Annotated in this window: 60 protein-coding genes and 1 riboswitch (1 of these 61 only partly in view); of the genes, 31 read left to right on the top strand and 29 right to left on the bottom strand. The window is 73.2% G+C overall.

Annotation, left to right across the window (positions count from 1 at the left end):
• From HCC30_RS26415 to HCC30_RS26405, 3 genes are all read right to left on the bottom strand, one after another.
• Positions 1–153, bottom strand: partial view of a TetR/AcrR family transcriptional regulator gene (locus tag HCC30_RS26415; RefSeq protein ID WP_169445363.1) — the beginning only. 450 nt of this gene lie to the left of the window's left edge; only the first 153 of its 603 coding nucleotides appear in the window; it begins with the start codon at positions 151–153; its stop codon lies beyond the left edge, outside the window.
• An 86-nt stretch (positions 154–239) separates the two neighbouring features.
• Positions 240–1082: an SDR family NAD(P)-dependent oxidoreductase gene (locus tag HCC30_RS26410; RefSeq protein WP_169445361.1), complete on the bottom strand. Its 843-nt coding sequence runs from the start codon at positions 1080–1082 to the stop codon at positions 240–242.
• 40 nt (positions 1083–1122) lie between these two features.
• Positions 1123–1908, bottom strand: coding sequence for an SDR family oxidoreductase (locus HCC30_RS26405; protein WP_169445360.1), 786 nt, complete (start codon positions 1906–1908; stop codon positions 1123–1125).
• A 365-nt stretch (positions 1909–2273) separates the two neighbouring features.
• Here HCC30_RS26405 and HCC30_RS26400 point away from each other — a divergent pair, with 365 nt between their 5' ends.
• Both HCC30_RS26400 and HCC30_RS26395 read left to right on the top strand, forming a co-directional pair.
• Positions 2274–3077 (top strand): IS630 family transposase, encoded by an 804-nt coding sequence (locus HCC30_RS26400; protein ID WP_169445358.1) that lies wholly within the window; start codon positions 2274–2276, stop codon positions 3075–3077.
• Between the two features lie 41 nt (positions 3078–3118).
• Entirely contained in the window at positions 3119–3613 is a 495-nt protein-coding gene (locus HCC30_RS26395; RefSeq protein ID WP_169445356.1) for a GNAT family N-acetyltransferase, read from the top strand.
• 59 nt (positions 3614–3672) lie between these two features.
• On the opposite strand, the gene HCC30_RS26390 is transcribed toward HCC30_RS26395, so the two are convergent.
• The 6 genes from HCC30_RS26390 to HCC30_RS26365 all read right to left on the bottom strand — a co-directional run bounded on the left by HCC30_RS26390 (position 3673) and on the right by HCC30_RS26365 (position 12569).
• Positions 3673–5076, bottom strand: a complete 1404-nt coding sequence (locus HCC30_RS26390; protein WP_169445354.1) for an LLM class flavin-dependent oxidoreductase — start codon at positions 5074–5076, stop codon at positions 3673–3675.
• A gap of 84 nt (positions 5077–5160) precedes the next feature.
• Complete coding sequence (locus HCC30_RS26385; RefSeq protein ID WP_169445352.1) at positions 5161–6243, bottom strand: hypothetical protein; 1083 nt, start codon at positions 6241–6243, stop codon at positions 5161–5163.
• Between the two features lie 40 nt (positions 6244–6283).
• Positions 6284–7681 carry an MBL fold metallo-hydrolase gene (locus HCC30_RS26380; protein WP_169445350.1) on the bottom strand — a complete coding sequence of 466 codons (1398 nt, stop codon included), beginning with the start codon at positions 7679–7681 and terminating at the stop codon, positions 6284–6286.
• 14 nt (positions 7682–7695) lie between these two features.
• A complete protein-coding gene (locus HCC30_RS26375) occupies positions 7696–9060 on the bottom strand; it encodes an SUMF1/EgtB/PvdO family nonheme iron enzyme (protein WP_240979906.1) in 1365 nt (454 codons plus the stop codon).
• A 40-nt stretch (positions 9061–9100) separates the two neighbouring features.
• Positions 9101–10675: an MFS transporter gene (locus tag HCC30_RS26370; RefSeq protein ID WP_169445348.1), complete on the bottom strand. Its 1575-nt coding sequence runs from the start codon at positions 10673–10675 to the stop codon at positions 9101–9103.
• 304 nt (positions 10676–10979) lie between these two features.
• The gene (locus tag HCC30_RS26365; protein ID WP_169445346.1) at positions 10980–12569 is read right to left on the bottom strand and encodes an MFS transporter; all 1590 of its coding nucleotides are present in this window, start codon (positions 12567–12569) and stop codon (positions 10980–10982) included.
• Positions 12570–12672: 103 nt separating this feature from the next.
• Between HCC30_RS26365 and HCC30_RS26360 the strand changes: the two genes are divergently transcribed.
• Positions 12673–13581 (top strand): helix-turn-helix transcriptional regulator, encoded by a 909-nt coding sequence (locus HCC30_RS26360; protein ID WP_169445344.1) that lies wholly within the window; start codon positions 12673–12675, stop codon positions 13579–13581.
• On the opposite strand, the gene HCC30_RS28885 is transcribed toward HCC30_RS26360, so the two are convergent.
• Positions 13544–14185 carry a DUF309 domain-containing protein gene (locus HCC30_RS28885; RefSeq protein ID WP_346776821.1) on the bottom strand — a complete coding sequence of 214 codons (642 nt, stop codon included), beginning with the start codon at positions 14183–14185 and terminating at the stop codon, positions 13544–13546. The two genes, HCC30_RS26360 and HCC30_RS28885, sit on opposite strands and share 38 nt — an antisense overlap.
• A 304-nt stretch (positions 14186–14489) precedes the next feature.
• On the opposite strand from HCC30_RS28885, the gene HCC30_RS26350 reads away from it, so the two are divergent.
• From HCC30_RS26350 to HCC30_RS26340, 3 genes are all read left to right on the top strand, one after another.
• Positions 14490–15905 carry an MFS transporter gene (locus tag HCC30_RS26350; RefSeq protein ID WP_169445340.1) on the top strand — a complete coding sequence of 472 codons (1416 nt, stop codon included), beginning with the start codon at positions 14490–14492 and terminating at the stop codon, positions 15903–15905.
• A gap of 90 nt (positions 15906–15995) precedes the next feature.
• Positions 15996–16055, top strand: a riboswitch (guanidine-III (ykkC-III) riboswitch).
• A gap of 14 nt (positions 16056–16069) precedes the next feature.
• Positions 16070–16384 carry a multidrug efflux SMR transporter gene (locus HCC30_RS26345; protein ID WP_169445338.1) on the top strand — a complete coding sequence of 105 codons (315 nt, stop codon included), beginning with the start codon at positions 16070–16072 and terminating at the stop codon, positions 16382–16384.
• 103 nt (positions 16385–16487) lie between these two features.
• A complete protein-coding gene (locus HCC30_RS26340) occupies positions 16488–17762 on the top strand; it encodes a glycosyltransferase (RefSeq protein ID WP_240979905.1) in 1275 nt (424 codons plus the stop codon).
• Between the two features lie 66 nt (positions 17763–17828).
• Here the strand turns inward: HCC30_RS26340 and HCC30_RS26335 are convergent, their stop codons facing one another.
• Positions 17829–18308, bottom strand: coding sequence for a nucleoside deaminase (locus HCC30_RS26335; protein ID WP_169445336.1), 480 nt, complete (start codon positions 18306–18308; stop codon positions 17829–17831).
• Positions 18309–18555: 247 nt separating this feature from the next.
• On the opposite strand from HCC30_RS26335, the gene HCC30_RS26330 reads away from it, so the two are divergent.
• The gene (locus HCC30_RS26330) at positions 18556–18816 is read left to right on the top strand and encodes a hypothetical protein (protein ID WP_169445333.1); all 261 of its coding nucleotides are present in this window, start codon (positions 18556–18558) and stop codon (positions 18814–18816) included.
• A gap of 58 nt (positions 18817–18874) precedes the next feature.
• Here the strand turns inward: HCC30_RS26330 and HCC30_RS26325 are convergent, their stop codons facing one another.
• On the bottom strand, positions 18875–19384 hold the full coding sequence (locus HCC30_RS26325; protein ID WP_169445331.1) for a DinB family protein: 510 nt from the start codon (positions 19382–19384) through the stop codon (positions 18875–18877).
• A gap of 135 nt (positions 19385–19519) precedes the next feature.
• On the opposite strand from HCC30_RS26325, the gene HCC30_RS26320 reads away from it, so the two are divergent.
• Positions 19520–20299 carry an MgtC/SapB family protein gene (locus HCC30_RS26320; protein WP_240979904.1) on the top strand — a complete coding sequence of 260 codons (780 nt, stop codon included), beginning with the start codon at positions 19520–19522 and terminating at the stop codon, positions 20297–20299.
• 79 nt (positions 20300–20378) lie between these two features.
• On the top strand, positions 20379–21128 hold the full coding sequence (locus HCC30_RS26315; protein WP_169445330.1) for a sigma factor: 750 nt from the start codon (positions 20379–20381) through the stop codon (positions 21126–21128).
• A 15-nt stretch (positions 21129–21143) separates the two neighbouring features.
• Here HCC30_RS26315 and HCC30_RS26310 read toward each other — a convergent pair whose 3' ends face one another.
• Positions 21144–22751 (bottom strand): BBE domain-containing protein, encoded by a 1608-nt coding sequence (locus HCC30_RS26310; protein ID WP_169445328.1) that lies wholly within the window; start codon positions 22749–22751, stop codon positions 21144–21146.
• 115 nt (positions 22752–22866) lie between these two features.
• Positions 22867–23604: a hypothetical protein gene (locus HCC30_RS26305; protein WP_169445326.1), complete on the bottom strand. Its 738-nt coding sequence runs from the start codon at positions 23602–23604 to the stop codon at positions 22867–22869.
• A gap of 250 nt (positions 23605–23854) precedes the next feature.
• Here HCC30_RS26305 and HCC30_RS26300 point away from each other — a divergent pair, with 250 nt between their 5' ends.
• Together HCC30_RS26300 and HCC30_RS26295 are read left to right on the top strand one after the other, a co-directional pair.
• The gene (locus HCC30_RS26300) at positions 23855–25084 is read left to right on the top strand and encodes a M14 family zinc carboxypeptidase (RefSeq protein ID WP_169445325.1); all 1230 of its coding nucleotides are present in this window, start codon (positions 23855–23857) and stop codon (positions 25082–25084) included.
• 158 nt (positions 25085–25242) lie between these two features.
• Positions 25243–25776 carry a hypothetical protein gene (locus tag HCC30_RS26295; RefSeq protein ID WP_169445323.1) on the top strand — a complete coding sequence of 178 codons (534 nt, stop codon included), beginning with the start codon at positions 25243–25245 and terminating at the stop codon, positions 25774–25776.
• 210 nt (positions 25777–25986) lie between these two features.
• Here HCC30_RS26295 and HCC30_RS26290 read toward each other — a convergent pair whose 3' ends face one another.
• The 4 genes from HCC30_RS26290 to HCC30_RS26275 all read right to left on the bottom strand — a co-directional run bounded on the left by HCC30_RS26290 (position 25987) and on the right by HCC30_RS26275 (position 28824).
• Positions 25987–26904, bottom strand: coding sequence for an alpha/beta hydrolase fold domain-containing protein (locus HCC30_RS26290; protein ID WP_169445321.1), 918 nt, complete (start codon positions 26902–26904; stop codon positions 25987–25989).
• Positions 26905–26957: 53 nt separating this feature from the next.
• The gene (locus HCC30_RS26285; RefSeq protein ID WP_169445319.1) at positions 26958–27587 is read right to left on the bottom strand and encodes a hypothetical protein; all 630 of its coding nucleotides are present in this window, start codon (positions 27585–27587) and stop codon (positions 26958–26960) included.
• A 75-nt stretch (positions 27588–27662) separates the two neighbouring features.
• A complete protein-coding gene (locus HCC30_RS26280; RefSeq protein ID WP_206324342.1) occupies positions 27663–28499 on the bottom strand; it encodes a hypothetical protein in 837 nt (278 codons plus the stop codon).
• Positions 28489–28824, bottom strand: coding sequence for a TraR/DksA C4-type zinc finger protein (locus tag HCC30_RS26275; protein ID WP_169445317.1), 336 nt, complete (start codon positions 28822–28824; stop codon positions 28489–28491). Before HCC30_RS26275 ends, HCC30_RS26280 begins: the two co-directional genes overlap by 11 nt.
• Positions 28825–29083: 259 nt before the next feature.
• On the opposite strand from HCC30_RS26275, the gene HCC30_RS26270 reads away from it, so the two are divergent.
• Both HCC30_RS26270 and HCC30_RS26265 read left to right on the top strand, forming a co-directional pair.
• Entirely contained in the window at positions 29084–30067 is a 984-nt protein-coding gene (locus tag HCC30_RS26270) for a HAMP domain-containing sensor histidine kinase (protein ID WP_169445315.1), read from the top strand.
• On the top strand, positions 30064–30720 hold the full coding sequence (locus HCC30_RS26265) for a response regulator transcription factor (RefSeq protein ID WP_169445313.1): 657 nt from the start codon (positions 30064–30066) through the stop codon (positions 30718–30720). The genes HCC30_RS26270 and HCC30_RS26265 overlap by 4 nt, the downstream gene beginning before the upstream one ends.
• A gap of 13 nt (positions 30721–30733) precedes the next feature.
• Here HCC30_RS26265 and HCC30_RS26260 read toward each other — a convergent pair whose 3' ends face one another.
• Positions 30734–31717, bottom strand: a complete 984-nt coding sequence (locus HCC30_RS26260; RefSeq protein WP_240979903.1) for a nitroreductase family protein — start codon at positions 31715–31717, stop codon at positions 30734–30736.
• Positions 31718–31961: 244 nt separating this feature from the next.
• Between HCC30_RS26260 and HCC30_RS26255 the strand changes: the two genes are divergently transcribed.
• Entirely contained in the window at positions 31962–32501 is a 540-nt protein-coding gene (locus tag HCC30_RS26255) for a hypothetical protein (protein WP_169445311.1), read from the top strand.
• Between the two features lie 79 nt (positions 32502–32580).
• Here HCC30_RS26255 and HCC30_RS26250 read toward each other — a convergent pair whose 3' ends face one another.
• Complete coding sequence (locus HCC30_RS26250; RefSeq protein WP_169445309.1) at positions 32581–33105, bottom strand: phospholipase A2; 525 nt, start codon at positions 33103–33105, stop codon at positions 32581–32583.
• Positions 33106–33220: 115 nt separating this feature from the next.
• On the bottom strand, positions 33221–33823 hold the full coding sequence (locus HCC30_RS26245; protein WP_169445307.1) for a DUF4232 domain-containing protein: 603 nt from the start codon (positions 33821–33823) through the stop codon (positions 33221–33223).
• A 238-nt stretch (positions 33824–34061) separates the two neighbouring features.
• On the opposite strand from HCC30_RS26245, the gene HCC30_RS26240 reads away from it, so the two are divergent.
• Together HCC30_RS26240 and HCC30_RS26235 are read left to right on the top strand one after the other, a co-directional pair.
• A complete protein-coding gene (locus HCC30_RS26240) occupies positions 34062–36872 on the top strand; it encodes a M48 family metalloprotease (RefSeq protein ID WP_169445305.1) in 2811 nt (936 codons plus the stop codon).
• Positions 36873–37099: 227 nt separating this feature from the next.
• Complete coding sequence (locus HCC30_RS26235) at positions 37100–38284, top strand: alcohol dehydrogenase catalytic domain-containing protein (RefSeq protein WP_169445303.1); 1185 nt, start codon at positions 37100–37102, stop codon at positions 38282–38284.
• Positions 38285–38299: 15 nt separating this feature from the next.
• Here HCC30_RS26235 and HCC30_RS26230 read toward each other — a convergent pair whose 3' ends face one another.
• Complete coding sequence (locus tag HCC30_RS26230; RefSeq protein WP_169445301.1) at positions 38300–38626, bottom strand: hypothetical protein; 327 nt, start codon at positions 38624–38626, stop codon at positions 38300–38302.
• Positions 38627–38774: 148 nt separating this feature from the next.
• On the opposite strand from HCC30_RS26230, the gene HCC30_RS26225 reads away from it, so the two are divergent.
• The 10 genes from HCC30_RS26225 (at position 38775) to HCC30_RS26180 (ending at position 43905) form a co-directional block, all read left to right on the top strand.
• Positions 38775–39095 carry a gas vesicle protein gene (locus HCC30_RS26225; RefSeq protein ID WP_169445299.1) on the top strand — a complete coding sequence of 107 codons (321 nt, stop codon included), beginning with the start codon at positions 38775–38777 and terminating at the stop codon, positions 39093–39095.
• Positions 39096–39159: 64 nt separating this feature from the next.
• On the top strand, positions 39160–39735 hold the full coding sequence (gene gvpJ / locus HCC30_RS26220) for a gas vesicle protein GvpJ (protein WP_169445297.1): 576 nt from the start codon (positions 39160–39162) through the stop codon (positions 39733–39735).
• A complete protein-coding gene (locus HCC30_RS26215; RefSeq protein ID WP_169445295.1) occupies positions 39732–40472 on the top strand; it encodes a GvpL/GvpF family gas vesicle protein in 741 nt (246 codons plus the stop codon). Before gvpJ ends, HCC30_RS26215 begins: the two co-directional genes overlap by 4 nt.
• Position 40473: 1 nt before the next feature.
• A complete protein-coding gene (locus HCC30_RS26210; RefSeq protein ID WP_169445293.1) occupies positions 40474–40737 on the top strand; it encodes a gas vesicle protein GvpG in 264 nt (87 codons plus the stop codon).
• Positions 40734–41258: a hypothetical protein gene (locus tag HCC30_RS26205; protein ID WP_169445291.1), complete on the top strand. Its 525-nt coding sequence runs from the start codon at positions 40734–40736 to the stop codon at positions 41256–41258. The genes HCC30_RS26210 and HCC30_RS26205 overlap by 4 nt, the downstream gene beginning before the upstream one ends.
• Positions 41259–41263: 5 nt before the next feature.
• Positions 41264–42163, top strand: coding sequence for an SRPBCC family protein (locus tag HCC30_RS26200; RefSeq protein WP_169445290.1), 900 nt, complete (start codon positions 41264–41266; stop codon positions 42161–42163).
• Between the two features lie 9 nt (positions 42164–42172).
• The gene (locus HCC30_RS26195) at positions 42173–42550 is read left to right on the top strand and encodes a gas vesicle protein (RefSeq protein ID WP_169445289.1); all 378 of its coding nucleotides are present in this window, start codon (positions 42173–42175) and stop codon (positions 42548–42550) included.
• The gene (locus HCC30_RS26190; RefSeq protein ID WP_169445287.1) at positions 42547–43410 is read left to right on the top strand and encodes a GvpL/GvpF family gas vesicle protein; all 864 of its coding nucleotides are present in this window, start codon (positions 42547–42549) and stop codon (positions 43408–43410) included. The genes HCC30_RS26195 and HCC30_RS26190 overlap by 4 nt, the downstream gene beginning before the upstream one ends.
• Positions 43397–43627 (top strand): gas vesicle protein, encoded by a 231-nt coding sequence (locus HCC30_RS26185; protein WP_169445285.1) that lies wholly within the window; start codon positions 43397–43399, stop codon positions 43625–43627. Before HCC30_RS26190 ends, HCC30_RS26185 begins: the two co-directional genes overlap by 14 nt.
• The gene (locus HCC30_RS26180; protein ID WP_169445283.1) at positions 43624–43905 is read left to right on the top strand and encodes a gas vesicle protein K; all 282 of its coding nucleotides are present in this window, start codon (positions 43624–43626) and stop codon (positions 43903–43905) included. The genes HCC30_RS26185 and HCC30_RS26180 overlap by 4 nt, the downstream gene beginning before the upstream one ends.
• A gap of 24 nt (positions 43906–43929) precedes the next feature.
• Here the strand turns inward: HCC30_RS26180 and HCC30_RS26175 are convergent, their stop codons facing one another.
• The 3 genes from HCC30_RS26175 to HCC30_RS26165 all read right to left on the bottom strand — a co-directional run bounded on the left by HCC30_RS26175 (position 43930) and on the right by HCC30_RS26165 (position 45791).
• A complete protein-coding gene (locus HCC30_RS26175) occupies positions 43930–44604 on the bottom strand; it encodes a VOC family protein (RefSeq protein WP_169445281.1) in 675 nt (224 codons plus the stop codon).
• Positions 44605–44736: 132 nt separating this feature from the next.
• Positions 44737–45453, bottom strand: coding sequence for a cation transporter (locus HCC30_RS26170; protein WP_169445279.1), 717 nt, complete (start codon positions 45451–45453; stop codon positions 44737–44739).
• 2 nt (positions 45454–45455) lie between these two features.
• Positions 45456–45791, bottom strand: a complete 336-nt coding sequence (locus HCC30_RS26165; RefSeq protein WP_169445277.1) for a metalloregulator ArsR/SmtB family transcription factor — start codon at positions 45789–45791, stop codon at positions 45456–45458.
• Between the two features lie 116 nt (positions 45792–45907).
• On the opposite strand from HCC30_RS26165, the gene HCC30_RS26160 reads away from it, so the two are divergent.
• Positions 45908–46570 carry a class I SAM-dependent methyltransferase gene (locus HCC30_RS26160; protein ID WP_169445276.1) on the top strand — a complete coding sequence of 221 codons (663 nt, stop codon included), beginning with the start codon at positions 45908–45910 and terminating at the stop codon, positions 46568–46570.
• A complete protein-coding gene (locus tag HCC30_RS26155) occupies positions 46567–46857 on the top strand; it encodes a sulfurtransferase TusA family protein (RefSeq protein ID WP_169445274.1) in 291 nt (96 codons plus the stop codon). The genes HCC30_RS26160 and HCC30_RS26155 overlap by 4 nt, the downstream gene beginning before the upstream one ends.
• A gap of 17 nt (positions 46858–46874) precedes the next feature.
• Here HCC30_RS26155 and HCC30_RS26150 read toward each other — a convergent pair whose 3' ends face one another.
• The 3 genes from HCC30_RS26150 to HCC30_RS29095 are packed head-to-tail and all read right to left on the bottom strand — an operon-like array spanning position 46875 to position 49571.
• Positions 46875–47516, bottom strand: a complete 642-nt coding sequence (locus tag HCC30_RS26150) for a hypothetical protein (RefSeq protein WP_169445272.1) — start codon at positions 47514–47516, stop codon at positions 46875–46877.
• Positions 47513–48901, bottom strand: a complete 1389-nt coding sequence (locus HCC30_RS26145) for an MFS transporter (RefSeq protein ID WP_169445270.1) — start codon at positions 48899–48901, stop codon at positions 47513–47515. The genes HCC30_RS26150 and HCC30_RS26145 overlap by 4 nt, the downstream gene beginning before the upstream one ends.
• Positions 48891–49571: an antibiotic biosynthesis monooxygenase gene (locus tag HCC30_RS29095; protein WP_169445268.1), complete on the bottom strand. Its 681-nt coding sequence runs from the start codon at positions 49569–49571 to the stop codon at positions 48891–48893. The genes HCC30_RS26145 and HCC30_RS29095 overlap by 11 nt, the downstream gene beginning before the upstream one ends.
• Before the next feature lie 119 nt (positions 49572–49690).
• On the opposite strand from HCC30_RS29095, the gene HCC30_RS26135 reads away from it, so the two are divergent.
• The 3 genes from HCC30_RS26135 (at position 49691) to HCC30_RS26125 (ending at position 51914) form a co-directional block, all read left to right on the top strand.
• On the top strand, positions 49691–50359 hold the full coding sequence (locus HCC30_RS26135; protein ID WP_346776820.1) for a TetR family transcriptional regulator: 669 nt from the start codon (positions 49691–49693) through the stop codon (positions 50357–50359).
• Between the two features lie 203 nt (positions 50360–50562).
• On the top strand, positions 50563–51165 hold the full coding sequence (locus tag HCC30_RS26130; protein ID WP_169445266.1) for a hypothetical protein: 603 nt from the start codon (positions 50563–50565) through the stop codon (positions 51163–51165).
• A complete protein-coding gene (locus HCC30_RS26125; protein ID WP_169445264.1) occupies positions 51162–51914 on the top strand; it encodes an enoyl-CoA hydratase/isomerase family protein in 753 nt (250 codons plus the stop codon). The genes HCC30_RS26130 and HCC30_RS26125 overlap by 4 nt, the downstream gene beginning before the upstream one ends.
• A 581-nt stretch (positions 51915–52495) precedes the next feature.
• Here the strand turns inward: HCC30_RS26125 and HCC30_RS28875 are convergent.
• Positions 52496–52978, bottom strand: a complete 483-nt coding sequence (locus HCC30_RS28875) for a hypothetical protein (protein WP_240979902.1) — start codon at positions 52976–52978, stop codon at positions 52496–52498.
• Between the last annotated feature and the right edge of the window lie 76 nt (positions 52979–53054).

The raw sequence follows: 53054 nt of genomic DNA, 5'->3' as shown, positions 1-53054 counted from the left end.
GAAGTACCGGTAGAAGGTGCGCAGGCTGATCTCGGCGCGGTCGGCGATGGCCTCCGCCGTGGTGGCGTGGGCGCCGCGTTCCGCGAAGAGCGCGGCCGCGGCCAGGGCGATCTCCAGCTGGGTCGCTGCTTTGCGGCGCTCGGTGAGGTTCACCGGACCAGTCTAGGCAGGACACGAGGCGGCACCGCGGGGGCGCCGGGACGGCCGGCCACGGCCGTCGGCGGTTCGCACAGCACCGCTCAGCCCTCCTGCTCCGGGAGTCGGGGCGTCGCCCGGTCCAGGATCATGCGGGTGCGGGGCGGCAGGCCCTCGTCGACGGCCTCGGGCTGGGCGGTGATCCAGTAGCGGCCCTCGGCGAGCTGCTCGAAGACGCGCCGCGCGTGCTCCCCGGCCGTGATGCCGACCGTCTCGGCACGCTTCCGCAGGGCCTCGTTGAAGGCTTCCGCCTCGGGGAGCGTGCCGCCGCCCTCGCGGGCCGAGGTGAAGATGTCGCTGTGCACCGAGTCGGGCAGCACCACGGACACCTGGATCGGCGCCCCGCGCATCCCCATCTCGTGGTGCAGCGACTCGGTGAGGGCGAGCGTGCCGAACTTGGTGACGCTGTACGGCGCCATCAGCGGGCTGGGGAAGAGGCCGCCGATCGAGGACACCTGCGCGATCCAGCCCCGGGTGCCCTGCTCCAGCATGCGCGGCACGAAGGCGCGCAGGCCGTTGACGTAGCCGCCGATGTTGACGCGCAGCGCGGCGTCCCAGCGCTCGGCCGGGATGTCCCAGGACCAGCCCATGGCCATGATGCCCGCGTTGTTCATCAGCAGGTCGACGCCGCCGAACCGGGCGTACGCGCGCTCGGCGAGCTCCTCCGTCGCCGCCGGGTCGGCGACGTCGGTGGCGCGTGCCTCGACCTCGGCCCCCGCGGCGGTCAACTCCCCCGCGAGGGCGTGCAGTCGGTCCGCGGCGACGTCGGCCAGGACCAGGCGCATGCCCAGGGAGACGGCGTGCCGGGCGAAGCCCTCGCCGATGCCAGCCGAGGCGCCGGTGATGACGGCGGTCTTCCCCCGGAAGACCTTTGCTGCTGTGCTCATCGGTTCTCTCCCGACCTCTCCTGCGGCTCCGTCCGGCGGCTCAGTAGTGGGTGCCGCCGTCGACGCGGATCTCGGTGCCGGTGATGAACCGGCCGTCCTCGGAGGCCAGCATCGCCACCACGGAGGCGACCGTCTCGGGGGCGGCGAAGCCCTGGCCGAGCGCCGGGGAGAGCTTCGCGAAGAGGCTCATGTCGGCGTCCTCGGGGAGGCCGGGCCCGGCGCTCTGGCCGCTGGCGCCGCTGGCGTCGGTCATGCCGGAGGAGACGGAGCCCGGCTGCACGGCCGTGAACCGCAGGCCGCGCTTGCTGTACTCGGCGGCGAGCGCGTGCGTCATGGACTGGATGCCGCCCTTGCTCGCCGCGTACCCGGCCATGTACGGGTGCGCGAACGTGGCGGAGGTCGAGCTGAAGTTGACCACCGCGGGCTCCGTGCCCTCCAGGAGCGCCGGTATCGCCTCGCGGATCACCAGGAAGGTGCCCACCAGGTTGACCTGGAGGACCCGGTTGAAGGACTCCAGCGAGGTCTCGTGGGTGTGCGAGGAGCGGAGGATGCCCGCCGCGTTGACCAGCGCGTCGAGCCCGCCGAGCGTCGAGACGGCGCCGGCGACGGCGGCGCGCACCGACGCCTCGTCGGCGACGTCGACCGTCACCGTGCCGAGCCGGGAGGCGGCCTCGCCCGCCTTGTCGACGGTGTCGGCGAGGCCGGCCTCGCTGATGTCTGCGGCGACGACCCGGCCGCCCTCCGCCAGGACGCGCAGCACGGTGGCCTGGCCGATGCCGGAGCCGCCGCCGGTGACGAGTACGCGGCGGCCTTCGTAGCGGTTCATGGTCTTCTCCTTCGTCGCCGGGCGGCCGGGTCTCGGTCCGTGCGGGCGGATGGTCGGCTGCGGCCGGGATCCCGGCCACTCCTTCACAATACGCCCAAGTGGCACGTTGTGCCAGAGGGGCGAGACATGCCGGGTCCGGGCAGGGCGGGGTGACTCGGAGTGGTGGCGGGATCACGCGGCCGTCGCGGGTGACCCCCTGACCCCGACGGCACCTCTGACCATTCTTCAAATGCACTGCGGCGAGAGGCATTTCGACCCGGCGGGCGTTCCCGGCGCCTTACCGGGCGACCTGGCACCCGGGGGCGGGCTAAGGGTAGCCTTACCGGCGTTCCCATTCAGGTCTTCCGTCCTGGAGGATTTCCTTCATGGCCAACCGGGGTAAGCGCGCCACGACCGAAGAACGCATCCTCGCCGTTCAACTCGTCGAATCCGGTCAGAGCAGCGCACAGGTCGCCGAAATGCTGGGGGTCGGGCGGCGGACGGTTTTCCGCTGGCACCAGCAGTACCGGGCGGGCGGCATCGACAATGTCCACGTCCGCTCGGGTACGGGACGTCCGGCGAAATTCTCCGACGACCAGCTGGAGCGGCTCCGTTCGGTCGTGTTCGGCACCGAGCCCCGGGACTGGGGGCTGCCGGCCGGACTGTGGACGAGACCCCTGATCCGCACGCTCGCGCGGGACCGGTTCGGGGTGGACGTGTCCACGGTGACGGTCGCGCGGGCGCTGCGGCGGCTGGGCATCTCCTCCCGGCTGCCGCTGTGTTCGGCCTTCCAGCAGGACAGTGCCGAGGTCAGGGACTGGGAGGAGCACACCTACCCGCTGCTGCGGGCCGAGGCGGAGCGGCGCGAGGCGGCGATCCTGTTCGCCGACGAGGCCCCGCTCGCGCCGCAGCGCCGGGACTGGTTGCTGTCCGCGCTCACCCTGCGGGCGGAACAGCGCTTCCGGGTGCACCGCGGGAAAATCCTGCCGCGGCACTTCGTCGCATTCTGCAAGGACCTGATGGAAGACACCGAGAGCAACCTGATCCTGGTGACGGGTGTCAGCGCGCTGCACACCTCGGCCGAGGTGTCGCGTTTCGTGCACGCGCACGCGGACCGCATTCAGCTGTCCTTCTTCCCCGACTACGCGCATTTCACGGCCGTTTCACGGGCCCGGCCCGCCGCTTCCTGACCCGGACCGCCGCACGGAGAACACGAGGAGCGCCAGCTCAGATGCCGAATATGAAAGCAGCATTAAAACCGCGTCCGGCCACCGCGGCCGACATCGGGGAAATCATCCGCCTGGGCACGGTGATGTTCGAGGAGGCCGGGATGGACGCCTCGGACCCGGCCTGGCGGGACGCCACCCGGGAGACGCTCCGCCGGCGCCTGGAGCACGACGTACGCGTCTGCGTCATGGATCATCCGCGGCGCCCCGGCGGGCTCGTGGCGCAGGCCGCCGGGATCGTCTCGGACCGCCTGCCGGACCCGTCGAACCCGGCCGGGCGCGCGGGATACGTGCTGTGGACGGTGACGGACCCGGGCTGGCGCGGACGGGGGCTGGCGCGCGCGGTGATGACGTCGCTGCTGGAGTGGTTCGAGGCCGGGGGCGTGCCGGGCGTGGAGCTGCACGCCACCGCGCAGGGCCAACCGCTGTACGCCTCCCTCGGGTTCGAGCCCGGCGCCTACCCGGGGCTGCGCAGATACCGGGGCCCGCACGGCGGTTGACGTGGCGCTGGACGCCCGCGACGAGGAGCGCGGGCGTCCAGCGCCGGGGGCCGTCCGGGTCAGCCCGGTGCGGCCCCGGCCGTGCGGGCGGATGCGCCGCCCGCACGTATCCGTCCGCCCGGATGGTCGGCGGGCAGCAACGCGGCGCCCGGGCCGAAGAGTTGCTCACGGAAGGTGCCCGGCTCGTACTCCGTGCGGTACCGGCCGCGCCGCTGGAGTTCGGGGACGACGAGGTCGACGAAGTCGGTGAAGCTGCCGGGCGCGAGGAACGGCACGAGGTTGAACCCGTCGAGGCCGGTCTCCTCGACCCAGCCCTCGATCCGGTCGGCGACCTCGCCCGGTGAGCCCACCGCGAGCAGCGTGGTCCGCCCGAGCGCCGCGGCGTTGTCCGCCGTCTCGCCGACCGTGGGCCCGTCCGGCCTGCCCTCGGCGAACAGGGCCGCGGCGCCCTGCCCGTGGTCGGTGCGGTGCGGGACGAGCGGGGCCGCGCGGTCGCGGCCGTGCAGGTCGAAGCCGGAGGTGCCGCAGAACTGGGCGAGCATGCCCTCCCGGTCCACCCAGCCCTGGAGCTCCGCGTACCGGTGGCGGGCCTCGGCGCCCGTCCCGGCGACCACGACCGCCAGGCTGGTCAGCAGCCTGATCCCGCGCGGGTCGCGGCCCTGGGCCGCGGCCCTGGCCCGGATGTCCTCGGCGTCCCGGCGCAGGCCCTCGGGCGTGACGCCGCTGAGGAAGACGCACTCGGCGTGCCGGGCCGCGAACTCCCGGCCGCGCGGCGAGTTCCCCGCCTGGTAGAGCACCGGCGTGCGCTGCGGGGACGGCTCGCACAGGTGCGGGCCCGCGACGTCGAACCAGGTGCCCGCGTGGTCGACGGCGTGCACCTTGGCCGGGTCTGCGTACCGCTGCCGCTCCCGGTCGGCGAGCACCGCGCCGTCCTCCCAGCTCTCCTCCCACAGCCGGTAGCAGACCTCCAGGTACTCGTCGGCCCGGTCGTAGCGCTCGTCGTGCGGGGTCATCCGGGAGTGGCCGAAGTTCCGGGCAGCGCCGGGCAGATAGGAGGTGACGACGTTCCAGCCGACGCGGCCGCGGGTGAGGTGGTCGAGGGTGGAGAGGCGGCGGGCGTGCCCGAAGGGCGGCTCGTAGCTGGTGGACACCGAGACGGCGAAGCCGAGGTGCTCGGTGCGGGCGGCCATCGCCGGGACGGTCAGCAGCGGGTCGTTGGCCGGTACCTGCACCCCGCCCGCCACCGCCGGGTCCCGGCTGCCGCCGTAGGTGTCGTAGACGCCGAGCACGTCGGCGAGGAACAGGGCGTCGAATCTGCCGCGTTCGAGCAGTTCGGCGAGGTCCGTCCAGTAGCTCAGCTCGGTGTACCGGCGGCGGTTGTCCGCCGGGTGGGCCCACAGGCCGTGTGCCATGTGCGCGAGGCAGTTCATCTCGAACGCGTTGAAGATGATCCGTTCCGGCATGTGCCCGCTCCCCTTCCGGCCGTCCCGGCGGTGCCGGTCGGCCCCCGTTGAGCCCCCGTTGACCCCGTCCGTCCGGCTCGCGGTTCAGCCCAAGGTGTCGGCCTGCGGGACGAGTTCGTTGAGCGCGCCGAGGAACCACTGGCGGTCGCAGCCGACGCCGGTGCCGCTCATCAGCCGCAGCCGCTGGCCGCCGTCCGGGCTCTCGACGAGGGCGTCGAACGGGCCGCAGCCGCTGTCGATCGAGGCGAGGCGGACGGTGCGGCCGCCCGCCCGCAGCTCCTCGAAGGTGCCGGGGTGGTCGTCCCGTTCGGGCGCGCCCTGGACGGGGCTGCGGCGGTAGACGTGCAGCCGCAGCTCCTTCTCCCGCAGCCGGCCGCCGCTGTAGACCACCTCCAGCTCCGTCCAGTCCTCGCCGCCGGTCTCGCGCGCGAAGGAGTCCAGTGCGAGCCCGCCCAGCTCGTCCGGCAGCCCGGCGTCCTTCGCGTCCCGCGCCGTGTGCGCCGTCTCCGACCACACCAGGCGGAGGTTGCCCGACTGGCGGACCCGCCACAGCCCGAGCGGGACGGCGATGACGTGGGCCTCGGGGCGGCGCGCCCAGTAGCTCAGCCCGTGGAACGGCGTGGCGCCGACGCGCTCCGCGACGCCCGGCGCGACCGGCCGCAGCGAGCGGTACAGGTCGAGCAGCTCGGCCCGGCTGAACTCGCCTTCCAGCACGGAGAGTTCGACGAGGGTGCGGGCGATGCGCGCGGAGGCGCCGGGCTTGCCCGCGTAGTCGGTGCCGAACCACAGCACGTGGTGCTCGTCGACCGGCTCGGCCTGGGTGCCGCTCTCCCACAGGCAGGGGTGGCCGAGCGCGGGGAACGCCCAGTCGTACAGGAACTGCTTGACGCGGAGGCGGCGTTCCCGGCCGGTGATCTCGAAGCGGTGCGCGCTGGGGTTGTTCTCGCTCCACGGGGTACGCCCGGCGGTGTGCTCGCCGACCCGGCCGGGGGGTGCCTCACGGCGTACCGTTCCCGCGCCGAGCGAGGTGCCGGCGGGCAGCCGCTCGGGCAGGAAGAGCGTGAAGTTGCACCATTCCTGTGCCACCTCGGGCGGCAGCTCGACGGGCCGCGGGTCGAGTTCGGCGGCCGTGGCGAGCTTCCGGGCTTCCCAAGCGTTCTCGGTCATGCACTGCTCCCTCATGTTCGGTGTTCGGTGCGGTGTGCGGTCAGTTGCGGATGGACGGGTGGGCCGGGCGGGCGAGGACGGTGTCCAGGTGCCGGGCATTGAACCGCGGATGGTGGAACACCGCGGGCAGGATGGCGACGTTGCTCGTCCACAGGCCCCAGGAGCTGCCGTACAGCAGGTCACCGTCGAGGAGCGCCTGGAGGGTCGAGCCCGCGATCTCCGTGTAGCGGCCGGTGGCCCGGTCCTCCGGTGCGACCTGCTGCGTCTCGACCCGGCCGGACGCCGGTTCCAGGACGAAGGACTCGGTGCCGCCGGCGTCGTCGGTGACGTGCAGCCCGTAGCGGCGTCCCGTCTCCAGCGCCTGGCACCAGACGTCGCTGCCGACCAGGCCGTCCATGAGCTGCCCGGCCAGCCGGGCGCTCGGCTCGCGCTGGGTGCCGCAGCGGTCGGTCGCCGGGTCGAAGGGGGGTATCTCCGTGCCCGGGTCGAGTTCGATCCGGCGGTAGGCGGTGACCGGGTCCTCCGGGACCTCGACGCCGGGCACCGTGCTCACCTCGACGTCCTTGCCGTCGAGCCGCAACACCGTGGCGGGCGGCAGGAGTTCGCCGCGGCGGCCCGTCAGCCGCAGCCGCTCGACGGCCTGCACCGGGGTGAACGGGTACATGGTGCGGTTGCACCAGTCCAGCGGCGCGTCCTCGGAGCTGACCCGCCAGCCGCAGGCGAAGGGCACGGTCACCCTGGCATCCATGGTGCTGACGTACCGGTCGAAGACGGCGATCGAGTTGGAGCGGGCCTCCTCGTAGGAGGTGAAGAGCTTCCGTTCGGTGAGCACGTTCCGGGGAACGATGCTGTGCGCCGGGAGGAACGCCACGTCCACCCGGGGCGCGTCGGGGCCGGTGAAGTACTCCCAGGTCTTCGGGTGCTGCACCGCGTCCGCGCAGAACATCACGGCGCCGGTGTCGCTCTCGAACAGCACGCTCATCTCGGGGAACCGCACCCGCGAGGGGAAGGCGCGCACGGTGAGCCCGCCCAGGTCCGCCTTGTCGCCCTCGCGCAGCGGGCGGAAGCGGTGGAAGCCGAGCCGGCGCAGCGTCTGCGGGATCGGCATGTGCCCCATGCCGGAGGCGGTGAACATCGGGTACCCGCTGTGCGGGAAGAGCACCTCGACGTCGGGCCGGCTGCCGGGATCGGACCCCGGGGTCACGCCGAGGACCGAGGCCAGCCTGCGCAGGCTCGGGTAGTGCAGGTGGTCGCAGTGGTGGTGGGTCAGGACGATGTGGTCGACGCCGCCCTCCAGGATCTCCAGCAGGCCGTCGGGGAGCACCGGGTTGCGCTCCCAGAAGCGGTCGAGCCGCTGGGAGAGCCAGGGGTCGACGAGCACGCGGCGTCCGGCGTGCTCGATGAGGAGGGTCGCGTGCCCGAAAGAGGTGATCTTCATCCTGGTCCCCGGTCTCAGGCGTCGTAGACGCAGCGGAAGCCGACCTCGTTGTGCCGGTCGGTGAGCAGGTCCTTGCCTCGGTAGAACGTGGTCAGGCAGGCGGAGGGGGAGGTCCAGGTGCCGCCCTTGAGCACGTGGAAGGCTTCCTTGCGGTTCATGAACTCCACCGGTTCGCGCCGCGCGAAGAACGGTTCCATGTCCCGGCGGGTGAAGAAGTTGGTCCGGGTGATCTCCCAGACGTTCCCGGCCATCTGGAGCGTCCCGTACGGGCCCGCGCCCTCGGGCAGCGCGTCGGCGGGGAGCACCGGTTCGGCCGGGTGGTCGTGGGAGGTGACGGCGGTCAGGGCCCGCTCCAGTCCGGCCAGGTCGGTGATCTCGGTGCCGAGCGCGCGGTCCACGTAGTTCACCCGCGCCGGGTCCCAGGTGCTGCCCCAGGGGAAGACGCGCGCGTCGGTGCCGCGCGCGGCCTTCTCCCACTCCTGCTCGGACGGCAGCCGACCGCCGGCCCACTTGGCGAAGGCCCAGGCGTCGTACCAGTCGACGCCGACGACGGGCAGTTCCGGCCGGTTGAACCGCCGGTCGTGCCAGTGCGCGGGGCGGTGGTCGGCGCCGAGCCGGTCGGGGTGGTCGAACTCGGTCGTGCCCTCGGCCTCCTTGAGGAAGCGGGCGTAGCGCTCGTTGGTGACCGTGGTGCGGTCGACGGCGAAGGCGGGGAGGTCGACGATGTGCCAGACGTTGTCCGAGTCGTCCATCCGGAACGGTCCGGTGCCCGACATCTGCTCCGGCGAGGCCCCGGCGATGAACGGGCCTGCGGGGACCGTGACGACGTCCGAACTCTCCCTGGGGCGGCGGCTGTCGGCGATCCGGCGGCGGGTGTCGGCGAAGTGCTCGTCCTCCAGCTCGCGCAGCCGCACGTGGTCGTCGGTGCCGAGGATGCCGACCAGGGCGCGCTTGGTGAACGCGGCGCCGCAGCCGACCGGTTTGCGGGTGTACTCGGGGCGGGTGAAGTTGCTCGGCCAGCCGGAGATGCGGATCAGGTCCATCATGGCCTCGGTGATGCGCAGTTCGCCGACGAGCCGGATCGAGGTGAAGGCCACCCAGTCCACGTCGTCGTGCGAGGCGGCGCCGATGGCGGCGCGCGCGGTGGCGTCCTCGGGCAGGTCCCGGGCCAGCAGCCGCAGGCTCAGCGCGCGCACCGGCCACTCGGGGTGGTTGCGGGAGAGTTCGACCAGGGTGTCCCGGTAGCCGTCGGAGGCACGGGTCACCTCCGACAGGTGCCGCTCGATCCGGGCGATGCTGCTCCAGTAGACCTCGTCACCGCTGTGGTCGACGGCCGGCAGTGCTGAGGCCACTTCGTGGTCCAGGACGTACGGGAACAAGATCCCCTCCGCGAACTCGTGGGCGGACGGACCGGGTTGGTCAGTCCTGCGGCTCCGGGGGCGGCCCGGAGGTGGGTGGTATGTGCCGGAAGGCGAGCAGCGCGCCCGCCGCCAGCAGGGCCGAGGCCGCGCTCGCGGCCAGTCCGACGGTGCTCATCCCGTCGGTGAAGGCGCCCTTGGCCGCGTCCAGCAGCGCGCCGCCCGTGCCCGGGCCCAGCTCGTGCGCCCGGGAGACGGCTCCGGCCAGCCCCTCCAGGGCCGCCCGTCCGGCCTCCGGCGGGAGGCTCTCGGGCAGGGCGCCGGACAGGTTCTGCCGGTAGACGAAGGCGGCCAGGCTGCCCAAGGTGGCGACGCCGAGGGCGAATCCGAGCTCGCCGCCGGTCTCCGAGACGGAGGCGGCGGCGCCGGCCTTCTCGGGCGGGGCGCTGCCGACGATGAGGTCGATGCCGAGCACCATCATGGGGCTGACGCCGAACAGGACGACCGCGCACCCGAGCGTCACCGTCCCCGTCCCGGCGCCGTCGCCCGCCCGCACGAAGAGCAGCGCGCCGAGCGCGGCGACCACCAGACCGGCCGCGCAGACGTGCGCCGGGCGCATCCGGCGGGCCAGCGGCGGCGCCAGCAGGTTGCCGGCGGCGATGGCCAGGACCGGCGGCAGCATCCACAGCCCGGCCTGCCAGGGAGTGAGTCCCACGACGAGTTGCAGGTACTGGGTGAACAGCAGATACACCCCGCCGAAAACCGTCAGCACGAGCAGCATCATCGCCACGGCGGAACTGAATGCGGCATTGCGGAAAAGGCCGGTGTCCAGCAGCGCGTCCGTTCCCCGCGCCCGCTGACGCCGGACGAAAAGGGCGCCGAAGAATGCACCGGCGAGCATTGCGGCGACTGCGGGTACCTGCATTCCTCCGTCGCTCGCGACGCGCTTGACCCCGTAGACGACGGGGAGAATGGCGGCGAGCGAGAGGAGGACGCTCGGGACGTCGATGCGCCGCCTTCCCGGCGCCCGGAATTCAGGCAGCAGAATCGGCGCGAAGAACAGCAGGACGAGCATGACGGGAACATTCAGCAGGAAGACCGAACCCCACCAGAAGCGTTCCATCAACAGCCCGCCGACAAGCGGGCCGAGGGCCATTCCGGCGGAATAGACGACCATCCACACGGCGATCGCCGAGGCGCGTTCCCGCGCGTCGCGGAACATGCCGGTGATGAGCGCCAGGGAGGACGGCATGAGCGTCGCGCCCGCGATCCCGAGCAGGGCGCGGGTGCCGATGAGCGTCTCGGGGCTCGTGGCGAGCGCGGCCGGTACGGAGGCCAGGCCGAATCCGGCGCCGCCCAGCATGAGCAGCCTGCGGCGGCCGATCCGGTCGCCGAGGGTGCCCATGGTGATGAGCGCGCCGGCGATCATGAAGCCGTAGATGTCGGTGATCCACAGCGTCTGGGTGGCGCTGGGCGACAGGTCCTCCGCGATCTTCGGGAGGGCCATGTACAGCACCGTCATGTCGACCGAGACCAGCAGCGTGGGCAGCGCCAGCGCGGCGAGGCCCGCCCATTCCCTCGGCCCGGCCCGCGTCCCGGAACCCGTTCCGGGCCGCGTTCCGACGTTCTCGCTCATTCCGTTCGCATTCCGCGGTTCCCCGCTGTCCGTCCGGCCAGAAGTGCTGCCCCGGCCCGCGCAGGGGCCGGGGCAGCGGATTTCTTTTACCACTTCTCCGCGGCGTCGATGTCCTCGGAGTCGCGGGACTCGATGATCTGCTCCTCAGTCATGGTGAATACCCCCTTTCCGTTCAGACGGTTGACGGGCGTACGGAAAAAGCGGTCACCTGCGAATTGCCCCTGCAGCGGTGTTGCACCCGCTCTCTCCGGAAAGAGACGCTAGGCGAGCCCCGGAACCGGGTCAAGAAGCTCCTTGACGTGAACTAATCTCTTGGCACAGCATTGCGCCGCACCGGCCAGGTGAGAACGCGGGAAATGATGTCAAAACTTTTGCCCGGGATCGGCGCGCGTTCGGCAGGTACGGCGGATCCGGCGGCCGCACCGCCCCCGCCGGCACGCTCGCGCGGCAGGTGGCGCAGGGCGAACAGGCCCAGGGCCGCGTGCAGCAGGGCCGCGAGCGCCGCGACGAGGTGCAGCCCCGCGACGAAGGCCGACTTGGCCTCGCCGGCCACCGCGCCGGTGAGCCCGGGGACACTCAGCGTCTCCTCCAGGGTTCCGGCGACGCCGGGCCCCTGGAGCCGGAAGACCAGCGCGGCCAGCGAGCCGAGGAGCGCGACGCCGAGGGCGTTGCCGATCTCGTTGCTGGTCTCGGCGATCGCCGCGGCCGAACCGGCGCGCTCGGCGGGGACGGCGGCCACGGCGGTGTCGGCGACGACGCTGAACGAGATGCCGTAGCCGAGCGCGGCGAGGACGGTGGCCGTCACGTACCAGCCGACGCCGCCCGTGACCCCGGTGGCCAGCAGCGGCAGCAGTCCGCCCGCGATGAGGAAGTGGCAGGTGACCAGCGCGGTGCGGGTGCCGAAGCGGGCGACCAGCGCGGGTGTGACGACGCAGGTGACGGTGAGCACCGCGGCGCCGGGCAGGGCGACGAGCGCCGCGTCGAGGACGCTCAGCCCGAGCACGGACTGGAGGTAGACGCCGCCGAGGAAGGCGGTCGCCGACCAGGCGGCCAGCGGCAGCAGACCGGTGACGGCGGCGACGGTGAACACCCGGTCGCGGAACAGCCGGAAGTCGATCAGCGGGTGTTCCAGCCGGAGTTGGCGCCGTACGAACGACCACAGCGCGAGGACGCCGAGGGCCCCGGTGAGGGCCGTGGCCGCGGTCGGACCCTCGGCCGCGGCCTGCTTGACCGCGTGCACGGTCAGCAGGATGCCGACGGCGGAGAGGAACACCCCGGGCACGTCGACGCGGCCGCCGCGGGTGGCGCGCACCTCGCGGAGCAGGACGGGGGCGAGGGCCAGGAAGGCCGCCACCACGGGCAGGTTGATCAGGAAGACCGAGCCCCACCAGAAGCGGCTGAGCAGCTGGCCGCCCACCACCGGGCCGATCGCGAACCCGGCCGCGAAGGTGGCGGCGAAGGTGCCGATCGCCCGCGAGCGCTGCCGGGGGTCGGTGAAGAGTTCCCCGAGGACGGCGAGCGCCGAGGGCAGCAGCGTGGCACCGGCCACGCCCATCAACGCCCGGAAGGCGATGAGCCATTCGGGACCCGGCGCGAGCGCCGCCCCGGCCGAGGCGGCCCCGAACACGGCCGCGCCCGCCATCAGCAGCCGCAGCCGCCCGTACCGGTCGCCGATGCTCCCGAAGGCGACGAGCAGCGAGCCGACGGTGAACCCGTACACGTCCAGGATCCACAGCGCCTGGCCCGCGGTGGGCGAGAGGGCGGCGGAGACCTCGGGCATCGCGAGGAACAGCACCGAGCCGTCCATCGCGACGAGCAGGACGGGGCCGAGCACCACCAACAGGCCGAGCCAGGACCGCAGTCCGGGTGAGTGAGAAGCAGTCTGTCGTGTCATGGCACAGACCCTGCGGCCCGGCCGGCGGGGCAGCCATCCCCGTCCCGTGGGTACACCTCACAGGGTCACCCACGGACGCCGGGATGCGCCTACGCTCCCTGGCATGGAGCTGGAGAACCTCGGTGCCTACCTCAAGAGCCGCCGCGACCGCGTCACACCCGCCGACGTCGGGCTGCGCACCTACGGCAGCGCCCGCCGCGTGCCGGGCCTGCGCCGCGAGGAGCTCGCCCACCTCGCGGGCGTGAGCGCGGGCTACTACACGCGACTGGAGCAGGGCCAGGCCGGAACGGCGTCCCGGCAGGTCCTCGACGCGCTCGCGCAGGTGCTCGGGCTCGACCCCGTCGAGACGGCGCACCTGCACAACCTCGCCCGGCGGCCCGCCACTTCACGCATGGTCCGGCCGCGTCCGGAGAAGCCGCACGCCCGGGTGCTGGCGCTGCTGGCCTCGCTGGGCGAGGGCATGCCGGCCGTCGTCCTCGGCCGCCGCGGCGACGTCCTGGCCTGGAACCGGACCGGGCACGCGCTGTTCGCCGAACACGTCGGCCCGGACGCGCCGGACGACCCGGCGCGGCGCCCCTCCGTACCGCGGATGTTCTTCCTCGACCCGCTCGCCCGCGAGCTGTACGCGAACTGGGAGGAGCTGGCCCGCGTCCACGTGGCCTATCTGCGGCTCACCGCGGGCCGGTACCCGGGCGACGCGCGGCTGGCCGAGCTGATCGGTGAACTCGCCATGCACAGCCGGGACTTCGCCACCCTGTGGGCCAAGGGCGACGTCGCCGACTGCGCCGTGGGCCGGATGCGGCTGCGGCATCCCACCGTCGGCGGCCTGGACATCGACTACCAGGTGTGGCTCCAGCCCGAGAGCCCCGACCACCGGCTGGAGGTCTACACCCCCAACGACCCCGCCTCGGCCGACGCGCTGCGCCTGCTGTCCGGCCGGGCCGCCGAGGCGCACGACGGGCACGAGCCGCCCGTCACGGCGCTTCCCCGCGGCGCAGCGGCGGCGGGCTGAGCTCCGTACCGGGCGCGGCAGCGGCCGTACGGGCCCAGGAGGCGAGCCCGGCGGCGTCGATGCCGTACGGCGGGTCGGCGGCGCAGGCGGCGAGTCCGTCGGCAGCGCGCAGCAGCAGGGAGGCGGCGCCGGAGGTGTTGCCGCGGGCGGCGTGGGTGAGGCCGACGGCGAACTGGGCGAGGGCCCGCCAGAGTGCGCGTTCGTGTCCGGGGCCGGTCTTCCAGGCGTCCTCCAGCACCTCGTGGGCGTGGAAGGGCATGCCGTCGGTGATCAGGCGCTGCGCCTCGGTGAGGGTCTCCTCCGGGGTGCGCACCACGCCCTCGGGCGCGCGGGCGACGCCCTCCGCGCCGTAGGGCAGCGGCCGCCCGAGCCCGTCCCGGGGGCGGGCGTTCTGGGCCCGGCCCGTCACCGGGTCCCGGTCCCGGCGCCGCCTGGCGCGGGGGGCTTCGGGGGTGCGGGGTGCGTCCGCCGCGGGTTCCGGGGCCGTGCCGCAGCGGGGGCACGGGGTGCGCGGGTCCTCCGTCTCCCGGACCGCGCCGCACTCCGGGCACACCAGCCCGGCCCAGCAGGCCGGATCGCCGCCCTCGGAGCGGTACTCGCTCACGGGTGCCACCTTCCTCCGCGTCAACGCCGTTCGCCGGCCGTCCGGTTGGCCGTCTCCCACCGGGTTCCCCGGTTCCCCGTACGGGGTTACGCGGGGCACTCTACGGTGGCCGGGGAGCCGGCTCCGTAGACGGGGCGCCGTCCCACATTGTGAAATCGCCCCGGTTGACAGATGAGATAAGTGAGATCGTTGCGCCGCCCGCACCGCCCGCGCACCCGCTCCACGAAGGGCGCGCGCCGTGGCGCGGGGCGCCGGCGCCCGTCGTCGGCGGCCGCCTCGTAGCCCTCGTGCGAAAGACCGAGACATGTCCGCAGCAAGAACCGGCCCTGACCAGACACCCGTCAACCCGCGGTCCCGCGTCCTCATCGCGAGCCTCATCGGCACGACGATCGAGTTCTACGACTTCTACATCTACGCGACCGCCGCCGTACTGGTCTTCCCCGCGCTCTTCTTCCCGAGCAGCGACCCCACCACGGCGCTGCTGTCCTCCTTCGCCGTGTTCGGCGCCGCGATGGTCGCCCGTCCGATCGGTGCCGTCTTCTTCGGGCACCTCGGTGACCGGCTCGGCCGCAAGGGCACGCTGGTGATCTCGCTGCTCACCATGGGCATCGCCACCTTCCTCATCGGCGTGCTGCCCACCTACGCGCAGGCGGGCTGGGTCGCCACCGCGCTGCTGGTGCTGATGCGGCTGGCGCAGGGCTTCGCGCTCGGCGGCGAGTGGAGCGGCGCCGCGCTGGTCGCCACGGAGAACGCGCCGCCGAAGAAGCGCGCGCTGTACGGCACGTTCCCGCAGCTGGGGGCGCCGCTCGGGTTCATCATCGGCAACGGTCTGTTCCTCCTCATGGGCGCGCTGCTGCCCTCCGCCGCGGGCGCCGACCCCTCCCAGCCCTCCGAGGCGTTCCTCACCTGGGGCTGGCGGATCCCGTTCCTGTTCTCCGCCGTGATGGTCGCGATCGGCATGTGGGTGCGGCTGCGGCTGGTCGAGTCGACGGTCTTCGCCAAGACCCGCGAGTCCGGCCAGGTACGGAAGCTGCCGCTGGCCACCGTCTTCCGGCACCACTGGAAGCAGCTGATCCTCGGCACCTTCATCATGCTGGCGACGTACGTGCTCTTCTACCTGATGACCACGTTCTCGCTGAGCTACGGCAACGCGCCGAAGGGCGCCCCCGTGCCGGGGCTGGGCTACAGCTACACCACCTTCGTGCTGATGATGATCTTCGGCGTGGTGTTCTTCGCCGCGTTCACGCTGGTCTCCGGGCCGCTGGCGGACAAGTACGGGCGCCGTTCCACGCTGATCTGGGTCACCGCCGCGATCGTGGTCTTCGGGCTGGTGTGGGTGCCGCTGATCGGCCTGGGCACCCTCGGCGTCGTGCTGTGGCTGGTGCTCGGCTTCACGCTGATGGGCATGACCTTCGGCCCGATGGGCGCGCTGCTGCCCGAGCTGTTCCCGACGAGCGTGCGGTACACGGGCTCCGGCATCTCGTACAACGTCAGCTCGATCCTCGGCGCCGCCGTCGCGCCGTTCATCGCGGTGGCCCTGTGGGAGGCCGGTGACGGTTCGCCGTGGCTGGTCGGGATCTACCTCTCGGCGATGGCCGTGCTGACGCTGGTCGCGCTGCTGCTCGGCAAGGAAACCAAGGACGTCTCCCTGGAGGACGCCGAGGCCCCCGTCCCCGCCCCGCGCGAGGAGACCCCCGAGACGGCCGCCTCCGCTTCCTGATTCCCGGGCCCTCGCGCCGGGGCGAAGGTCCCGGCGCGAGGGTGACGAAGGGCTCATGGCAGCGGCGAGCGACGCTGTGAGAAGGTATGGGCAGAGCCCAGCAAGCTCCCGGACGAGGGTGCCGTACCCGGTCATTGACGACGGCACGGAGGGAGCTGTCCGTCATGGCATGGGTCGTTCTGATCATCTCCGGCGTCCTGGAAGCCGTCTGGGCGACGGCGCTCGGCAAGTCCGAGGGATTCAGCCGCTTCTGGCCCACCGTCGTCTTCGCCGTCGGACTCGTGATGAGCATGGGCGGCCTGGCCTACGCACTGCGCACGCTGCCGGTCGGCACCGGATACGCGGTCTGGGTGGGCATCGGCGCCGTACTGACCGTCACCTACGCGATGGTCTTCGACGGCGAGGCCGCCTCGGTGCTCAAACTGCTGATGCTCGCCGGCATCGTCGGCTGCGTCGTCGGACTCAAGATCCTGCACTGACCGCGCCGTTCACGCATCCCGGTCCCTTCGGGGGCCGGGATTCCGTCGTACGGGGACGGCGCGACGCACCCGCTCGCGGCGTCCCGCGCCCATACTGGGCACCATGCGTGTTGCGGTGATGACGGCGGGTTCACGAGGGGACGTCGCGCCCTACACCGGGCTGGCGCACGGGCTCGCGGCCGCGGGGCACGAGGTCACACTGGTGACCCACGGCTCCTTCGCGGCCCTCGCGGAACCGGCGGGCGTCGCCTTCCGCGCGCTGCCCGTCGACCCGCGCGCCGAGCTGGAGTCGGCCCGGGGCCGCGGGCTCCAGCGCAGCGTCACGGACGCCGGGAAGCTGCTGCGGCTCTCGGCGATGGCCCGCGACCTGGTCGGCCGGATGGCCGGACCGCTGCTCGCCGCGGCGCGGGAGAGCGACGTGCTGCTGCTGTCCAGCTCGCTCGCGCCGCTGGGTCACGCGATCGGCACCGGGCTGGGGCTGCCGACGCTGGGGGTGTACCTCCAACCGCTCGCGGCCACCGGCGAGTTCCCGCCGTCCGTCCTCGGCACACCCCGCTCCCTGGGCCCGGCGGGCAACCGGCTCGCGGGCCACGCCGTGAACGCCCTGGTCGACCGCATCTTCGCCGGCGCCGTCCGGGCCACGGCGCGCGAACTCGGCGGTCCCGTACGGCACACCGTGCGGGCCGGTTCCCACCGGGCCCGCGAGCGCGCGGACTGGCCCGTCCTCCACGGCTACAGCCCGCTGGTGGTGCCCCGCCCGGCGGACTGGCGGAACGGGCTGCGGACGGCCGGGTACTGGTGGCCCTGCGACCCGCCGGAGGCCCGGCTTCCGCGCGAGGTCGAGGACTTCCTCGCCGCCGGTCCCGCGCCGGTGTTCGTCGGCCTGGGCAGCGTCACGGTGCCGGACGGCGAGCGGCTCGGCCGCCTCGTCGCGGGGGCCCTGCGCCGGGCCGGGCTGCGCGGGATCATCCAGCGCGGCTGGGCCCGACTCGCCGCCGAGGGACCGGACATGCTCACCGTCGGCGAGCTCCCGCACCCGCTGCTCTTCCCCCGCACGGCGGCCGTGGTGCACCACGCGGGCGCGGGCACCACGGCGGCGGGCCTGCGCGCGGGGGTGCCCGCCGTACCGGTCCCGGCGCAGTTCGACGCCGGGTTCTGGGCGGCGCGGCTGACCGCGCTCGGAGTCGCACCGGCCGCGCTCCCCCTGCGCCGGCTCACCGAACCGGCCCTCGCCTCCGCCCTCCGACGGGCCACCGGGGACGCCGCGTTCGCCTCCCGCGCGACGGCCCTCGCCGCCCGCCTCTCCGAGGAGGACGGCATCGCCCCCGTCCTCGCCCACCTGGACGGCCTCGCCCGGGGAGGGCAGGCGGCGGGCTGAGGCGCGCCTCAAGTCCCGCGCGGTTCCGGGGAGTTCCGGAGGCGCAACCCGGAACTCCCCGGCCGTTCAGTGCTTCTCGTGGAGCCTGCGGTGCAGGGCGTGGACCTCGTCGGCGAGTTCCGGGACCGGGCCCTCCACCGGCAGGCCGGGGACGATCTCGCCGATGGGCAGGGCCCGTACCGGCGACGGGGGGACGCCCAACGCGGCCAGCCACTCCGTGAGTTGCTCCGTGGAGCTGGCGTACACGATGCGGCCGAGGCCGACCCAGCCGTGTGCGGCCGCGCACATCGGGCAGTGCTCGCCCGAGGTGAAGACGGTGGCCGCCGCACGCTCCCCGGCGGGCAGGTGCTCGGCGGCCCAGCGCGCCAGCTCGAACTCGGGGTGGCGGGTGTGGTCGCCGCCGGAGACGCGGTTGCGGTCCTCGGCCAGGACGGTCCCGTCGGCGCCCACGAGCAGCGAGCCGAAGGGCTCGTCCCCCGCCTCGAGTGCTTCCCTTGCCAGTTCGACGCAGCGGCGCAGATGCCGCAGATCGGAGTCGTTCACCATGCCGCCCAGGATATGACCACGGGTAACGCACCCGGACAGCCGGGCGGCCCGTCCGGTACGCCGTTCCACGGACCTCTGTGGCGGTCGGGCGACAGGGGCCGGGCTCTCGCTCCGCCAACCCGGAGACGCCGACGGACCGTTCGAGTGGATATCGGACTTATCCCGTCTCGGCCCGCCCCCGACGCGTTCATGGATGCCCATGTGACCTGACAGTCAGGCCACATGAGAACCGCAAGGGATCTGAATCATGCAGAAGCTCATACGCGCAGCCGCCGTGTCCGTTCTGACCATCGGCCTCGGTGCCGCGGCCGCTCCGGCGGCCATGGCCGACGTGGTCGTGATCAAGAACTCCGGACCCGGCGACGTCGCCCACAGTCACGTGGAGGACTCGGACCACGTGGGGACGTCACAGCAGGACAAGTCCGTGAGCGTCGACGACCTCATCGCGAAGGTTCGCGGCAACCTGGAGGTGGAGGGCTCCGAGCAGGACCAGGGCGAGAAGTCCTAGTCGGCCCCCGCTCCGCGTGAGGGCCCGCCGGGAGACCGGCGGGCCCTCACGTTCCGTGTCAGCCCCGGCGCAGGGCGCCCTTGACGAACGCGGCCTGCCCGACGTGCTGGAGCCCGTCGGACAGCACACTGACCAGCCGGACACCGAGCGTGGTGGGCGGGTCCCAGGAGGCGTCCACAACCACGTCGAGCGCCGCCCCGTCCAGGCCGCGGACGAAGTCGCCGGTCCTGGCCTGCACCGCGTCGTGGTACTCGGCGAGCAGCGCCGGCCCGGTGACGTGGACCTTGGCGACGTCCCGCGCGGAGTGGCCGAAACCCGTCGATCCGGCGGGCAGGCTCAGGCCGAAGCGCTCGTCGAACCCGTCGTCCGTCCAGACCTGTTCGGCCTCCGCCGCGTCGGCCACGTGGTCGTCCTGCACCCGGGACAGATGCCACACCAGCCACGCGACGGAGTTCGCGCCGCTGTCGGTACGGGCGTTGAGCTCACGCCCGGAGAGCCCGTCGAGGACTTCGTGCACCTCCTCCCGGATGCGCGAGAAACCGTCCAGCAGCAGTGCGGTGACGTCCATCGGTGCTCCTCGGCGTCGGGGTCCTGACCGGCCCGCCCAGCCTGCCCGTCCGCGCCGCCGTGCCCGCCGGGCCCGGGCCGCGCGGACGGTGTGGCGCCCCGAGCGGAGTACGGCGGGCACTCTAGGGTGCCCGGCATGGCGGGAGATATGACCTTTTCGGGGTATCTGGCGTTCGGGCAGCTGTCGGGGCAGGGCTGGGAGCAGGTGGCCGAGTTCGGCACCGCGTTCGTGCTGTCGGCCGCGATCGGGCTGGAGCGGGAGGTCAAGCAGAAGTCGGCGGGGCTGCGCACCTACACCGTGGTGGGTTTCGCCTCGGCGCTGTTCATGCTCGTCAGCAAGTACGGCTTCGGGGACGTGCTCAGCGACGGCGAGGTGATGCTGGACCCCTCGCGGGTGGCGGCGCAGATCGTCTCCGGGCTCGGGTTCATCGGCGGCGGGATCATCTTCGTCAAGCGGGACGCCGTACGAGGGCTGACCACGGCGGCCAGCATCTGGCTCACGGCCGCGGTGGGGGCGGCCGCCGGTGCGGGTCTGCTGGTGCTGGCGCTGGTCGCCACGGTCGCGTACTTCGTGGCGATCCTGCTGCTGCCCGTGGCCACCCGCTGGGCTGTCGACCGCTGGACGTCACCGGCGCCGACGCTGAACGTGCGGTACGTGCAGGGCCGCGGCCTGCTCGGCGAGGTGCTGGCCGACATCACCCGGTCCGGGTACGTGGTGGCCCGGGTGGCGACCTCGCGTACCGGGGCCCATGTGGCGGGCGAGGAGCTGCTGCCCCGGCACGGGGCGCGGGAGCGGGTGGTGACGGTGCAGGTCGGACTGGAGGGCGCGGGCGACCTGTCCGCGCTGGTGGCCTCGCTCAGCGAACTGGACGGCGTCCTCGACGTGGACGTGGCGAGCGAGGCCGGGACGGAGTGAGGGGTCCCGCCGGGGCCGTCCGGGCGGATCGGGACCTTGGTCCCTTGGCGTTCCGGGCTCACGGGCGCACGGTGGAGGTATGAGCTTCGTCACCACCGCAGGTACCCGTACGCCCGGCTCCGCCGGCGAGGACGCCGGTCAGGAGTTCGCCTTCCTCACCTCGCTGCCGGACGGTCCGGAGCGGCGGCAGGTGCTCGCCCGGCTCGTCGACGCCTGGCAGCCCACCGCCCGCCGCCTCGCCCGCCGCTACGCCGGCCCCGCCGTCGGACGCGAGGAGCTGCGGCAGGCGGCCGACGCGGGACTCGTCGAGGCGCTCGGCCGCTACGTGCCCGAGCGGGACGGCGCCTTCGAGGCGTTCGCGGACGAGGTGATCCGCGCCGAGCTCCAGCGGGGGCATGAGGAGGACGACCCGGTCAACGACGTGCTCCGGCAGGTGGGCAAGGTGCGGGACGTGGTCCGGGGCACGCTGCAGAAGCTGGAGGGCCGCACGGGCCCGGGCGACGCGGTCGTCGCCCGGATCGCCGCCCGCGCGGGCCTGGACGAGGACGACGTGGTGCTCGGTCTGGAGGTGCTGGACAGCCAGGTGTCGCTCGGCCTGGACACCGCGCTGACCACCGAGGGTGACGCCCGGGGTACGCCGGAGGACGAGGACGGCGGGTCACTGTCCGAGCACGAGCTGCGGGTGCTGCACATGCGCTACTTCCGGCACCTCTCGCCCGAACAGATCGCCGCCGAACTCGCCCTGCCCACCGCCGACATCACCCGCACCCTCACCCACGCCTCGCACGCCATCCGCACGCTGACGGCGTCCGGGCACTCCGGGGACTGACCGCGCGGCCGGGGCTCAGGGCAGCAGCGGCGGCTTCCCCGGGTCGTAGTGCTCGGCGGGTTCGACCGACTGCTGGTGGCGGAAGACGTTCCGCGGGTCCCAGTGGCGCTTGACCCTGCGGAGCGCCGGATAGGCGTCCTTGTAGTAGAGCGTCGGCCAGCCGTCGGCGAGGGAGTCCGGGCGGCCGTCGGGCAGATCGGCGTCCGGGTAGTTGATGTAGCAGCCGTCGGTGTTGCGCGGCTCCTGCCCGGTGCTGACCGCGGGTACGCCGTGGGTCGCGGCGAAGGTGGCGGTGTAGGTCTCGCGGATCCAGTCGAGGTGTTCCTTCTCCTCCTCGTCCACCGGCCAGTACACCTGGTACTGCATTTTCATGATGGAGTCGCGCTGCTGGACGGCGGTGCGCATTCCTGTGAACTCCGCGCGGTTGACCGCGGCGCCGTAGGAATCGATCTGGATGAGCGCGCTCGGATTGGTGTACTCGGTGAACCGGGTGTTTCCGAGGCAGTCCCACATGGCGGTGATCTGCTCCGGCGTGAACGGCTCCCTGATGTACGCCGACTTGTACTTGCCGCAGAGATTCTCGCCCGAGGCGTTGAGGGTCTGGGTCGCGGTGAGCCAGGGCAGGTACTGCGGGGTCTTCATGGTGGGCAGCGGCGGGTGTTCGCCCATTGCCGTGCTGAGCGGCTGGGCCGCCGGGGTGATCGCGCCGTCGAGGGTGTCGAGGAATTCCGTGATGGCTCGATCACCGGCGATGCGGTCGTCCGCGTCGATCTGGGCGATGAGGCCGATCTTTCCGTTGCTGCGGTGGTTCAGCTTGAGGAGGGTGAACAGGCTGCCCTCGACGGTCCGGTGGTCCTGGTGCTGCTGGAAGTACCTGCCGTACGCGTTCAGCAGGGCGTGGAATTCGCCCGGGTTCTTGAAGTCGGACCATTTCCATTCCAGGCCGCAGAGCATCACGCTGCTGGGCGGTTCGGGAACGTCCCGGAACCAGAACCGGGTGACGATGCCGAAATTGCCGCCGCCTCCCCCGGTGTGCGCCCAGGCCAGCGCCTTCCGCCACGGGTCGGGGTCGTCGATCCGGGCCGTGACCAGCCGGGCGGTGCCCTGCTCGTCGACCACGGCGACCTCGACGGCGTACAGGTAGTCGACGGTCAGCCCGTACTTGCGGGAGAGCATTCCGTAGCCGCCGCCGGTGATGTGGCCGCCCAGGCCGACCGAATAGCAGGTGCCGCCGGGAAGGGCGCGGCCGGTGGCCGGGTAGAGGTGGCTGTAGGTGTGCCAGTTGGTCGCGCCCGCCTCGACGCACTGGGCGCGCATTTCCCCGTCCCAGTACATTCCGCACAGGGGGCTGAGGTCGAGGATGACGCGGACGTCGGGCGCGCAGACGAAATCCTCGTAGCAGTGCCCGCCGGAACGTGCGGTGATCCGGGTGCGGCCGGGGTCGGACGGCGTCTCGTCGAATGCCGTCTGCAATGCGTTTCTGGTGTCCTCGGACGAGGTGACGGTTCTGATGTACTCGGGGGTGCTGAGCCAGCGCTGATTGAACCCCCGGCTCAGTGAGGGGTAGCGCTTGTCTTCGGGGTCGACGGAGAATCCGCCCGGGGGCGTGCTGGAGTCGGTCATGAATCCACCCTGATACCGGCGCCGATCCGGCACGGGGAGCACATTCCGGCGCGGCGGACAAACGGCCGGAATCATTCCCCGGTGCGGTGTTCCGCGGGGGAATTCCCCCGTCGTCCTACTCGGTTTCGCGGCGGCCGAGGCGGACGCAGCCCCAGGTGCCGGTCAGCACGGTGAGGGCCACCAGGCCGCCGACGGGGCCGGCGTACGCGCCGGAGTCCAGGTCCACCTCGGTCTCCTCGACCGGTCCCGCCGCGCCCTCGGGGTCGTGGAGCACCCGCATCCGCTCGCCCCGCCGCACGCGTTCCGCGTCGCAGCCGTCGCCCTCGGAGAGCAGGGGTGAGATCTCGCGGCCGCCGGCCGTGCGGAGCGTGCACGTGTCGGTCTTGCGGTTGTCGACCTCGGTGACGACGGCGCCGGTCCACACGCCCCGCTGCTCCAACGCCCGTTCCTCGCCGCCGGTTCGGGCGATGATCGCCACCCCGACCGTGGCGGCGAGGGCGACGGTGAGCGAGAGGGCGGCCGGCGCCGGCGTCTTCCGGTGCGGGACGCGGCGCAGCCGGACGGCGGGCACCAGGACGAGCGCCAGCGGGACCAGCAGCGCACAGACCAGGAAGACCGCGCCGCCCACCGGCCCCGGCAGCGGCACCACCGGCGCGAGCCACATCAGCCCGGGCGCGGCCACGGCGCACACCGCGACGAACAGGAACCAGCCCACCGGCCCCGGCCCCGGTGCGTCCCCGTCCGAACTCTCCGCGGCCGCGCCGCCGTTCCCGGCCTCCTCGGGCTCCCGCGCCTCCCGCGCCGCCCGTTCGACCGCCGCCGCGAGCCCGCGTACGTCCCTCTCCCCCGCCATGTGCTCCGTCTCCGTCCACCTCGGCCTGCTGACCGGAGGAAGCGTACGGGGGGACGCGGCGCCGCCAACCGCCGGCCGGTGCGGGCGACTTCGGCCGGGTGCGGGTGTCTTGACCGGCCGCGTCGGCGCGGGTTGTATCAACGGGGCGGTACTGCAAGACCGTTCAGTACGCCGCCCGTGCCGCACTGCCCGTCCCGTACGTCCGTGCTCGTCATCCGCTCGTCCCCCGTCCGACGAACCGAGGAGCCTCATGCGCACGTCCGCAGCAGTCCGCAGACCCGGTGCCCTCTGCGCCGCGCTCGCCACCGCCGTCCTCGGCGCGAGCGTCACCGTCGCGCCAAGTGCCCACGCCACCCCGCCGATCGACACCTGCCAGGTCCAGGAGAACCCCTCGTGGGACGGGTGGACGGACCACGGCGAGCTGACCCGGGAGCTGAAGGCCGTCGAGCGCCGCAGTGACGGGCGCGTCCGGGTGGACAAGGCGGGGACGACCGCCGAGGGCCGCACGATGTGGCGGGCCCGGGCCGGGCAGGGCAAGAAGGTCGTGCTGGTCACCAGCGCCATCCACGGCAACGAACGCACCGGCACCGAGGCCCTGTTGGAGATCCTCGACCACCTCGGCACCTCCGACGACCCGGAGACCCGCGCCCTGCTCCGCAGGATCACCTTCGTGGCGATGCCGATGGTCAACCCGGACGGCGGCGAGCTCAACCGCCGGATGAACGTGCTCCCCTGGGACCGGGTCACCGACCGCTTCCCGCAGCTCGCGGGCGCCCCCAGGGCCTGGTACCACGCGGAGGAGGGCGACGGCATCGCCGAGCCCGGCTTCGACCTCAACCGCGACTTCAACCCGGACCTGGACTACGTCCCCCGCGCCGCCGACCTGCCCGGCGAGCAGACCGACCCGGGCTTCTTCCTCTCCCCCGAGTCCCGCGCGATCCGCGACACCTACGTGCAGCTCCGGCAGGAGAAGGGCCACGTCGAGACGTACGTCGACCTGCACCACATGGGCCCCTGCGACCGGCTGACCAGCGGGCCGCAGAAGGGCAAGCTGATCTCCATGGCGATCGACTACCCGCCGCTCGGCGTGCGGGACGGCGCCAAGTACAAGAAGCAGTGGCCCGCGCTCGACCAGGACAAGTCGCGGCGCTACGCGCTCGCCGCCGCCAAGGGGATCCACGGCGAGTACGGCATGCGCCAGGCGGAGTCGGCCATCGGCCGCTACGTCCACCCCGACGAGCGCGAGTACCCGGGCCAGGGCCGCTCCGCCTTCGCGCTGAACGGGACGGGCACGGTGCTCTTCGAGGTCCGGGGCCAGTCCGACGACCTGGGTGAGCAGCACAAGGAGGTGTTCACCGCGACCGTCCGCACCGGCGTGGAGTCGATCATGAAGGGCGTCGCCACCGGAAGCGCCGACCGTCTCGACGGCGAGGAGTTCTTCACCCTGCCCACCTACGGCTGGGACGAGAAGCAGCGGTAGCCGGCAGCCTCCGGCGTGGACCGATCAGACGGTCCCGGATCGCCGGATGGGGCGGATTCCGCTCCGGCCCGGGGCGCGGAAGCTCCGCTCGGGGCCGGAGCGGCGCTGGACTGTGGTGGCATTCCGCCGCTCTTCCCCGTCCCCGTTCGGAGGCCCCCATGTCCACGCGTTCCGGTGCGTTCCTCGCCGTCGCCGCCGTGCTGCTGACCGCCGTCCTCGGCGGCTGCTCGGACGAGGGCGGCGGCTCGGAGGCGGAGCCGAGCCGGAGCCCCGGCACGCAGCAGAAGGCGGAGGTGTCGCTGCGGGAGGCCGGAGAGCTGGGCAAGGTCCTCACCGACGGCGAAGGCCACACGCTGTACCTGTTCGAGGCCGACACCTCGGCGAAGTCGACCTGCGACGGCGACTGCGCGGAAGCCTGGCCCCCGCTGACCACCTCCGGCAAGCCCGAGGCCGGCGACGGCGTCAAGGCGGACCTGCTGTCCACCTCCACCCGCGAGGACGGCAAGAAGCAGGTCGTGTACGACGGCCACCCCCTCTACTACTTCCAGGGCGACGGCAAGGCCGGCGACACCAACGGTCAGGACCTCGACCAGTTCGGCGCCGAGTGGTACGTCCTCGACGCCGAGGGCGAGAAGGTCGAGGGCAAGGGCACCGGCGGCGAGGAGAACGAGAGCCCGGGCAACGGCTACTGACCCCGCGCGGGCCCGCGAGCGCGGTGACCAGCCGCAGCAGGTCGGGCAGCAGGCGGACGGCCTCGGTGAGCAGGGAGCCGCGCGGCCCCGCCAGGGCGAGCAGCCAGAGCAGGACCAGGCCGCCGACGGCCCCCGGCACGATCAACAGCACTTCTCCCACGGCGGGTTCCCCTCCCGCGTCCCTTCGCGTGGCGGGGTACGCGGCGCCGCCTACGCCCCGGTGATCCGCTCCAGCAGCCAGGCGTCGGCGGCGGCGAGTGCGGTGCGGGCCAGGGACGTGGGGTGGGCGGTGAAACCGTGCGGGGCCTCGGGGTAGACGCGGAGGTCGGTGTCGTTCCCGGCGGCCGAAAGGCGGGCCGCCAGCGCGAGGTTGTCCTCCAGCAGCACGTCCTCAGCGCCGACGGTCAGCAGCGTCGGGGGCAGCCCGTGGAGGTCGCCGTAGAGGGGTGAGATGTCGGGCAGCGTGCGGTCGGGGACGTGACCCGCGTAGGCCCGGAGGAAGTACTCGTCGGCGATGCGGCGTCCGGCGGGGGTGCGGGCGCTCAAGTCGTAGGCGCCGAAGTGGAGCACCGCGCCGGCGAAGCGGCCGGCGGCGCCCGCGTCCCGCAGCCGGAGCAGGGTCGTCAGCGCGAGGGTGGCTCCGGCCGAGCTGCCGCCGATGGCGAGCCGGTTCGTGCCGAAGCGGGGTCCGGCCTCCGCCAAGAGCCAGCGCGCCGCCGTCGCGCAGTCGTCGGGGGCCGCGGGCCAGGGGTGTTCGGGGGCCAGCCGGTAGTCGACGCTGACGACGGCGAGGCGCAGCTGCTCCGCGAGCGCGCGGTTGCGCTCGTCGCTCCGGGCCGCGCAGTCCAGGTAGAAGCCGCCGCCGTGGATGTCCAGCAGGACGCCGCGGGGCGGGCCGCCGGTGGGCGTGAGGACCCGGACGGGGACGCGTGACTCCCCGGCCACGGCGGTCACTTCGTCCGCGGGCGGGTCGGCGGCGCGGGGCGCGGGCAACGCGGCGCGGGCAGCGTCCAGCTCCGCGCGGCCGGCGGGGCCGCGCCCCGGTGTCCGCGCGGCGTAGAACTCCCGCGCCTCGGCGGCCTGTTCCCCGGGTACCTCGGCCAGCAGGGCCTGCCACGCGAACCGCACACGTCCTCCTCGTCGTCCGGGCCGCTCCTACGCTATCGCCGCCCCGGGAGGCCTCAGCCCGGCGGCCACCTCGGTGCCGTGCCGGCCCAGGCCGCGTCCCAGGAGGCGAGGTTGCGCTGCTTGACGCGGAAGCTGACGAGTCCGTAGGCCGCCGTGCCCGTCAGCGGCAGGGCCACGGCGGGGAGCAGCGCCCAGTACACGGTGCCGCGCAGGATCTGGCCGCGGGTGAGCGGCGGGTCGGTGATCCGCCCGTTCTCGGTCCACACGCCGACGGTGGCTCCCCCGGGCAGGCCCGGGACGACCTCGGCGGTGCCGGAACGGGTGCGCCCCGCCTCATCGGTGAAGCGGACGGGGACGGGGTAGCGGGTCTCGCGGGCCTCCGGCGAGCCCGGCTCCGGATGCACCGGAGCGGTGTGCACCAGGGACGCGGTGACCCGCTCCCGGGCCGACTGCTGGCGGTCGGCGGTCCGTTCGAGGTGCCGGTGCGCGGCCGCCCCGGCGAGGACGGTCGACACGGGGGTGGCCACCAGCATCACGGGCAGCAGGACCAGCGCGCACCAGGCCCGCGCCCGGTCCGTACGGCGCGAGAGCGGGTGCCCCCGCCGCCGCCACGGCAGCCGGCTCACCGGTCCTGGCGGCGGTGGCTGGGCGCGGGGGATGCCGCGCGGACTGGGGCGGTCCATGTCTCTCCCGGGGGACGTGGGGCTTCGGACGGCTCGTGCGCCCCGGCGCACGGCGCCCGCGGCCGGCACGGGGGTTCAGCGCGCCGGCAGCGGGCTGAACCCGCCCGCGGCGGAACGGCCGCCCAGGGTGGGCCGGGTGGCCGGGGCCGGGTCGCGGAGCAGGGCGGCGGCGCCGCGTACGGCCGCGGTGTGCGGGCCCGCGGCGATCCGGGCCGAGGTGTCGAGCCGCTCGGTGAGCGCCTCCACCACCCCGGGCCGCAGGACGCCGCCGCCGGCCAGCAGCGGGCCGCGCCGCAGCGCCTCGCGCGCGGCGGAGGTGCTGTCGTGGCGCACCGTCATGGCGGTCATCGAGGCGATGACGGAGGCGAGTTGGACGGGGGTGGCACCCTCGTCCAGGTCCTCGGTGCCCAGCGCCGCGTGGTGCGCGTCGACGACGGCGCCGTCGTCCAGCAGCACCACCTCGGACAGCCGGGCGCCGATGTCGACGACCAGCAGCGGGCACGACAGGTCCGCCGCCGCCGACCGTGCCACGGCGCGCGCCGCCGGGACGGTCACCACCGCGTGCGGGCGCAGCACCTGCACCGCGGCGCGCGCCGCCGCGCGGTACGCGGGCCCGCCCAGCACCGGCGAGGCGACGCTCACCACCGGCCGGTCGGCCCGCGCGAGCCGCGGCCCGATCACCCGCGCCAGCAGCCGCCCCGCGGCCCCGGCGTCGACGACGGCGCCGCGCAGGACGGGGTCGGCGTCGCCGTCGCCGGAGAGCTCCGCCGTGGGGACGTCGACGACGCGCCCCCGGTCGGCGAGCAGGACGCGGGTACGGCTGCTGCCCAGGTCGAGCGCGAGCACCGGGCGACGGCGGGCCGAGGGCAGCAGGCGCCGGCGCGGGACGGGCGTGCGGCGTTCAGCCGGCACGGCGTTGACAGCCGATGCAGCGCCGCGCGTGCGGGAGTGCCTCCAGCCGCTCCGCCGGGATCGCCTCCGCACATCCCTCGCAGGAGCCGTAGTTGCCCTGCTCCAGGCGGGCGAGCGCCGCCTCGACCTCGGCGAGTACGTCCTCGGCCGCCGTGCGCTGCACCGTGAGGAACCCGGCCTCGGCGCCGGCCCCGGTGTCCGCGTCGTCCAGGGACCTCAACTGGGCCTGCCGCGCGGCGCGTTCCCGCTCCAGTCGACGGCGTGCCTCGGGCGGGGCGAGGTGCGCGGAGCCCGTGAGGCCGTCGGCCGCTGATTCGGAGAGCACTGCTCCTCCTGTCGGATGTGCATGACGAAGCAGCCGTCCGGGTCCCGGCGGGCACGCGGCCGGCGCCGGGGGAACGGCCGTGGATCAATGGCCCACCATCCCCGGAAGGTCCCGTGGATTCCATGGGTCACAGACCCCATTTCCCTGCGGTATCCGGTTCACGGGCCCCTTTTGCCCCCGGGCCGGACGGCCGGTGCGGTGCCGACGGAGGATGATGGAGAGTCGGGTCCGCACCGGCGAAGAAGGAAGTGTGCTCCGCATGTCCCTGTTCTGGCGGCTCTTCGGGCTGAACACCGTGATCGTGGGAACGGCCACCGCGGCCCTGTTGTGGGCACCCGTGACCGTCTCCGTGCCGGTGCTGCTGACCGAGGCGGCCGTCCTGGTCGGTGGGATGGCCGCGATGCTCGCGGCCAGCGCGCTGATGCTGCGTCTCGGCCTCGCGCCGCTGGCCCGGCTGTCCCGGATGATGGCCACCGTCGACCTGCTGCGCCCGGGGCAGCGGCTGCCGGTGCAGGGCAACGGCAGCGTCGCCGAGCTGATCCGCGCGTTCAACGCGATGCTGGAGCGGCTGGAGGCGGAGCGGGCGGCCAGCAGCGCCCGCGCCCTCCTCGCGCAGGAGGGCGAACGGCGCCGCGTCGCGCAGGAGTTGCACGACGAGGTCGGGCAGAGCATGACGGCGGTGCTGCTGGACCTCAAGCGCGCGGCCGACCAGGCGCAGGGCCCGCTCCGGCGCACCCTGCTCGACGCGCAGGAGACGACCCGGGGCAGTCTCGACGAGGTGCGCCGCATCGTGCACCGGCTGCGCCCCGGCGTTCTTCAGGACCTCGGCCTGGTGAGCGCCCTGACCGAGCTCACCACCGACTTCGCCGCGCACACCGGCCTGCCCGTACGGCGCTCGTTCGCCTCCCCGCTGCCGCCGCTGGGCGAGGAGCTGGAGCTGGCGCTGTACCGCGTGACGCAGGAGAGCCTGACCAACGCGGCACGTCACGCCGGTGCCCGGCAGGTCAGCGTGGACCTCCGCGAGGAGCGCGGCGGTCTCGTGCTGTCCGTCCGGGACGACGGCTGCGGCACGCCCCCGGCCGAGGAGGGCGCGGGCATCCGCGGCATGCGGGAGCGCGCCCTGCTCGTCGGCGCCGCCCTGCACCTCGTCTCGGAGCCCGGCACCGGCACCCTCGTCCGGCTCACGGCCCCCGTGCCCCGGGACGCCGGGCACGCCCCCGCCGAGGGGGCCGGGCTGCCGTGACCGACGCACCCATCCGCATCCTGCTCGCCGACGACCACACCCTGGTGCGCCGCGGGGTGCGCCTGATCCTGGAGAGCGAGCCGGGCCTGACGGTGGTGGCCGAGGCCGGTGACGGCGCCGAGGCCGTCGCCGCGGCCCGCGCCCACGAGATCGACCTCGCCGTCCTGGACATCACCATGCCGCGCATGACCGGGCTCCAGGCGGCGCGCGAGCTGACCGCGCTCAGCCCCGGAACCCGCGTGCTGGTGCTGACGATGCACGACAACGAGCAGTACTTCTTCCAGGCCCTCAAGGCCGGGGCCTGCGGCTACGTGCTGAAGTCCGTCGCCGACCGGGACCTGGTCGCCGCCTGCCGGGCCGCGATGCGGGACGAGCCGTTCGTCTACCCGGGCGCCGTGACCTCCCTCGTCCGCACCTACCTCGACCGCGTGCGCCGCGGCGAGGAGGCCCCGGACCGCATCCTCACCCCGCGCGAGGAGGAGGTGCTCAAGCTGGTCGCCGAGGGGCACTCCTCGCGGGAGATCGCGGAAGCGCTCGTCATCAGCGTGAAGACGGTGCAGCGCCACCGCGAGAACCTGCTCGGCAAGCTCGGCCTGCACGACCGCCTGGGCCTGACCCGCTACGCGATCCGCGCCGGCCTCGTCGAACCCTGAACCCGGGCCGCCGTCAGGGCAGGACGGTGAGGACCTCGCCGGGCGGGCGGCGGGGCGAGCTGGGGCCGCGCGGCCCGTAGCCGACCCGCAGGACCACGTGCACGGGCCCGGCCCCGCCGACCGGGTCGCGCAGCAGCCAGCGCAGGTCGCGCCGCTCCAGCGGCTGCGTCGCGAACGAGCCGACCAGGCCCTCCTCGGTGGCCGCCAGCAGCGCCCGCTCGGTGGCCTGCCCGGCCCGCAGCCAGGCGTGCGGCCCGTCGTCGGCGGTGGACACCAGCGCCAGGTGCGGCACCTGCTCGAAGACGGCGGACCCCCGGTCCGTGTCGGAGCTGCCGCGCGCGAAGTCGCGGACGGGCGCGCGCCCGCCGCGTTTGCGCACCCCGAGGTTGGGCTCGGTGATGCCGTCCACGGCGGTGTCGGACTCCGCCGTGCCCCGCCGCAGCCAGCGCGCCTCGTCCACGTCCCCGTAGTAGCTCTCGTCCGCCTCCGCCTCCTGGATGAGCTGGAGGACGTGCGACAGGTGCCAGCCCGTGGGGAACTCCAGCGTGGCGCCCTCCCGCGCGGCGACGTCCACCAGCGTCTCTTGCACCCCGGCCTCCAGCGGGACCTCCGCGTACGGGTACCGGCTGGTGTGCCGCTCGGCGATCATCGGCTCCAGCGCGGCCAGCGCCCGGTCGGCGCCCTCGCCCTCGGTGAAGCGGACCTCGGCCAGGAGGCCCGGGTCCGCGGCGTCCGGGAGCAGCCGGACCTCGGGGCGCAGTCCCGCGTGGCAGGCGGCGGCGCGCAGGTTCAGCAGCGCGGCGCCGCAGCCGATGTGCAGGCCGCGCCCGTCCGGGTCGGCGTGCGGCATCGAGCGCGTGAAGTCGGCCCGCAGCTCCAGCGTCCGGGCGGCCCGGTGGTAGCGGAACTCCCAGGGCTGCGCGTTGTGCATGGACGGCGCGGCCGTCGCGTCCCGCACCAGCCCCTCCAGCCGACCGTCGTCGAGAAGACCCGGCATGCCAACCACCTCCAGCACCCACCCTGCGCGCGCTCCGGCCGCCCGGCCACCGCCGGAGGTCCCGGCACCCCGCGTGCGCCGTCGGCTGGGTGATCTTGCGGCAGTCCGCTCCGTCCGCCCTGTGAAACGCCTGGCCGGAGGGGCCTTCACGCCCTGTTATCGTGACGTGCGCGCGTCATTATGCGAACCCAACAAGCGCGCAGCATCGAACATTTCACTTTTTTGTGCATCTCGGGGGAACTCTATGAAGCTCCGTCATGTCCGTGCCGTGGCCGTGGTCACGGTGGTCCTCGTCGCCCTGACGGGAGCCCGGCGCAGCGGTGGCGGCAGCTGCGACGACAGCAGCAGCTCGACCAGTTCCAGCTCCACGGGCGACTACGACTCGGGCAGCTACAAGGACGACGACTACGACACGAACGTGACCACCGGCGGTTCCAGCGGCGGCACCCGGCCGTCCCCCGGACCCACGACCGCGGGCGAGCAGGACGTGCGGATCACCGACTGCGTGATCACCGGCGTCAGCGAGACCGAGGCCAAGGTGACCTGGAAGTACACCGTCACCAACGGCAATTCCGGAACCGAGGGCTCGGACTACAACGGCACCTTCACCTTCGAGGACTCCTCCGGCTCCCTGCTGAGCAGCACCCCCTTCGAGGTCAACGCCGTGACGCCCGGCACCCCTTACCGGAGCCAGGTCGAGGACACCGTCCACGCCTACGACGGCGTCGCCTCCCTCTCGGGCCGCTGCAAGGTCTCCACCGTCCTCAAGACACCGGTGGTGTAGGACTCCGCACGACGTACGGCTCCGCCCCCACCGGCGAGGTGAGGGCGGAGCCGTACGCGTCGGGCCGGGCCCGGGAGGGTCAGAAGAACGCCTTGTCGCCCCCGAGGCTGACGGCCCCGTAGTACGCGTCGGCGGCGCGCAGGCAGCCCTGCCGGCTCAGCGGGTTGCGGTAGGTGTCGTCGCAGACGCGCCGCATCTCGGTGCGGAACCGGCCGTCGATCCACTGCTTGGTCTCGCGGGTCGGGCTGAGCTTCAGCTCCCAGTTGCCGCCGTAGTTGCGGTACCCGAAGTCGTGCAGCTCGCACGCGGGCCGGAAGACCTTGCTGTACGGCTCGAAGCCCGTGGGCACGGAACAGCCGTCGTTGGTCCAGTTGTACGGCGCGATGTGCGGGGTCTGTGCGAACTGCCGGTACGTGAGGTTCATGATCTCGTCCGCCTTCTCCCGGACCGTCCCCTCGACGGGTGCGGGCGCCGCGGCGACGGGCGCCTCCGCGGCCGGCGGGGGTTCGACGGGCGCCGCGGCGACGGCCGGCGAGGCGGCGCCGAGCATGCCGCTGCCGGCGATCGTCAAGACGGCGAGTGCGGTCGAAAGTCTCCTGGGCATGGGGTCCTCCGGGTCAGGTGCGCGAACTGGCTACCGACCCTGGAAACGAGCCCCCCGCCCCCGGGTACCGGAAAGGCCCCCGGGGGGATGACGGTGTTTCGGCTGGCGTACGCCCCTACTTCACCGTGTGCGTCGGATACACCTCGACGTCGGTGTAGGCGCCCTTGATGGCACCCGCGCCCTTGGGCCACTTCAGGCTCCGGGGGCGGGTCTCGTTCGGGGGCGTCACCAGGATGTCGGTGGGGTGGGCGAGGCTGTCGCCGCCGGCGTCGATGGCGTAGGCGAGGTTGAAGACGGCGGAGTCGCCGGGCTTGAGCTCGGTGATGCGCGGTTCGGCGCGGCCGCGTCCGATGGGGCTGGAGGTGTTGTCGGCGTCCTTGATGTCGACGCCGGGGAAGCCCGTCGCCGAGCAGGTGGCCGAACCCCGGTTCACCATCGTGATGTTGATCCTGCCCGCGGACTCGTCGGGCGCGGCGTCCTTCGCGTCGATGGCCAGGTCTTCCGTCCTGCAGAACGGGGTCTTGCCGCGGGCCTTGCCGCCGGTCTTCGCCGTGTCCTTCGCGGTGCCCGCGCGGGCCTCCGTCTTCTCCTTCGTGACGCCGTCCGAGGAGGACGAGCCCTTGGAGGACGTGCTCCCCGAAGTGCCGTTGCAGGCGGTGAGCGAGAGGGTGGCGGCGACGCCGACGGCGGCGAGAGCGGTGACGCGGGTGTACTTCACGGAGTTCCCCCAGAAGTGGGCTGTGCATGCGGTCGAAACTCTTTGTATCCCGCACCGAGTCACAGCCGTCCCTCCGCCACGTCCACGTTCTGTCACAGCCGGAACGGGGGGCCAACTCCCCTGCCGCATCGGGCTGTTCGCGGTTATCTTATGGGCGACATCGTCGGCCTTCGGATGACAGGCCTGGCATGGGGCGCGCGGTGGTGATCGCCGGCGCCGTGGAGGAGGGCCGGGCGCGATGACCACGTCGGACGTGCGGAGCCGGTTCGACGAACGGGCGATCGGTGCCGGGACCACTCCCCGCTTCGTGCTGTTGCTGATCCTGCTGCTGGTGAGCAGCGGGGCGATGATGATGAGCGTCTCGTTCTCCCGTCTGAGCGAGACGGATGCGCACTCGATGGGCTGCATGCTCGCCGCCGGCGTGGACCCGAACCGGATCGACGACATGGCCAGCAGCATCGGCATGGTCCTGCACACCGACGCGCTCGACGCCTGTCTGGCCCGGTACGCACCGGAGTCGATGCCGCGCCGGCTCGACGTGCTGTGGCCCGTCCTGGTGGTCGTGGCGTCGGCACTGGTGTTCCGGGCCCTGCCGGCCTGGAAGCGGTGGCGGGGCCGGCACGTACCGCTGGAGGACGTCGACCGTACGGGGGCGATCCGCGGGGCGCTGCACGACGTGGTGGCCCGGGCCGGGCTGGCCCGTACGCCGCGGTTCGTCGTCGCGCCCACGGTGCTGTCGGCCGGTGCGGCGGTCTACGGAAGCACCCGGCGTCCGACCGTCTGTCTCCACGCGGGCCTGCTGGCCCGCAGGTCCGGCGACCCGGAGGGGTTCCGGGCGGTCCTGCTGCACGAGTTCGCCCATGTACGCAACGGCGACGTCACGTTGACGTACGCCACCGTCGCCCTGTGGCGGGTGTTCCTCGCGCTGGTCCTGCTGCCGTACCTGGTGTGGTGCGTGGCCGCTCTCGCCACGTCGTTCCAGTCGCCGTTCCGGCATGCGGAACAGATGACCGTGGGGCGGGCGTTCATCCTCCCCGCGTTCCTGACCCTGCTGGTGTACCTGGCCCGCGCGGACGTTCTGCGGATGCGCGAGGTGTACGCCGACCTGGCGGCGGTGGGCGCGGGCGCGGACCCGCGCGGCTGGGCCGCGCCGGTGCCGCCCGGGCCCGAAGGCCGGTTCGGGCGCGGCTGGGCCCGGTTCGCCGAGGTGTGGCGGACGCATCCACGCTGGGATCTGAGGCGGGGCGCGCTCGAGGACCCCGCGATGCTGTTCGGTGTGCAGGCGCTGCCCATGTTCCTGACCGGCATCTCCACGGTGTTGCTGACCGATCAGGCAGGGACCCTGCTCAGCGCCGGCAGCGGGTGGCCTGCGTATCTCGTGCCGCTGCTGGGGGCCGTCGCGGTCACCGGAGTTGCGGGGATCGCGCTGTGGCGGGCGGTGGCCCATGCCGTGCTGACCGAAGGGCGTGTGCCGTCCGGCGTGCGTGCCGGACTGTGGCTGGGCGCGGGGATGGCGATCGGTGCGGTGGTGACGCGTCAGGTGTCGGTCACCCGCTGGCTGCCGCCCCATCCCGAGGTTCTCCTCCTCGTCGTCGCCGTCGGCGTGCTGTTCGCCTGGTGGACCACGGAGGCCTCGCAGCTGTGGCTGAGGGCATGGCCCCGGCGCGGCAGCAGGCCGGCCATGCTGCTGGTCATGGCGGCGGGCTGCCTGCTGCTGACGGCGTGGACGGTGTGGTGGGAGACGTACGGGATCAATCTGGTCGGCGGATGGTTCGACATGGACGCGGCCCGCCGGGAGACGGAGCTGACCTTTCCCGGGCCGATCGCCGAGCACCGGGGAATGGTCTCCGCGCTCTCCGTGTGGTTCGAAATGTTCGCCGGCTTTGTCCATCCGCTGGTGCTGGCCGCGGTCTGCGCGCTGTGCGTGGTGCCGTTGCCGGCCTGGGCGACCGGGCGGACTCCGGGCGGAGACACGGGGCCGCCGCTGCGCCCGGTACTGCTGGCCGCGCTGCTGGGCGGACTGGCCTGCTGGGGCGGAATCGCCGCCGCCAAGGCGTACATGCACACCTGGCAGCCGGAATCCGGGGAGCGCGGCGGCCTGTACGCGGTGAGCCTGAGCGCGTGGGTGCTCGTCGTGCTGGTCGCCTTCTCGGCGACGACCGGCGCCGTCCTCGCCCACCGGCTGGGGCGCCACCCCTTCCACTGCACCCTGCTGACCGCCGAACTCACCGCGCTGACCGGTCTTCTCGGGTACTACCTGCTGATGTCGGTCGACGGATGCGTCCAGCCCCTCAGCACCCTCGCCTCCCGATGCCACTGGTCGCCGGGCCCGGCATGGACGGTCACCCGGCCACTCCTGGCACCTGTTCTTGTGTCCACCGCGCTCGTGGCCGCCGTCGCCGCGGCGGCGGTTCTGGTCCTTCAGCGGCTCCGCAGGGCTGAGCAGAGACGCCCGGTGCCCGTCCGGCAGCCGTCGAGCCGGCGAAGGCTCTGCGCCCGGCGGGCCGCTGTCGCCGCGATCTGCGCCGTCACGGTGTCCGCCGTCACGGTCGCGGCCGCGGCCGACGCCGGTCAGGAGGGGACGGGCGACGGGCTGGACAAGCGGAACCAGGCCTACTCGCAGGTGCCCCGCGCCGCGGCCGGCACCCCGGTGATCCGAAGAGCGCAACTGGAGTACTGGCTGAAATTCGGCGGAGGAGACCTCATGAACCGCTTCGCCGACGCCCATCAGGCTCTCGGTGACGCCTTCCACAAAAGCGCCGACGCGGGAGGGGTCATCAAGGAATCCGTCTTCGCCCCGATCTGCCGGAAATTCGGCCGGGTCGCCAAGGACGCCGGAGAGTACTTCCCGATCCCGGACGCCCGGGCCGGCGCACACTGGAAGAAGTACAACGCCCTGACGCTGAAAGCGGCCAAGTCCTGCCCGCGCAGCTTCGACCACGGCGACGAGCAGGAATTCAACAAGTCCATGGACGACATCGACAGAGCGGCAGTCCTCACAGAGAGGATGGGACGCCGGTTCGACGAGATCCGGGCAGCCGCCCCGTGACGACAGGGCCGCACGCCGGAACACCCAGGATCAGCAGGCGGGTTCGGCGGCTACGGGGGGGCACAGCCCGACGGATACCGGGCGAGCAGGTTCCGTGAGAGGCGTCGTGTCCGCTCTTCCCGGGCCGCCTCCTGAACGCGCGAGCGTCTCCGTCCCGGAAAGCGCGAAGGGCGGCCATCCGTGGAACCCTGGGAGCACGAAGGAAGCGAACGGAGGTGGGACACCCCATGAGAGCCGTCACCTGGCACGGGCAGCGTGACGTGCGGGTGGACGCCGTTCCCGACCCCGGGCTGCGGGAGTCGGACGACATCGTCGTCCGGATCACCTCCACCGGGATCTGCGGCTCCGATCTGCATCTGTACGAGGTGCTCGGGCCGTTCCTCGACGAAGGGGACGTTCTCGGGCACGAGCCCATGGGCGTCGTGGAGGAAGCCGGCCCCGAGGTCACCGAACTGTCGGTGGGCGACCGGGTGGTGGTGCCGTTCAACGTCTCGTGCGGCACGTGCTGGATGTGCGGGCAGGGCCTGCACTCGCAGTGCGAGACCACGCAGAACCGTGAACGGGGCACCGGTGCCTCCCTGTTCGGCTTCTCCAAGCTCTACGGTCAAGTCCCCGGCGGCCAGGCGGAGTTCCTGCGGGTGCCGTTCGGCAACACGCTGCCGGTGAAGGTGCCGCACGGCCCTCCCGACGACCGCTTCGTGTACCTCTCCGACGTGCTGCCCACGGCCTGGCAGGCGGTGGAGTACGCGGCCGTGCCGCCGGGCGGCACCCTGCTCGTGCTCGGGCTCGGCCCGATCGGCGACATGTGCGTCCGTATCGCGCTGCACCGGGGCGTGGAACAGGTCATCGCCGTGGACCGCGTCCCCGAACGTCTCGCCCGCGCCCGGGCCCGCGGCGCACACACCCTGGACCTCGACGCGTCGGGGAAGGCGGTGCCGGACGAAGTGCGCCGGCTGACCAACGGGCGCGGCGCGGACTCCGTCGTCGAGGCCGTCGGGATGGAAGCGCACGGCGACGCCGTCACCCGCGGCGTCCAGTGGCTGGCCGGGAAGCTCCCCGGCGGTGTGGGCGAGAAGGTGATGGAGACGGCAGGCGTGGACAGCCTGGCCGCCTTCCGCACCGCGGTGGACGCCGTACGCAGGGGCGGCACGCTCTCCCTCGTCGGCGTCTACGCGGGCGCCGTGGACCCCGTCCCGATGGGGACGCTGTTCGACAAGCAGATCCAGCTGCGCATGGGGCAGGCCAACGTCCGTCACTGGGTCGGCGAGCTGCTGCCCCTGCTCACCGACGACGACCCGCTCGGCGTCGACGACTTCGCCACCCACCGTCTCCCCCTGGAACGGGCCCCGGACGCGTACGCGGCCTTCCGGGCCAAGCGGGACGGCATGGTGAAGACGCTGCTCACACCGTGAGTTCGCCCCGGCGGGTCAGAAGCTGTGCTTGCCGTGCCGGAGTGGCTCGGTCGGTTCGGCCGCGCTGTCGGGCGAGGCGGGGGAGCCGCCCGCGGTGTCACCCGGGCGGTCGGGCTGTGCGCCCCCGGGGTCGCCGGACGTGGGCTCGGCCCCGGCGTCCAGCTGGTCCAGCCGTGCCGTGAGGTACTCGACGACCTGCGGCCGGTTCGCGTGCGCCTGTTCGTACTCCAGCAGCTGCCGCACCTCCGCGCCGGCCAGGGGCCGGATCCGGTGCTCGATGCTCGCCGCGGGGAGCTGGTCGTAGTCGGGCAGGGGCAGCGGTTTCGGCTGTGAGTCCGGCATGGATGTCCGCCTCCCGGTGTGGGTGTCCCTTCCTCAGGGTCGGGCCGTCCCGGCACCTCGGCAACAACGGGGCCGGGGCCGCGGGTGTCCGCACCTGTACGGCGCAGCACCCCGGGCGCGGGCCGACGCGCCGTGTTCGGCTGTGCCCATGGCGTCGTCGCAGAAGCAGAGCCGGCAGTCCGGTACCGGATCGCGCTCGCGGGCCGGGAAGCCCGCCGTGCGCGCCGGAGAGGTCGCGCGCATCGCGTGCCAGAGCCTGTCCGAACTGATCACGCACCGCCCGGAGGCGGTCTCCGCCGTGACCCGGGCCGAGGACGGCTGGCGGGTGCACGTCGATGTCCTGGAGCTCCCCCGCATCCCGGACACGACCAGCCTGCTCGCCACCTACGAGGTGGAGCTGGACGAGCAGGGCGAACTCACGCAGTACCGCCGCGTCCGCCGCTTCCGGCGCGGCGCCGCGGACGAGTGAGCCGCCGACGGGCGACCGCCGACCCAGGCCCGACCGACCCTGACCGGTGAGAGGACCCTCCACCATGACCGTTGTTCCCCCGTACGCCGACGGCGTCGTGTGTGCCCCCAGGGCGGGGACGCTGTACGACGTCCTGGAGCTGATCCTCGATCGCGGCATGGTGATCGACGTCTTCGTCCGGGTCTCCCTCGTCGGCATCGAAGTACTCAAGATCGACGCCCGCGTGGTCGTGGCCAGCGTCGACACCTACCTGCGCTTCGCCGAGGCGTGCAACCGGCTCGACCTGGAGCACGACTCCGACACCGTCTCCGTCCCCGAACTCTTCGGCGTCGGCGGGGGCCGCGCCCTCGGGGGTGACGGCGGCGCGGCCAAGGCGGTCGGCAAGAAGGCGCCCAAGAAGGCCGTGTCCGCCGTGGGCGAGAAGGCGAAGCAGGCCCTCGGGGTCGACGACGAGGACGACGAGCGGGACGAGGAGGAGCGGGCGCCCGCCCGCAAGCGCTCCGCCGCCAAGTCCGGCACCACGAAGTCCTCTTCGGCGAAGCCGCCCGCGAAGAAGTCGTCGGCCACGAAGAAGTCGTCGGCCACGAAGTCGGCCCGGTCCGGCGCCCGTTCGCGGCAGAGCGAGAGGGGACGGGCATGACCCCGGGCGGTGTGTACGCGTACGGCGTGGTCCGTGCCGGGTGGCGGCTGCCCGGGTCCTGCCGTGGGGTCGGCAGCCCGCCGGCCGAGGTCCGGCTGCTGGCCGCCGGGAGTCTGGCCGCGGTCGTCAGTGACGTCCCCGAGGGGCTGCGGGCCCGCCGGCGCGACCTGCTGGCGCACCAGGACCTGCTGCTGGCGCTCGCCGACCGCGGCCCGGTCGTCCCCATGCGCTTCGGGATGGTCGCGCCGGACGAGGAGACGCTGGCCGCGGGCATCGCCGGGACCGCGCGCGAGACCGAGGCGCTGCTGGACCACCTCGACGGCCGGTGCGAGATCAACGTCAAGGTGTCCGCCGTCGAGGAGGGGCTCGCCGCCCTGGTCCGGGAGGACGAGAGCGTGCGGCGGCTCCGTGAGCTGGCCAGGAGCAGGCCGGGCTACGAGGCGAGCCTGCGGCTCGGCGAGGCCGTGGCCGCGGGGCTGAACCGCAGGGCGGCCGAGGCCGCCGAGGAGACGGTGCGGCAGCTGGACCGGTTCGCCGCGGACCGGGCCGAGGCCCCCGCCTCGGCCGAGTGCGTCCGCAACGTCTCCTTCCTGGTCGACCGGGACCGGCTGGCGGACGTCACCGCCGCGGTGGAGCGTCTCGCGGCGGAGCAGCGGGGCCGGGCCGGGATCCGGCTGACCGGGCCCCTGCCCTGCTACAGCTTCGCGGAGTCCGTGCCCGCCGGGGCCGGGGGCTGACATGGGGCTGCTCAGCGGTGTGCTGCTGCTCCCCCTCGCCCCCGTACGCGGCGTCGGCTGGGTCGCCGAGCGGCTGCTGGACGCGGCGGAGAACGAGCTGCACGATCCGGCGGTCGTCCGGGCCCGGCTGCGGGCTCTCAACGAGGCTCTGGAGAGAGGCGAGTTGAGCGCCGAGGACTTCGAACGTGACGAAGAGCGGCTGCTGGACCTGCTCGAACAGCGCGCCGGACACGGACGCCAGGAACCGAAGGGAGACCCGTCATGAGCAGCACGGCACGCGCCGCTCTCGCGGGCGGAATCGCCGGGGGCTACCTGCTCGGCCGCTGCGGCAAGGCGAAGCTCGCCCTCGTCGTGGCCACCTATGTGGTGAGCAAGAAGCTCCAGGCCAAGCCGCAGGACCTGCTCGCGGCGGGGGCGAGCAAACTCGGCGAGTCACCACAACTGGCCGACCTGGGCGAACAGGTGCGCGGCGAGGTGCTGTCGGTGGGCCGGGAGGCGGTCAAGGCGGCCGTCGACCGACGGCTGGGCGCCTTCGCCGACTCGCTCGCCGACCGCACGAAGTCGCTGAGCGAGACGCTGGAGGAGGCGGAAGAGGCGTCACGGGACACCACGTCCGAGGGGAGCGGGGGCACGTCGTCCGGCGGGAAGGCACAGAAGAAGGCCCCGCAGAAGAAGACGGCGCAGAAGAAGACGGCGGGGACGAAGTCGTCCGGGGCCAAGGGGACGGCGAAGAGCACGGGTGAGGCTGCGGCGTCGTCCTCCGCGCGGTCCCGAGGACGGAGGTGACCGCGATGTCAGGGACGTCACGGAGCAACGGTGCGGAGAATTCCGGGAGTTCGGGGCTCGACCGGGTGCGTGAGGAGATCGGCCAGTATCTCGTGGCGAAGGCCGGATCGCTGGTGAGCGCGGCGGCGGACAAGGTCTCCCGGCTGTCCGAGGAGGGCGGGGCCTCGGGGCTCGGCGCGAAGATCGCGCAGGGCGAGTCCCCGGCGAAGGCCGTCGGGGGCGAGGTCGTCGAGGGTGTCAAGGACAAGGTGAAGGCGACGCTGGGCGGCGGAGGGGGCGGGGGCAAGGCGGGTGACAAGAAGGTCACCAACATCGTCGAGGTCCTCGACGTGGGGCTGCCGCTGCGCCTGGTGTACGACCACTGGACGGAATTCGAGGAGTTCAGCGGCTTCATGAAGGGCGTGGTCTCCGCCTCGCGCTCCGAGGACGACGAGACGGTCTCCGACTGGACCCTCAAGGTCGGCCCCTCCAAACGGAGTTGGGAGGCCACCGTCCTGGAGCAGATCCCGGACGAGCGGATCACCTGGACCTCCAAGGGCGAGAGGGCCACGACGCACGGCTCCATCTCCTTCCACGAACTCGCGCCGAGCCTGACGAGGATCGTGGTCGTCGTCGAGTACACCCCCGGCGGCTTCTTCGAGAAGACCGGCAACCTCTGGCGCGCCCAGGGCCGCCGCCTCCGCCTCGACCTCAAGCACTTCCAGCGGTACGTGACCCTCGGCGCCGAGGAGGAGCCCGAGGGCTGGCGCGGCGAGATCCGCGACGGCGAACTGGTGCGCAGCCACGAGGAGGTGCTCGCCGAGGACGAGTACGACGACGAGGGCGAGTACGAGGACGAGGAGCCCGCCGAGGAGGAGCAGGAGGAAGAGGAAGAGGAAGAGCAGGAACCGGAAAGGGGCCGGTGAGCCGTCACCATGTCAGATCTGCCGATGCGTACCGGCGAGCCGCTCGCTCCCTACGGACACGGGCCGGCCGCCACCAACCTCGCCGACATCCTCGAACGCGTCCTGGACACCGGGATCGTCATCGCGGGCGACATCAAGATCAACCTGCTCGACATCGAACTGCTGACGATCCGGCTGCGGCTGTTCGTCTCGTCCGTCGACACCGCCAAGAAGGCCGGGATCGACTGGTGGGAGACGGACCCGGCGCTCTCCACCAGAGCGGCGCGCGACGAGCTGAGCGAGGAGAACAGGCAACTCCGGGAGCGCATCGAGGTGTTGGAGGGTCACCGCACGGAGGAGACCCGCGAACCCGTGGCGGCCAAGCAGAGCCGGGGTGAGGCCCGATGACGCCGACGACCCCCGCCCCCGCGGTACGGGAGGCCGCCCCCGGAGACGGGGAGACGGCCACGTACGTGTTCGCCGTGTGCCGGGGCGGCGATCCGGCGGCTCTGCGGGCCTGCGGACCGGGCCACCGGGAAGGCGGTGCCCTGCGCGTCCTTTCGGCCGCCGGTCTCACCGCGGTGGTGCAGGACGTCCCCGTCGCGGTGTTCTCCGAGGAGGCGCTGCCGGAGCGGCTGGCCGACCGGGAGGCGCTGGAGGCGTACGCGCGTGCCCATCACGGGGTGGTGCACGCCGCCGCGGGGTGCGCAGCCACCGCACCGCTGCCGTTCGCCACGCTCTACCGCGACGACGCGCGCGCCCGCGCCGCGGTGCGGTCCGGGGCCGCGCGCTTCCACGCGGTGCTCGACCGGATCGGCGACCGCGTCGAGTGGGGCGTCAAGGTGCACCGCGTGTCCCGCGCCGAAGCGGCCGCCCCCGGGGCGGAGCGGCCGGCCGACCCCACGGCGCCGGGCGCGGGCCGCGCGTACCTGGAGCGGATCCGCGGCCGCAACCGGGCCCGCGAACAGCGGCAGGACGCGGCGCTGCGCGCGGCCGAGCTCGCCCACCGGGCCCTGGGCCAACAGGCCGTCGCCGCACGGAGGTTGCGCGCGCACAGCGCCGAACTGTCCGGCGACACCCGCCCGCAGGTGCTGAACGCCGCCTACCTCGTCGACCGGCACCGGGCCGCCCTCGTCCCCGAGCTGGTCGCGAGGCTGCGCGGGGAACCCTGGGCCGAGGACGTCCGGTTCGAGATCACCGGCCCCTGGGTCCCCTACTCCTTCACCGACCCGGAGTCCGCACCGGAGGCACGCGATGACGCGGACTGAACCCGTGCCCTGGGAGCGCCCCGAGGGGGCGGGCGGGCCGATCGGGGTGCCGCTCGTCGACCTGCTGGACCGGGTGCTCGCGACCGGCGTCGTGGTCAGCGGCGATCTGGTGATCGCCATCGCCGAGGTGCCGCTGGTGCGGGTCTCGCTGCACGCGCTGCTGTCGTCGGTGAACGAGAAGGTGAAGGCACCCTGGGCGGACGGAGGCCCCCTGTGAGCACGGAACGGCTGGACCTGGACCGGGACACGGTGGGCAGGGACCTCGTCGCGCTCGTCCTGACGGTGGTGGAACTGCTGCGCCAGCTGATGGAGCGGCAGGCCGTCCGCCGCATCGAGCAGGACGACCTGACGGACGCGCAGGTGGACGAGATCGGCACCACGCTGATGCTGCTCGACGAGCGGATGACGGAGCTGCGCGAACAGCACGGCCTGCGCCCCGAGGACCTCAACCTCGACCTGGGCCCCCTCGGCACCCTCCTGCCCCGCTCGCCGTAGTCCCCGCCGTCCCCTCTCAGCGGGTCAGGTGCCGGGCAACTGGAGGCGGAAGGTCAGGCCCTCGGGGCTGGTGAGCCGCCATGTGGCGTCCCCGACAGGGCGGGCTCGGGCCGGCGGGGCGTCGACGGTGAGGACGAGTTCCCACTGCGGAGGCCCGGACGCGTCCCGTGGGGCGGTCACGAAGTCGGCGTGGGCGAGCGGGGCGCCCGTCGTCGCGCGGTAGAACTGCCGTGCCCGCTCGGGCTGTTGGCAGGCCAGGACCATGCGGTACGGGGTGCCGGGGACGCCGGGCGGGTGGTGCCAGCCGGCGAATCCGTAAGGCTGCCACAGGGAGAAGGCCGCGCCCCCGGGGTCGAGCAGGGTCGCCACGCGGCCCTGGTCCCCCGCGTCGAACGGCGGGACGACGAGGCGGGCGCCGTGGTCCGTGGCCGCCCGGGTGCGGCGGTCGACGTCCTCGACGGCCAGGTAGTAGGCGACGTGCGCGGGGGTGCCCGGCGGGTAGATCCCGGCGCTGAGATCACTGACGCCGCCGATCCCGTGGCCGTCGGCGGAGATCCTGACGGCGCGGCGCCAGTCCTCCTCGTCCTCCGCGAACTCCCAGCCCAGCACGTCGGCGAAGAACGCGGCGGTGCGGGACACCTCGCGGGTCTTGAGGTCCATCCAGCAGAACTCGTTCAACGAACCCAGGCGGGTGATCATGCTGCGGCTCCTTGTCGTCCGGTGCCTGGGTACCGGGGATGCGCAGGCCGTCGCAAGCGGATTTCCCTCGAAGGCGGGTGCAATGCGGCTGGTCTTCCGGCCACTTGGTGTGCGTCGTACCGGTACGGCGCCTCAGCAGCGACAGCCCGGGCCGCAGCCGCACCCGTCCGGCTCGGTACCGGCGGGCGGGACGGCCGCGGCGGCCGGGGGTGCGCAGCAGCCTTTGCCCCGCCAGGCATCTCGGCCTTCCTTGACGGCGACGGCGGCGATGACGAGGGCTGCGACGGGGTCGGCCCAGGACCAGCCGAGGGTGGCGTTGAGCAGAAGTCCGAGCAGGAGGACGGCAGACAGGTACGTGCACAGGAGCGTCTGCCGGGAGTCCGCGACCGCGGAGGCGGAGCCGAGTTCGCGCCCGGCCCCGCGCTGCGCGGCGGACAGGAACGGCATGATCGCCAGCGACAGGGCGGCGAGGGCGATGCCGGGAACCGACCGTTCCGCCTCGCCGGTGCCGGTGAGCGCACGGACGGCGTCACAGGCGACGTAGGCGGCCAGGGCGAAGAAGGAGAGGGCGATGATCCGCAGGGCGCGTTGTTCGCGCGCTTCGCGGACGGCGTGCTCACCGGCGGAGAACTGCCAGGCGACCGCGGCGGCGGAGGAGACCTCGATGACCGAGTCGAGGCCGAAGCCGATCAGGGCGGTGGAGGAGGCGATGCTGCCCGCCGCGAGGGCGACGATCGCCTCGATCACGTTGTAGACGATCGTCGCCGCGACCAGCAGGCGTATGCGGCGCGTGAGCGCGTCACGGCGGGCCGGGGAAGGCCCGGGGGACAGCGGCGTCTCGGCGGTCATCGTCAGCAGCAGCCCTTCGTCTCGGCGTCCGGGCAGGTGCGGTCGGTCTCGACGGCGACCACGGCGGTACGCAGGTCGTCCAGCGCGTGGCCGAGGCGTTCGTCGGCGAGTTCGTAGCGGGTGCGCCGGCCGTCGGGAACCGTCACGACCAGGCCGCAGTCCCGCAGGCACGCCAGGTGGTTCGACAGCCGGGTACGGGAGACGCCGAGAGCCTCGGCGAGGTCCGCGGGATAGGAGGGGGCTTCACGGAGGGCGAGCAGGATGCGGCAGCGGATCGGGTCGGCGAGCGCGCGGCCGAACCGGGCCAGCACCTCGATGTCGGGGGCAGCAGTCAGCACCCCGGTGACTGTACATGAGATGCTGAATTCAGAGAATCGTGTATCCGCGCCCCGCGCACCACGGCACTGCCGCGCCCCCATACGCTGTGCCGGAGACGCACCGGAAGGCGAGGACCGTGACGGACGAGCAGGAGCTGGCCGAGGCTCAGCGGCGGCACTGGCAGCGGACGTACGCCGCCAACCCGGGCATGTACGGCGAGCGGCCCTCCGCTCCCGCCGTCCACGCGGCCGCGGCGTTCCGTGCGGCCGGGGCCCGGAAAGTGCTGGAGCTCGGGGCCGGGCACGGGCGCGACGCGCTGTACTTCGCCCGCGAGGGCTTCACCGTCCAGGCCGACGACTTCAGCCCCACCGGCCTGGAGCAACTGCGCGACGCCGCCCACGCCCAGGGTGTGGCCGGAGAGGTCACCACCGCGGTCCACGACGTACGCGACTCGCTGCCCCTGCCCGACACCTCCGTGGACGCGGTCTTCGCGCACATGCTGCTGTGCATGGCCCTGTCCACGAAGGAGATCCACGCGACGGTCGCCGAGATCCGCCGCGTGCTGCGGCCCGGCGGAACCTTCGTCTACACCGTCCGGCACACCGGCGACGCCCATCACGGCGCCGGCACCGGACACGGCGACGGCATCTGGGAGCACGGCGGCTTCGCCGTCCACTTCTTCGACCGCGCCCTGGTCGACGCCCTCGCCGACGGCTGGGACCTCGACGAGGTCCACGCCTTCGAAGAGGGCGACCTGCCCCGCCGCCTGTGGCGCGTCACCCAGACCCTGCCCCGGTGACCGCGTCGCCCGCGCCCGGCCTCACCGTCGACGGCACCGGCCTGCTCTGCGTCACCCTCCTCCTCCGGCTGCGCAAGAGGATCGACGGCGCAGCGCCCGGCACCGTCGTCCACGTCATCGCCACCGACCCGGCCGCCCCGCTCGACCTGCCCGCCTGGTGCCACATGACCGGACACCACTACCTCGGCCCGCTCCCCGACGCCGAACACCCCACGTACGCACTCCAGTTGGCCGCCGACGCGCGACCCACCCGGCCCGACGCGCCCTGGCACCGGGCCACGCCCTGACACGGGTCAACTGCCCGCTACAGGCCCGCGATCCAGGGGTGTCCCGGGTGGACGCGGGCGAGGAGCGCGGCCAGGGTGCCGCGCTGGGCCGGGGTCAGCCGCGGGACGGTCGTCTCGAAGTCCGTCTGATCCTTTCGGCGGGTGTGCTTGGCCTTGAACAGCAGGACCAGTTCCGGCGCCAGGTACGGGATGCCGTCCCGGGTGCGGTGGACGATGTCGCGGTAGGGAAGCCGGATGCTCTCGTCGCGCCGGCAGATCCAGGTGTCGCCCTCGTGCGGTTCGCGGAACACGTCGAGCAGGTAGTTTCCGGTGGCCGGATCGCGGAGCCAGGTCTGGTGCACGGCGGCCGGCACCTCCGGGGTGACGTCCGCCCAGATCCGGCCGCCGCCCACGGCGTCGAAGACATAGCCGGGGAAGCGTTGGCGGACCTCGGGAAAGCTCGCGGCCGGAACCGCGATCTCGATGTCGCCGTGCGCGCGCGTCCGCGTGCCGCGAAACAGGTCCAGCGCCCAGCCCGCGGCCACGTACCAGGGCGCGCTGATCCCGGCCAGCCGCCGCGCGACCTCACCCGGGGTCCAGCATGACGACCACCTGGCGTCGAGGGCTCCGATCTCCTCGGGTGACAGCTCGACGCCGCCGCTGGGCAGTTGCTCGCTCACCGCAGGAAACTATCAGCGGAGCCGCGGCCGCCGGCGGCGAACAGCACGGGGAACAGCGGCCGTTGACGCCGCAGCGGAGCACCGCCCTCGCTCACCGGGCGTCCCGGCGTTCCCCCGCCCGTTCGCCACCGACCTGACCCGTCGCCTCCCCCTCGGCCTCGGCGGGTTCCGCCGAGGGGCTGTCGGCCGGGGGGGGGGACGCGGAGCCGGAAGAGGGCCAGGAGGATGCCCGCTGTGCCGGCTGCGGCGGCCAGGGCGGCGGCGGAGGTCGAGGTGGTGTCGATCAGCGGGCCGAAGATCAGGGGTGAGGCGAACTGGCCGCCGAAGAGCGCGGTGGCCTGCAACGAGGTGGCGGTGCCCCGCTGTTCGGCGGGTACCGCGCGGTCGACGAGGACGGTGAGCGTCGGCATGGCGATGCCGCTGCCGATCCCGGTGAGGACGGGGACCAGCGTCAGCACGGCCCAGTGCTCGGCCGCGGCGAACACCACCAGCGCCGCGGTCCAGGAGCCGGCGGCGATCCGCATCAGCAGCGCGTGATCGAGACGGGCGGTGAGCTTGGCGTAGGCGAGCCCGACGAGGCCGGCCGCGCCCGAGGACAGCACGGTGCTGTACAGGGCGACGACGAGGGTGTCGTGGATGCCGAGTTCGTCCAGGCGCCGGGGCAGCGAGAGGGCCAGCACCATCATCAGTCCGGTGGTCGCCACCCACAGGCCGCACAGTCCGAGAACGAGGGGACGTTCGCGGAGCAGCCGCACGGCGCCTCCCCCGGGCCCCTTGGCGTTCCGGTCGTCCGTCTGTGCCGGGGTGTCCCCCGGCAGGGCGAGCAGCGTGGCGACTCCGAGGGGCAGGCCCACGAGGTAGATGGCGAACGGGGCGTGCCAGGAGTGGTTTCCGAGTGCCCCGGCCAGCAGCGGGTAGAGGAAGCCGCCCGCGGTGGTGGCCGTGGTGCGCCACCCCATGACCTGGTCCCGTTTCCCACCGCGGTACAGGCCGAGCAGGGCGGCGGTGGAGCAGGTGAACACGGCGGCCGCCCCGGCACCGAGCACCAGGCGGGAGGCGAACAGCACCGGGTAGGAGTCGATGACCATGCCGACGCCGCCGCCCAGCCCGTACACGACGAGGCCGAGGGCCAGCGGCAGCCGGGGCCCGAACCGGTCGGTGGCCCGTCCGACGAGGGGGCTGACGAGGGCGATGGCCAGACTGTGCGCAGTGAGCACCAGGCCGACGGCCGTGCCTCCGACGTCGAGTGCCTGCCGGATCACCTCGACCACCGGGGCGAGGGTGGCGCCGCCCATCACGCCCAGCGTCGAGGCCAGGAGCAGCACCGTCAGTGACGACTTCCCCGCCGCCGGGACGTCTTCCCGGGCCTCGGCCTCAACGGGCATCGTTGTGGCCCGCCGTGACGAGCGAGGTGTGCAGGGACCAGCGGCGGTATCCGCAGGGCCGCACACCCGGTATCTCCCCGCCGACCCGCTGCCGGACCCCGCGCGGGTCCTCGGCGGCGAGCGCCTCGACGTGCGCCTGTTCGTCGCTCCATTCCGCGTAGTTGAACACCCGCGTGCCGTCGGCGCTGAGGTGGAAGTGGGCGGCGATCGCCCCGCGCATCGGGGGCACGTCCTCGGTCATGGCGAAGAGCTCGTCGAGGAAGTGCCGTTGCCGCTCGGGGCCGTCGACGTCGAACACCGGGGTGACCACGCATCCCGTTCCGGACACCCGCGGCGCGCTCGTCCGGGAGCGCTCCAGGCGGAACCGGACGGGTGCGGACGGCTCCGTTCCCGGGATGCCGGGGACGAAGGGCGGTGCGGCGGCCAGGGCCGCGTCCAGTGCGCCGTCGCCGCTCCACTGCTCGTAGGCCATCAGCGCCCGGCCGTCCGTGCCGGCGAACAGGGACCAGCTCAACAGCCCCTCCGGCCAGGGCTGTTGCGCCCTGGCCGCCACCGCGGCGTCGGCCACGGCGCTCCGCGCCGGTGTCTCCCCCACGTGCCGCACCGTGATGACCACGGTCCGCGCGTCGCCGCGGTTGGGGTCGGGCGGGGTCTTCAGGTGTCTGATCACAGCGGTACTCCCCGTGCTCGCGAAGACGCAGAAAATGAGACCGAGTCTCAGTCTGGCACGAGTGCCGATCTGGCTCCAGTGCCATTACGTCCCGAGTCCCGAATCGGTACCCTGACCCCGTGGTCACCGACAGCCCCAGCCCCTCGGACGGCGCGCCGACGCTGCGCGAACGCAAGAAGCAGCGCACCCGACGCGCCCTCGCCGACGCCGCGTTGACGCTCTTCAGCGAGCGTGGCTTCGACCGGGTCACGCTCGAAGAGCTCACCGCCCACGCGGACATCGGACGCAGCACCTTCTTCCGCTACTACGGCACCAAGGAAGACGTCGCGATGGCCGCCGAGGGCGAGCTCTGGGAGGCCTACACGGCCCGCTTCGCCCAGCACACCGGGCAGGGCCCCGCCCTCGACGCCCTGCGCACCTCCCTGACCGGCGCCATCCGCTCCATGCCCGCCGACTGGGACACCCGGTTCCTGCGCACACGCCGTCTCGCAGCGGGTACGCCGGTGCTCCGCGACCACAGCATCGTGTCCTCGATGAAGGCCCAGCAACGCCTCGTCGAACTCCTCGAGGAACGTCTGGAGACCGACAGCCGCGAGGACGTACGGCTGCGCCTGCTCGGCGAGTTCACCCTCAGCGCCTGGCGCTGCGGCGCCCGGAACTGGGTCGCCGGCCGCGTCCCCGGAAACCCCGGCAAACGCCGCGGCCACGGCGGCGCCAAGGCCCTGGCCCAACGCGTCGACGAAGCCTTCACCGCCATCCCCGACAGCCTCGCGCTCCCCCTGTCCTGAGGCGCACGGGGCGGGCGGGCGCCTCTTACACCACCACACCGCGGCGAGCCAAGTCAGGTCTCGCTCGTTGGAGGGCCAAAGGGCCGAAGTGGCGGGAGGCGCCGCCCTGTTGCCGCACAGTGGTGCGCACATCATGCAGTAGCAGCAGAAGGACAGCTTGTTCCCATGACGTTACCGACACGGCGGGCCGCGGAGGAGTGGACGTGAGCGGAACGCCGGCTCCGTCGCGGAGCCTGCCGGAGAAGCCGTCCACCATGGCCCGGCCGCACCGCCTCCACCCGGAGGAGCGCCATCGGCTCCACGCGACTCCGGGGCGGTGCGGGCCGTATGTGGTGGGGGCGCGCCGGACGCGGGCCTTCGGTGACGTCAACGACGCCGCCCCGCCGCCGCGGGCGGCAGCGGAGCTGTACACGTACCCGCGCGAGAGCGGCGCCGGCAGTCCCGTGCTGCGGGACCGCGCGGCACGGCCGCAGGAACTCAGCCGTCGGATCGCGTTCTTCCTCGGCGCCGGCACCGAGACCTCCGCCTCCTTCTTCGCCCACCTGCCGCTCCGGTACGCCGCCGAGCGTCCGGCCGTGGAGATGCGGCTCGGGGCGGTCGGCGAGGGAGGGCTGGCCTTCGTCGTGCTCCAGCAGGCCGGCCTGATCCTGCGGGAACCCGCACGCCGGGCGCCGTACGCGTTCGGTGCGATCCGCTGCACCGGCACCGTCATGACGCACTCCGTCGACGCCCTGCCCACCGCCCGGGCACCCCTGGCCGCCTGCGGAGCACCCGGTACGGACAGCACACGACAGGAGAGCGCATGACCCTGGCGACCGAAGTGGACGGCGGTATCGCGCACCTGCGGCTCGACCGGCCGCAGCTCCACAACGTGCTGGACCGGCGCACCCTCGACGAACTGACCGAGGCACTGCACGGGCTGGACGCCCGGGTCATCGTGCTGAGCGGCTCCGGCCCCGGCTTCTGCGCCGGGGTGGACCTGGGGGAGCTGCGCCGTGCGGAGGACTCCGGCGTCCGCGGCATCCTGCTGGCGGGCCGTCGCGCCTACCAGGCACTCCTGGGCACGGACGCGGTCACCGTCGCCGTCGTCCACGGCCGGGCCACCGGCGCGGGCGTCGCCCTGGCCGCGGGCTGCGATCTGCGGATCGCTCACCCTGACGCCACCTTCTCCCTGCCCGAACTGTCCCACGGCATGGGCCTCTCCTGGGGCGGAGCCATGCCGCGCCTGCTCGACGAGGTGGGGCCCGCGGCCCTGCGCAGGATCGCCCTCCTCGGCGAGAGGGTCACCGCCGACGAGGCCGCCCGGATCGGCCTCGTCCACGAAGTCTCCGACGATCCGGGGGAGTTGGCGGAGCAGTGGGCGGCCCGCTGTCTGAGCCACCACGCCGGTGCCGTGGGGCCGGCGAAACGGCAGCTGCGCAGCCACACCCGCACCGGCAGCGGCCCCGCCGAGTTCGACGAGGACCTCCTCGCCGCCGGCTTCCTGGAGACCCGGAGGTCGGGCACCGGCCTCTTCGCCCGGCCCCCCGGAGCCCGGCCCGCCACCCCGTCCTGACCCGGCCTCACCTCGCCCCTCCCGCAGCCCTGCCGCCACGCGACGGACACCGGCCACCCGTGGGGACGGCCACCGACTCCGCGCGGCAGCGGACGCCTCCAGCCAGAAGGGAACGCCCCACTCCTATGCCCCAGGACACCTGGTCGGCCCTGTGTGCCGGCCGCAGCCTGGCCTGGGGTTGACCTGCCCGTCAACATCTCCTGCCGTGTCCCGGACTTCCCGCCCGACCGGACACATGGCCCCGCCGTCGCCCGTCGCATGGACCGCTTCGTCACCTGGCACTGGGCGCCGCCGTCACCGCCTGCGACGCACGGCGCATCGGCGTCATCCTCGGCGTGGGCAGCAACAGTACGGAGACGTACGTCAAAAAGTTCACGCTCCTGGGACAGCAGCAGGCCACGCGGGTCTCCCCGCGGGCACTGCCGCGCAGCGTGCCCCACATGTCCGCGGCCGAGGCCGCCATCCAACTCAAGGCCCACGGACCCAGCTTCACCCTGGCCAGCGCCTGCGCGCCCGGCATCGCCCGCGACCTCATCGCTGCGGGAGCCGGCGACAGTGGGTGTAGGTCTCCCCCGGTGGCGTTACCAACGCCCCTGGAAGAACGGATGGTTGTTGTCGCTGAGCAGCACGGTGTCGAAGTAGAGAGGGACGCCCTCGTCGTCCTCGGGGTATTCGAAGCTGCTCTCGTTGGAGAAGATCAGCCCGAGGTCCAGCACTTCGAGGCCGTGCTCCTCCTGGAGTTCGTGGCCCTGGGCCTCCAGGGCACTGTGCAGGTCTTCGATCGGGGTGCGGAAGACGTCGGTACCGTTCAGGAGGACGCGGACGGGGGCGTCCTCGTCCCGGAAGCGGCGGACGATCACCGCGTTGAGCCGGGTGCCTTCGTTGGCCACCAGAACGGCGAGGAAGTGCGGGTGGCGCACCGGCACCTTGAGCTCGTCACCACCGGAGTCCTCCAGGCGGACCTCCGTGCCTGCCCACTCCGCGGCCGCCCCGGCCGCGTTCTCCATCGTCATGCCGAGCGTGAAGGGGCCGATGCCCTGACGCGGAAGGATCTCGAAGTCCATCTGCCACCTTGATCATTTCCTGGATCTCGGCATCGTACTTGGAACCGTGCTTGGCGCGGATGTCGTCGATGTCCAT

Origin of the sequence: Streptomyces sp. HNM0574 (genome assembly GCF_012726235.1) — a bacterium.
In the GTDB taxonomy this organism is placed as follows: Bacteria; Actinomycetota; Actinomycetes; order Streptomycetales; family Streptomycetaceae; genus Streptomyces.
This window is presented reverse-complemented; position numbering and strand designations above follow the sequence as displayed.

Excerpts from the sequence above, each read along its gene's own strand:
- HCC30_RS26230 (WP_169445301.1), bottom strand. The coding sequence starts at position 38,626 with ATGCCGGACTCACAGCCGAAACCGCTGCCCCTGCCCGACTACGACCAG.
- HCC30_RS26235 (WP_169445303.1), top strand. The coding sequence starts at position 37,100 with ATGAGAGCCGTCACCTGGCACGGGCAGCGTGACGTGCGGGTGGACGCC.
- HCC30_RS26125 (WP_169445264.1), top strand. The coding sequence starts at position 51,162 with ATGACCCTGGCGACCGAAGTGGACGGCGGTATCGCGCACCTGCGGCTC.
- HCC30_RS26285 (WP_169445319.1), bottom strand. The coding sequence starts at position 27,587 with ATGGACCGCCCCAGTCCGCGCGGCATCCCCCGCGCCCAGCCACCGCCG.
- HCC30_RS26295 (WP_169445323.1), top strand. The coding sequence starts at position 25,243 with ATGTCCACGCGTTCCGGTGCGTTCCTCGCCGTCGCCGCCGTGCTGCTG.
- HCC30_RS26310 (WP_169445328.1), bottom strand. The coding sequence starts at position 22,751 with ATGACCGACTCCAGCACGCCCCCGGGCGGATTCTCCGTCGACCCCGAA.
- HCC30_RS26260 (WP_240979903.1), bottom strand. The coding sequence starts at position 31,717 with ATGCCGGGTCTTCTCGACGACGGTCGGCTGGAGGGGCTGGTGCGGGAC.
- HCC30_RS26400 (WP_169445358.1), top strand. The coding sequence starts at position 2,274 with ATGGCCAACCGGGGTAAGCGCGCCACGACCGAAGAACGCATCCTCGCC.
- HCC30_RS26185 (WP_169445285.1), top strand. The coding sequence starts at position 43,397 with ATGACGCGGACTGAACCCGTGCCCTGGGAGCGCCCCGAGGGGGCGGGC.
- HCC30_RS26305 (WP_169445326.1), bottom strand. The coding sequence starts at position 23,604 with ATGGCGGGGGAGAGGGACGTACGCGGGCTCGCGGCGGCGGTCGAACGG.
- HCC30_RS26210 (WP_169445293.1), top strand. The coding sequence starts at position 40,474 with ATGGGGCTGCTCAGCGGTGTGCTGCTGCTCCCCCTCGCCCCCGTACGC.
- HCC30_RS26335 (WP_169445336.1), bottom strand. The coding sequence starts at position 18,308 with ATGGTGAACGACTCCGATCTGCGGCATCTGCGCCGCTGCGTCGAACTG.
- HCC30_RS26315 (WP_169445330.1), top strand. The coding sequence starts at position 20,379 with ATGAGCTTCGTCACCACCGCAGGTACCCGTACGCCCGGCTCCGCCGGC.
- HCC30_RS26240 (WP_169445305.1), top strand. The coding sequence starts at position 34,062 with ATGACCACGTCGGACGTGCGGAGCCGGTTCGACGAACGGGCGATCGGT.
- HCC30_RS26395 (WP_169445356.1), top strand. The coding sequence starts at position 3,119 with ATGCCGAATATGAAAGCAGCATTAAAACCGCGTCCGGCCACCGCGGCC.
- gvpJ (WP_169445297.1), top strand. The coding sequence starts at position 39,160 with ATGACCGTTGTTCCCCCGTACGCCGACGGCGTCGTGTGTGCCCCCAGG.
- HCC30_RS28875 (WP_240979902.1), bottom strand. The coding sequence starts at position 52,978 with ATGGACTTCGAGATCCTTCCGCGTCAGGGCATCGGCCCCTTCACGCTC.
- HCC30_RS26390 (WP_169445354.1), bottom strand. The coding sequence starts at position 5,076 with ATGCCGGAACGGATCATCTTCAACGCGTTCGAGATGAACTGCCTCGCG.
- HCC30_RS26350 (WP_169445340.1), top strand. The coding sequence starts at position 14,490 with ATGTCCGCAGCAAGAACCGGCCCTGACCAGACACCCGTCAACCCGCGG.
- HCC30_RS26205 (WP_169445291.1), top strand. The coding sequence starts at position 40,734 with ATGAGCAGCACGGCACGCGCCGCTCTCGCGGGCGGAATCGCCGGGGGC.
- HCC30_RS26405 (WP_169445360.1), bottom strand. The coding sequence starts at position 1,908 with ATGAACCGCTACGAAGGCCGCCGCGTACTCGTCACCGGCGGCGGCTCC.
- HCC30_RS26270 (WP_169445315.1), top strand. The coding sequence starts at position 29,084 with ATGTCCCTGTTCTGGCGGCTCTTCGGGCTGAACACCGTGATCGTGGGA.
- HCC30_RS26320 (WP_240979904.1), top strand. The coding sequence starts at position 19,520 with ATGGCGGGAGATATGACCTTTTCGGGGTATCTGGCGTTCGGGCAGCTG.
- HCC30_RS26195 (WP_169445289.1), top strand. The coding sequence starts at position 42,173 with ATGTCAGATCTGCCGATGCGTACCGGCGAGCCGCTCGCTCCCTACGGA.
- HCC30_RS26340 (WP_240979905.1), top strand. The coding sequence starts at position 16,488 with ATGCGTGTTGCGGTGATGACGGCGGGTTCACGAGGGGACGTCGCGCCC.
- HCC30_RS26170 (WP_169445279.1), bottom strand. The coding sequence starts at position 45,453 with ATGACCGCCGAGACGCCGCTGTCCCCCGGGCCTTCCCCGGCCCGCCGT.
- HCC30_RS26175 (WP_169445281.1), bottom strand. The coding sequence starts at position 44,604 with ATGATCACCCGCCTGGGTTCGTTGAACGAGTTCTGCTGGATGGACCTC.
- HCC30_RS26325 (WP_169445331.1), bottom strand. The coding sequence starts at position 19,384 with ATGGACGTCACCGCACTGCTGCTGGACGGTTTCTCGCGCATCCGGGAG.
- HCC30_RS26225 (WP_169445299.1), top strand. The coding sequence starts at position 38,775 with ATGGCGTCGTCGCAGAAGCAGAGCCGGCAGTCCGGTACCGGATCGCGC.
- HCC30_RS26370 (WP_169445348.1), bottom strand. The coding sequence starts at position 10,675 with ATGAGCGAGAACGTCGGAACGCGGCCCGGAACGGGTTCCGGGACGCGG.
- HCC30_RS26190 (WP_169445287.1), top strand. The coding sequence starts at position 42,547 with ATGACGCCGACGACCCCCGCCCCCGCGGTACGGGAGGCCGCCCCCGGA.
- HCC30_RS26255 (WP_169445311.1), top strand. The coding sequence starts at position 31,962 with ATGAAGCTCCGTCATGTCCGTGCCGTGGCCGTGGTCACGGTGGTCCTC.
- HCC30_RS26200 (WP_169445290.1), top strand. The coding sequence starts at position 41,264 with ATGTCAGGGACGTCACGGAGCAACGGTGCGGAGAATTCCGGGAGTTCG.
- HCC30_RS26410 (WP_169445361.1), bottom strand. The coding sequence starts at position 1,082 with ATGAGCACAGCAGCAAAGGTCTTCCGGGGGAAGACCGCCGTCATCACC.
- HCC30_RS26380 (WP_169445350.1), bottom strand. The coding sequence starts at position 7,681 with ATGAAGATCACCTCTTTCGGGCACGCGACCCTCCTCATCGAGCACGCC.
- HCC30_RS26365 (WP_169445346.1), bottom strand. The coding sequence starts at position 12,569 with ATGACACGACAGACTGCTTCTCACTCACCCGGACTGCGGTCCTGGCTC.
- HCC30_RS26250 (WP_169445309.1), bottom strand. The coding sequence starts at position 33,105 with ATGCCCAGGAGACTTTCGACCGCACTCGCCGTCTTGACGATCGCCGGC.
- HCC30_RS26345 (WP_169445338.1), top strand. The coding sequence starts at position 16,070 with ATGGCATGGGTCGTTCTGATCATCTCCGGCGTCCTGGAAGCCGTCTGG.
- HCC30_RS26300 (WP_169445325.1), top strand. The coding sequence starts at position 23,855 with ATGCGCACGTCCGCAGCAGTCCGCAGACCCGGTGCCCTCTGCGCCGCG.
- HCC30_RS26385 (WP_169445352.1), bottom strand. The coding sequence starts at position 6,243 with ATGACCGAGAACGCTTGGGAAGCCCGGAAGCTCGCCACGGCCGCCGAA.
- HCC30_RS26215 (WP_169445295.1), top strand. The coding sequence starts at position 39,732 with ATGACCCCGGGCGGTGTGTACGCGTACGGCGTGGTCCGTGCCGGGTGG.
- HCC30_RS26330 (WP_169445333.1), top strand. The coding sequence starts at position 18,556 with ATGCAGAAGCTCATACGCGCAGCCGCCGTGTCCGTTCTGACCATCGGC.
- HCC30_RS26360 (WP_169445344.1), top strand. The coding sequence starts at position 12,673 with ATGGAGCTGGAGAACCTCGGTGCCTACCTCAAGAGCCGCCGCGACCGC.
- HCC30_RS26145 (WP_169445270.1), bottom strand. The coding sequence starts at position 48,901 with ATGCCCGTTGAGGCCGAGGCCCGGGAAGACGTCCCGGCGGCGGGGAAG.